We start from the raw sequence: 49,101 nt of genomic DNA on the forward strand, positions 1-49,101 counted from the left end.
TGATTTGGTATCAAAATTGCAGGAAAAAGGGGCGGTTCAAGATCGCCCCTTTTTTCACGAGATCCCATGCCTGTCACATATCAAATCCTGCCACGCCACAACCTTGTCTATGTGCGCTACAGCGGAGCGATGATGGTGGAAGACAGCCTCAAGGCGTTCGACACCTACGCGCGTGACCCCGGCGCCCGCCCCGGTCAGCGCCACCTGGTCGACCTGAGCCGCATCACCGACATGGAACGCGACTTTGCCCGGATCATGCAACTGCAAGCCACCAAGGGTGCCGAACTCGCGATGCGCGAGACCGAGACCCTGATGGTGTATTTCGCCAACACCCCCCTGTCGCTGCGCGCGGCGGCGCTGGCCAAGAACGGCTGGTCCGTCAGCCAGGGTGTGATCGCCGTCGTTTTCGAACGCGAGGACGCGGTGATGTCGGCCCTTGGCCTGCCCTGCGAGACCATCGACGACATGTTGCAGACCGACCTGCGAAAGATAGACTGACCCTGTTTCAGCCGGGAAAGGTCAGTCCTCCTGCTGCCACGCGGTCCAAGACGCCGATCATCGTCGCGATCCCATGCGCGGTCAGCGGATTTGCCGTTCCCGCTGGCAGGGTGATCACATCGCCGTAATGAACACCGGTTCCACTGACGACATCCGTGCTCAGCCGGTAATTCTTGCCATTGGCGATGCTGAACGCCGCGCGGGCGTCACGGTAGGTCTGCCCCGGATCGGTGATCGCGCTGACCGCCGCCCCGAAGGCGCGCGCCTGAAACGCCAAGGGGTTGGTCTGCCACACATTGCGCGACGCGATGAGGGCCACGCCGGGGGCATTGAAGGTCACGAATGGCAGGCCCATGCGTGACCCGACCACCTGCGCAACCGCACCGCCCAGCGAATGTCCGGTGACATAGACCGGGCCATGCGACCCGGCCCCGGCGGCAACCGCTTCGCCAATCGGGTACATCGCGGTGTTGATCGCAAAGGTCAGCTGCGCGTCTTCGACCAGATCCGAGGTGTTGTCGGTGCCGCGAAAGGCCACCACGAACACTGATCCATCGGTAAAGATGACTGACCGCAATCCGGAATTCGGATCGTATTGAGGTGTTGCAGCAACCCAGCGCGGGACTGACGGGGTGGCATCATACGCGCCGCTCGACATGCGGGCGAACTCGGAAATTTTGGGCATCTTGAAAATCCTTGTGCGTCTAAATGCGGAAACTCTAACGCCACAAAATCGAAATACGGAACATTTTTTGACAGCACGGCCTGCAAGCATGCTGCAACAGGTTTTGCATTTTGCCCCGCAAGCCGTCATCCTGACGTGACCCGGACCGGAGGCATGCCATGCAGGAACCGCCATTCAGCATTGGAATCGAAGAAGAATACCTGCTGGTCGATCTTGACAGCATGGCGCTTGCCGAGGCCCCGGACGGGCTCATGGAGGCCTGTGCTGCGGAGTTGGACAGCCAGGTCAGCCCCGAGTTTCTGCAATGCCAGATCGAGATCGGCACCAAGGTCTGTGCCGATATCAATGCCGCGCGCGAGGATCTCAAGCGGTTGCGCAGCACCGTGGCGCGCTATGCGCGGGTGCATAACCTTGCGCCGATTGCCGCCTCTTGCCACCCGTTCGGCGATTGGAAGACGCAGCATCACACCAACAAGGACCGCTACAACGCGCTTCAGGATGCGTTGGGTGGCGTGGTGCGACGCATGCTGATCTGTGGCATGCATGTGCATGTTGGGCTGAACGATGACGCGCTGCGGGCGGACCTGATGGGTCAGATGGCGTATTTTCTGCCGCATCTGCTGGCGATGTCCACCTCTTCGCCGTTCTGGCAGGGTCAGGATACGGGGCTCGCGTCGTACCGGATCTCGGTCTTCGACAACCTGCCCCGCACCGGCCTTCCGCCGACCTTTGACAATTGGTCGGAATATGAACGCTCGGTTCAGGTGCTGGTCGATCTGGGGGTGATCGAGGACAGCTCAAAGATATGGTGGGATCTGCGGCCGTCGCATTCTTTCCCGACACTTGAGACCCGCATCATGGATGTGCAGCCCCGCCTTGAGGACACGCTGACGCTGGCGGCGATCAACCAGTGCCTGCTGCGGATGCTGTGGCGGCTGCGGGTGCGCAACCAGCGCTGGCGGCGGTATGATCCGTTCCTCATCAGCGAAAACCGCTGGCGGGCACAGCGCTACGGGGTCACCGACGGGCTGATCGACTTTGGCCGCGGTGAGATCGTGCCGATGGCGGAACTCACCGACGAATTGATCGAACTTGTCGAAGAGGATGCGGGCATCCTGCGCTGTTACCGCGAATTGGAGCATGCACGGGACTTTGTCGCGCATGGCAATGCATCGACCCGCCAGCGCGCGGTCGTGGCCGAGGCCAAGGCGGCGGGCAAGGATGCGGATGGCCAGATGCAGGCGGTTGTCGGCCATCTTGTCGAGGCCTTCCACGAGGGGCTTTGACCTTTTGCAAAAGTCCTGAAACAGTTGGCAATTAAACACTTGTTCAATTCACGCATCCAACGGGAGGAGCGGCGCGATGGATTTTGCCCTTTCAGAAGAACAGACCGCCATTTTCGACATGGCCTACGCCTTTGGGCAGGAGCATATCGCCCCCCATGCCCGCGACTGGGAAGCACAGGGCACGATCCCCAAGGATCTCTGGCCGCAGCTGGGCGAATTGGGCTTTGCCGGGCTTTACGTCTCTGAGGAGAGCGGCGGGTCGGGCCTGAGCCGGTTGGACGCAACACTGGTGTTCGAGGCGCTGTCGATGGCCTGTCCGTCGGTCGCGTCTTTCCTGTCGATCCACAACATGTGCGCCAAGATGATCGACAGCTTTGCCGATGACGACATGAAGGCGCGTGTGTTGCCCAAGGCGATGACGATGGAAACCGTGCTGAGCTATTGCCTGACGGAACCGGGCAGCGGATCGGATGCGGCGGCGCTGAAAACCCGCGCCGAACGGACAAACGAGGGCTACACGCTCAACGGGACCAAGGCGTTCATCTCGGGCGGCGGCTATTCCGATCTCTATATCGCCATGGTGCGCACCGGTGCCGAAGGCCCAAAAGGCATTTCGGCGGTGCTGGTGGAAGACGGCACACCGGGGCTGAGCTTTGGCGGGCTCGAGGACAAGATGGGCTGGCGCAGTCAACCGACGCGGCAGGTGCAGTTCGACGATTGCAAGATCCCGGCGGACAACCTGCTGGGCGAAGAAGGGCGCGGCTTTGCCTACGCGATGGCGGGGCTGGATGGCGGGCGGCTCAACATCGCGGCCTGCTCTCTTGGCGCGGCACAGGCCGGGATGACCTCGACCCTCGCCTATATGGCCGAGCGCAAGGCGTTCGGGCACTCGATCGACCAGTTCCAGGCTCTGCAGTTCCGGCTCGCGGATATGGAGATCGAATTGCAGGCCGCGCGCACGTTTCTGCGTCAGGCGGCGTGGAAGCTGGACACCCAGCAGCCGGACGCCACCAAGTTCTGCGCGATGGCCAAGAAATTCGTCACCGAGGCCGGATCAAAGGTTGTCGATCAGTGCCTGCAATTGCACGGTGGCTACGGATACCTTGCCGATTACGGAATCGAAAAGCTGGTCCGCGACCTGCGCGTGCATCAGATCCTCGAAGGGACCAACGAGATCATGCGCCTGATCGTGGCGCGACACTTGCTTGCCAAGTAAGCTGGCCGTGGATTCTTTGGGCCACAAATACCCCGGAGGTGAGGCGCGCAGCGCCCCCTGGCAACAACCACAGGCACGACACTCGATGACCGACATCCATATCCGCAAGGATGGCCACGCAGGCCACATCACACTGAACCGGCCGAAAGCGCTGAATGCGCTTACTTATGACATGTGTCTCGCCATCGAAGACGCGCTCTGGACCTGGCGGGCCGATCCGACGGTCAAGCTTGTCTTGATCGACGCCGAGGGCGACAAGGCGTTTTGCGCAGGCGGAGACATTGCCGAGATGTACGCGACCGGGACCGCCGGTGACTATGCCTATGGTCAACGCTTCTGGCGCGACGAGTACCGGATGAACGCGCTGATCGCTGAATACCCCAAACCGGTGGTAAGCTTTCTGCAGGGCTTCACGATGGGTGGTGGTGTGGGCGTCGGCTGCCACGGCTCGCATCGGGTGGTGGGTGACAGTTCGAGGATCGCCATGCCGGAATGCGGGATCGGTCTGATCCCCGATGTTGGCGGGTCATATCTGCTGGCGCACGCCTCCGGGCATCTGGGGGAATACCTTGGCATGACCACGGACAGGATGGGACCGGGCGACGCGATCCATGTGGGGTTCGCCGATCTGTACGTTCCCGAAGACAAGTGGGACGGCCTCAAGGCCAATCTATGTGCCGAGGGCGATCTGGCGGTTCTGACCACAGCAGCCCGCCCTGCACCCGACGCCTGGCTGAAAGAGGCGCAGTCACAGATCGACGCGCTTTTCGGCGGCGGGTCTTTGGGTGAGATTGTGAAGACACTTCGCGCGGACAATGGCAGCTTTGCGCAAGACGCACTTGCCAGATTGACCCGCAGCGCGCCCCTGTCTCTGGCTTGCACGGTCGAGATCCTGCACCGGCTGCGCGCCGGGAATGGCGACATGAGACAGGCTTTGCAGATGGAGTACCGCTTCACCTCGCGGTCGATGGAGCATGGTGATTTCATCGAAGGCATTCGCGCGGCGATCATCGACAAGGACAAATCCCCGAAATGGTCGCATGATCTGGACGGGGTTTCGAACACTGACGTGACAACCATGCTGCGCCCGGTGGAGGGTGCAGAGGTGACATTCGAGCAAAGGAGCGAGGCATGAAAATCGGGTTCATCGGTCTGGGCAACATGGGTGCGCCGATGGCGGGCAATCTGGCCAAGGCGCGCCATGACGTGACCGGCTATGACATGGCGACAGTGACAGTGGACGGTGTGACGCCAGCACGCAGCGCTGCCGATGCGGCACGGGACGCGGATGTGGTGATCACCATGCTGCCCAACGGCCAGATCCTGCACGCCGTTGCGGCGCAGATCATCCCCGTGATGCGCAAGGGCGCGGTGCTGCTGGATTGCTCGACCGTGGATGTGGACACCGCCCGTTCGGTTGCGCAGGAGGCCGAGGCGGCGGGATTGCTGCCGCTGGATGCGCCTGTGTCGGGAGGCATCGGCGGTGCTGCGGCTGGAACGCTGACCTTCATGGTGGGCGGATCGGACGAGGCGTATCAGAGCGCCCTGCCCCTGTTCGAGACAATGGGGCAGAAATCGGTCCATTGCGGTCCGTCGGGCAACGGTCAGGCGGCCAAGATCTGCAACAACATGATCCTTGGCGTGACCATGATCGCCACATGCGAAGCCTTTGCACTGGCCGACAAGCTGGGTCTGGACCGCAAGGCGATGTTCGACGTGGTCAGCACCTCGTCAGGATCAAGCTGGTCGATGAACGCCTATTGCCCCGCACCCGGTGTCGGCCCCAAATCGCCTGCGGATAACGGCTATACCCCGGGTTTTGCGGCGGATCTGATGCTCAAGGACCTGCGCCTGAGCCAGCAGGCCGCCGAGGCGTCGGACGCCGATACACCTCTGGGTCAGCAGGCAACAGAGCTCTATCGCCGCTTCGTCGAGGACGAAGACGGCGCCGGGCGGGATTTTTCCGCGATGCTGCCGCGTTTCGAAAAACGCGGGCGCGGATAGCCGCCACAATGATCCAAAGATAGCGATCAGTCCCGAAGGAAATGCCCAAAAGATAACGAGATTCCTACAAAAGATCGCCGCCTTGTCGGAGCAAAACCGTCTGAACAACACGGTTAACGGCAAGGCGGCCCAACATGCCCATCGCGCAGGAACTCCCGATCAACATCAATGCCACGGCATTGCAAATGGCCAATGCCATTTTCGGCTCTGGTGTGACGGTCAGCAGCGCGACCTATTCCGGCGACTTCCGATCCTCGGGCATCTACTCCAACGGAGACACGATCTCTCCGGGTGTGGTTCCCGGAGATTCCGGTGTCATCATGTCGACCGGTTTTGTTGCGGATTTCACCAATAATTCCGGCACCCTGAACACAAATATCAGCGGCTCTACCGGCACGAACACATCGGGTATAAACCGCGATGCGGACTTCGATGCGCTGGCAGGTCGGAACACCTTTGACGCTGCCTTTCTCGAAGTGGTGTTCACCCCGGCGGGCGATTTCATCACAGTGGATTTTGTAATCGCCTCGGATGAATACCCGGAATTCGTGAATTCGACCTTTCTCGACACCGTAGGTGTCTGGGTCAACGGAGTCGAAGCGACAGTTTCGGTGGGCAATGGTCAGGCATCGATCGGCAACATCAACAGCGCGACGACGCCGAACCTCTACAAGGACAACACGCTCGACCAGTTCAACACCGAAATGGACGGTCTGACGGTCACCTTGACCTTTGTCGCGCCGGTGAATCCCGGTGTGCCGAACACGATCAAACTGGGTGTCGCCGATACGTCGGACCCCAATTATGATACCAATTTCCTCATTGCAGGTGGGTCGATCCAGTCGTCCATCATCGCACTGGATGACAGCGCCAATATCGGTCTGAACAGCTCCAAGACCATCAATGTGATGGACAATGACAGCACCACGGCGGGCACGCTGACGGTGACCCATATCAATGGCATCGCCGTGGGTCCTGGTGGGTCAGTCACGTTGACCTCGGGCCAGACGGTAACCCTCAACGCCGATGGCACGCTGACCGTGCTGTCGGATGGGGATGTCGAGACTGCGTATTTCACCTATACGATCAACAACGGCGTCGGTCAGGACGATACCGGGATCGTTCAGGTCAACCAGCTGCCGTGTTTTGTCGCGGGCACGCTGATCGACACACCCAAAGGCCCGGTGCCGGTGCAGGATCTGCGCCCCGGTGATCTCGTTCTGACGCTGGACAATGGGGCGCAGCCGCTGCGCTGGATCGGGGCGCGCGAGATCGAGGCGCGGGACAATTTCGCGCCGATCCGCATTTGCGCGGGCAGTTACGGCGCCGAGGCGGATGTGCTTCTGTCACCGCAGCACCGCGTTCTGATCCGCGATATCTGGGCGGAATTGCTGTTCGGGGAATCCGAAGTGCTGGTCAAGGCCAAGGATCTGGTGAACGACAAGACCGTGCGACGCGAGGAAAGCGAGACGCCGGTGACCTATGTGCATCTGCTCTTCGACCAGCACAACATCCTGTCCTCCAGCGGGCTGTTGTCGGAAAGCTACCTGCCCGGCCCGATGATGCGCCACACCTTCCCCAACGAGGCATGTGCCGAGATCATCACGCTGTTCCCGGAACTGGCGGATATCGATTCCGCAGGATGGGCTGCCGCGCGTCCGATCCTCAAGACCTACGAGGCGCAGGCATTGCAGGCCCGCGCCGCGTGAAGATCACTCTGCCGCGAGCGGTTTTTTCGCCTCCAGCATCGGCTTGAGATAGCGCCCGGTATGGGAGGCCGCGACCTCGGCCACCTCTTCGGGTGTGCCTGTCGCCACGATCTGACCACCGCCATCGCCGCCTTCCGGGCCAATGTCGATCAGCCAGTCCGCCGTCTTGATCACGTCTAGGTTGTGTTCGATCACGATGACAGAATTGCCCTGCTCCACAAGCTCATGCAACACCTCAAGAAGCTTGCGGACGTCCTCGAAATGCAAGCCGGTTGTTGGCTCATCAAGGATGTAAAGCGTGCGCCCGGTTGACCGTTTGGCCAGCTCCTTGGACAGCTTCACGCGCTGTGCTTCGCCGCCAGACAGGGTCGTCGCCTGTTGGCCCACCTTGATATAGCCAAGGCCCACGCGCACCAGTGCATCCATCTTTTCGCGGATGCTTGGAACCGCCTTGAAGAACTCCTGCGCATCTTCAACCGTCATGTCAAGAACGTCGGCTATGCTCTTGCCTTTGAACCTGATTTCCAAAGTTTCGCGGTTGTAGCGCGCGCCCTTGCAGGTCTCGCAGGTGACATAGACGTCCGGAAGGAAGTGCATCTCGATCTTGATGACGCCGTCACCCTGACAGGCCTCGCAGCGCCCGCCCTTGACGTTGAAGCTGAACCGGCCCGGCTTGTACCCGCGCGCCTTGGCTTCGGGCAGACTGGCGAACCAGTCGCGGATCGGGGTGAAGGCCCCGGTATAGGTGGCGGGGTTCGACCGCGGCGTGCGCCCGATGGGCCGCTGGTCTATGTCGATCACCTTGTCCAGATGCTCCAACCCCTTGATGGTCTCGCAGGGCGCGGGTGTCTGGCGCGCGCCGTTCAGGCGCATGGAGGCGGTCTTGAACAGGGTTTCGATCGTCAGCGTGGATTTGCCGCCGCCGGACACACCCGTGACGCAGACAAACTTGCCCAACGGGAATTCGGCTGTGACGTTCTGCAGGTTGTTGCCCGTGGCCTTGACCACGGTGATCGATTTGCCCTTCTTGCCCGTGCGCCGCTCTGACGGCACGGCAATCTCGCGCGCGCCGCTCAGGTACTGGCCGGTCAGCGATGCGGGATCGTCCGCCACCTGCTTGGGCGTGCCGTGCGAGACCACCTGCCCGCCATGCACACCGGCGCCGGGTCCAATGTCGAAGACGTAATCCGCCTCGCGGATCGCCTCTTCGTCATGTTCGACAACGATCACCGTATTGCCTTGATCGCGCAGGGATTTCAGCGTTCCGAGCAGCCGGTCATTGTCGCGCTGGTGCAGGCCGATGGACGGCTCGTCCAGAACGTAAAGCACACCTGTCAGGCCCGATCCGATCTGGCTGGCAAGCCTGATCCGCTGGCTTTCACCGCCCGACAGCGTGCCTGCGTTTCGCGACAGCGTCAGGTATTCGAGACCCACATTGTTCAGGAACCCCAGCCGTTCTCGGATTTCCTTGAGGATCGCCTTGGCGATTTCGTTCTTCTGGGTGGTCAGGTGGTCAGGCACGGTCTGGCACCAGTCAAACGCGTCCTTGATCGACATCTGGACGACCTGACCGACATGCAGAAGCTGGTCTTGCCCGCCTTTGGCGGGACCGATCTTGACCGCCAGCGCCTCTTCCCGCAGGCGGTAGCCGCCACAGGTGCCGCAGGATCGGTTGTTCTGGAAGCGCTCGAATTCCTCGCGGATCCAGTTGCTGTCGGTTTCGCGGTAGCGGCGTTCCATGTTCGGGATCACACCTTCGAAGGTGCGTGTCACCTGGTAGACGCGGCCACCCTCGTCATAGCGGAACGGGATTTCCTCGTCGCCCGAGCCGTAGAGGAAGATCTGCTGGATATGCGGATCAAGGTCCTTCCAGCGGGCGTTCTTGTTGAAACCGTAGTGTTTCGCAAGCGATTCAATGGTTTGCAGGAAATACGGGCTCTTGCCTTTGCGCCACGGAGCCAGCGCGCCATCGCTGATCTTGAGCGTCGTGTCGGGCACAACGAGGTTGGGATCGAAGAACAGTTCAACCCCGAGACCGTCGCACTCCGGGCAGGCGCCGAACGGCGCGTTGAACGAAAACAGGCGCGGTTCGATTTCCGAGATGGTGAAGCCACTGACCGGGCAGGCGAATTTTTCCGAGAACGTGTGGCGGTGGGGCTCATCGGTCGCTTGCGCGCCCTCCTCGCCTGAAGAGGTCGCGTCAGCGCCCGATGAAGGCACCGTTTCGAGAATGGCAATGCCATCCGCCAAATCCAGCGCAGTGCGGAAACTGTCGGCAAGCCGCGTCTCCAGCCCCTCCTTCACCACCAGACGGTCCACCACCACGTCGATGTCATGACGGAACTTCTTGTCGAGCGTCGGCGGTTCGTCCAGTTCGTAGAACTGCCCGTTCACCTTGACCCGCTGGAAACCCTGCTTGCGCAGGTCAAGGAATTCCTTGCGGTACTCGCCTTTGCGGTCGCGCACGATGGGCGCCAGAAGATAGGCGCGTGTGCCCTCCTCCATCGCCATGACGCGGTCCACCATGTCCTGCACCTGCTGCGCCTCGATGGGCAGGCCAGTGGCGGGGCTGTAGGGCGTGCCGACACGCGCAAACAAAAGGCGCATGTAATCGTAGATCTCGGTCACCGTGCCGACGGTGGAGCGCGGGTTCTTCGAGGTGGTCTTCTGCTCGATGGAAATGGCTGGCGACAGGCCCGAGATGTGATCCACATCGGGCTTCTGCATCATGTCGAGGAACTGCCGCGCATAGGCCGACAGCGATTCAACGTAGCGCCGCTGGCCCTCGGCATAGATGGTGTCGAACGCAAGGGACGATTTGCCCGAGCCCGACAGCCCGGTGATCACCACAAGCTGGTCGCGCGGAATATCCACGTCGATGTTCTTGAGATTGTGCTCGCGCGCGCCACGCACTTCGATGTTCTTCAGCTCTGGCATGTGATCCCCCGGTACGGATGACTAACACATAGGTGATGGTGCGCGTTTCGCCAATCGGAATATGAGAACAAAGAAGGAACTTTTGGGTTCGATCACAAAAAATACAAACGGCCCCGGAACCTGTCCGAGGCCGTGAATAGAAAGCGTGCGTCGAATTATTGCAATTTGACGCCGCAGCTGTCGAAAAAGGCAAGGATTTCGTCGGTCAGCAAGCCCTGCCCGGTGGCAATCTGAACCAGCTCGAACGCACTTCCATTGTTCACTTCGATGACGACAGGGCCGTCTTCGGTCAGGGCGATGTCAGTCGAACCAAAACGGTTGACCGCGTGCATCCGGGCAACCTGTTCGTTGACGTTGCGCAAAGCCTGCCAATGAGGAAGGCATTCACCGACCAAATCGCGGTCATGACCCGGAAGCGTATCGTGGTAGGTCAGGTCACCGTTGCGGCTGGATACGATCTTGAGCACTTCGCCTGTTTCGGGGTCAAGGTGGCACAAAAGGTTGCCAGCCCGCCAGAAATTATCGGCGACATTATTGCCCATCGGCAATTTCAGTACGGTGGCCGGCACTGCAAGACCTTCATCCGTGATCAGATTCACACAGCGCACTGTCGCAACCGCATCTGTGATGCCCTTGAAGAAGCTGTGCGGTTTGACGCAGTGCTGGATCAGGTAGCCACGATCACCGAAAATCTCGGTGGCGAGGTCATCGAAGGTGACTGGGTCTCGACCATCGACCATCACGTGTGTCTCGGTGCAACCGGACAGGCGCACCGCTCCAGCACTCCACATGCCGTTTAGGTTCTTGGCGAAAAGCGGGAACTCCGCCGAAGTCGTCAGGAAGTTCCGCAGGTCTTCCGCGCCCTCCAGCTTGGGCACATCCGGATAGGCGCGTGCGCTGCGGTCGAACACCGCGGCATTCTTGGGCTGCGGGATGCCGTGCGCGCCGAGGATGGAGGAGGACAGCCACTTGTCTTCCGTAACCGACCACCATTGCCGATCATTGCATTTATCGATGGTGGGCCAGTGCAGGTCAGCCGAGATAAAGCGCGACCGCGCGTCATCGGTCCATTTCGTACGGTCGTAGAGCTTGTACATCAAGTATTCGTAGAACTTCAGCTTGCCGCGCTGCTTGCGCAGCTTGTAGAAATCAAGCGCGATAGCGATCGGGCTCCGACCGCTGGCACGAGCGGCAGTCGTCAGCTTCTCAGCCAAGTTTACCTTGTTCTTGCCCAGCATCTGGGCGACGTCTTCGACGTAAACGGACATGCTTTACCTCATTGATGTTTCCCCTGTCGTAGATGCCGGATGTGGAAACAATAAGGCAGAGTTACGCCGATTGTGCGGTTTCCGAGAGCTGTGGGTGAACCTGGTGACCGGGCGGTTTGTCCGATTTGCCCCGTGCACGCCAGCGGATTGCTGATCATCGGATTGACGTTACTTTCGCGAACGTCGGGCATCCGGTTGCTCGGCAATAGGCCCAAATAAAGCGAAGGAGAGTTTATCCGTTCGTTTTTGTATATACATTGCGGTTACATTGTCGTAACAGGACAAGGCTCTTGAAGGAGATCACTTGCGTGGCAAAAACCGAAAAGCCGAAGAAACAGCGCAAGGATGGTCAGTTGATCATTCGCATCGCGAAAGACGACCGCGATGCCTTTGTCGACCTGTGTGACCGGCTGGATACCAGCGCTGCGCGCGAGATCCGGCGGTTCATCCGCGATTTTCTGCAAGAGCATGAGACCGAACCGACCAAACTATCGAAAAAGGACTGATGACATGGCGAAGAAATCGACAATCAAAAGCCTCAAAGCCGAAGTGAAAAGCCGCAAGGCCAAGGTTGTCCGGCAGGAAAAGAAACTGAAACAAGCCAGGAAGGCGCTCAAGAAAGCGGCCTGACCATAGTTCGAGGGGACCATCAGAACATGACACGACTGACCGACATTCACGGCATTGGACCGGCATTGGCCAAACGGCTCGAAGCTGCAGGTATCGTTGATGGCAAGACGCTGGCAAAGGCGGACACGGCTGTGCTGACCGCCATTCCCGGCGTTTCCGCTTCGCGTGCCGCCGCGTGGCAGGAAACTGCCGCGGGCAACGCGCCGACGGCCTCCTCGGACATTCAGGCTGATCAGCCCGACACCACGCTGGTGGTCTTGGCGGTTCCATCGGCAGACGCAGCGCCTGTCGAAGACGCACCTGTCGAGGCAGCAAAGCCCAAGGCCGAAAAGAAACCCGCCAAGGGCAAGAAAAAAGACGAAAAGACCAAGACGAAGAAAGCCGGGAAACCTGCCAAGGCGAAGAAGGCTGAAAAGTCGAAAAAGGCTGACGCGGACGTCAAGAAGACCGGGAAGACCAAGAAAACCGCATCGGACAAGAAAAAATCCGCGGACAAGGGCAAGACCGACAAGACCGACAAGACCGACAAGACCAAGAAAACCAAAGCCAAGTCCAAGAAGAAGGCCAAGGCGGCCTGACCGATCCGCGAAACGGTAACGCATGATTCATGAAAAACCGGGCCAGCACATCGCGGACCCGGTTTTTTCTGGGTGTTTGACTGCGTCAGCGGTAGAGCAGCGACACCCCGTCATGGAACACATGCACCTTGTCCGGACTTGCGCCCAGTTTCACCGGCTTGCCCCGCAGACCGGCATGGATGCCCGGCAGTTTGCCGATCACCGGATCCGCCTCGCCCTGTTTGGCGAAATAAAGCAGCGTCACCTCGCCCAAGGCTTCGGTGATGTTCACCTTGCCTTCGAAGATGTGGTCCCCGTCGGTTTCGAGGAAATCCTCGGGCCGGACGCCGACATTGACCTTGAGACCCATATCCGCGTCCGTGGTCGGGTAATCCGACACCGCGGTGCCGCCGCCTTCCATCTTGATCGTGGTCTGCTGGCCCGTGCCGGTGATTTCGCCGGGCAGCAGGTTCATCGCCGGTGAACCGATGAACTGCGCGACGAATTCGCTGTTCGGGCGTTCATAGAGATCAAGCGGCGCGCCGACCTGCGCGATGCCCTTGTTGGCCAGCACGACGATCCGGGTGGCCAAAGTCATGGCTTCGACCTGATCGTGGGTCACGTAGATCATTGTCGAGTCCGGCATCTGCTCCTTGAGCTGCGCAATCTCGATCCGGGTGGCGACACGCAGCGCCGCATCCAGATTCGAAAGCGGCTCGTCGAAGAGATACACCTTGGGGTCGCGCACGATGGACCGGCCAATGGCCACGCGCTGTCGTTGCCCCCCGGACAGAGCCTTGGGCAGGCGGTCGAGATATGGGTCGAGTTGCAGCATCTTGGCCGCCCGGTCCACCGCCGCGTCTATCTCGGATTGGGGTTTCTTGGCGATCTTGAGCGCGAACTGCATGTTCTCGCGCACCGTCATGTGCGGGTACAGCGCGTAGGACTGGAACACCATGGCGATGCCGCGCATTGCGGGCGGCATGTCATTGACCACCTGCCCGTCGATTTCGAGCGTGCCGCCGGTGATCTTTTCCAATCCGGCAATCATCCGCAACAGGGTGGACTTGCCACAGCCGGACGGGCCGACAAACACGATCAGTTCGCCCTGCGTGATGTCGAGATTGATGTTGTTGAGCACGTTGACCGCGCCCGCATAGGTCTTTTCGACATCCGTCAGCTTCAGATTGGCCATGACTGTCCCTCCCTCATCCTGTCTCTTCAGGACTTCGTTTTAAGCGCGAGGCAGGGTTGCCACGGGCCAAGATGCAATTTGCCGTCCGCCTGCGGTCCGGCACTCCCCAGTTCCAGACCGATCTGCGTCCAGTTGCCCTCGGGCAGCGCCATCGTGGCGGGCTGGTCGCTGAGGTTGAAGGCGCAGAAAATGATCTCGCCCTCGTGGCTGCGGGTGAAATGGACGATGCTGTCCGAATTCCTGACCCCGTCATGATCGCCCTTGGCCAGCGCCGGTTGCGCATGGCGGAAGGCGATGGCGCGGCGGTAATGGTGCAGGATGGCGGCCGGGTCGTCTTCCTGGTGCAGGACGGTGCGATGCAGGTGGTCGTGGCTCACGGGCAACCAGGGTTGGCCGGTGGTGAAGCCGCCATTCTGGTTCGACGCCTCCCAGACCATCGGCGTGCGGCAGCCGTCACGGCCCTTGAATTCGGGCCAGAATTCGATGCCATAGGGGTCTTGCAGGTCTTCGAAGCCCACGTCGGCTTCGGGCAGGCCCAGCTCCTCGCCCTGGTAGATGCAGACCGATCCGCGCAGGCACATCATCAGCGTGGCAAACAGGCGCTGTGCGGCAGGTGACAGGTTCCAGCGGGTCGCATGGCGCACCACATCGTGGTTGGAAAACGCCCAGCAGGCCCAGCCACCCGCGGCCACCTCGTCCACCTGCGCCAGCACTTCGACAAACCGCTCGGCGGTCGGCTCGACCCCGGACAGGAACTCGAAGGCGTAGCACATGTGGATGCGGTTCTCGCCGCGCGTGTATTCCCCCATGATTTCGAGTCCGCGCTGCGCGTCGCCCACTTCGCCCACCGAGGTTGTGCCGTCGTATTCATCCAGAAGCGCGCGGAACCGTTCCAGAAACTCGAGGTTTTCCGGCTGGTTCTTGGAATAAAGATGTTCCTGGTGGTTATACGGGTTCACCGAGGGCGCGATATTGGCGTTGCGCTTTTCCTTGGGCAAACCGGGATTGCTGCGCAACTCCTTGTCATGGAAGTAGAAGTTGATCGTATCAAGGCGGAAGCCGTCAACGCCGCGGTCCAGCCAGAACCGCGTCACGTCCAGCAGTGCCTGCCGCACATCCGGGTTGTGGAAATTCAGATCGGGCTGCGAAGTCAGGAAATTGTGCAGGTAATACTGTTCGCGCCGCGCATCCCATTGCCATGCCGAGCCACCAAAGATCGACAGCCAGTTGTTGGGCGGTGTGCCGTCTTCCTTGGGGTCGGACCAGACATACCAATCGGCCTTGTCATTGGTTCGGCTCGACCGGCTGAGCTGGAACCAAGGGTGCTGGTCCGACGTGTGCGACAGCACGAGGTCGATCATCACCCGAATGCCCAGCCGGTGCGCGGTCTGCACCAGCACATCGAAATCGGCCAATGAGCCGAACATCGGATCAACATCGCAATAATCGCTGACGTCGTAGCCGAAATCCTTCATCGGGGAGGCGAAGAAGGGGCTGATCCAGATCGCGTCCACGCCCAGCGACGCCACATAGGGCAGCCGTTGCGCGATCCCGAGCAGGTCGCCAATGCCGTCGCCGTTGCTGTCCTGAAAGCTGCGTGGGTAAATCTGATAGATCACCGCCCCACGCCACCAGTCCTTGTCCACTGCCGGGTCTTTTGCGGCCAGAGTGTTTGCCACGTTCATCGTCCTGTCTTTCCTTGCATCCGCATCTCCGGATGCGCTGTGAGTGTTGGCCGCGCCGATCCGGCGGGCCGCGTTATTTGACCGATCCGGCCAAGAGGCCGCGCACGAGATATTTCTGCATCGCGAAGAACACCAGAAGCGGCACCGCGATGGAGACGAAGGCGGCGGTGGCGAGGATCTCCCAATTGCCGCCACGTGTGCCCAAAAGTTCCACGATCTGGTTGGTCATCACCGTGGTCTGCCCGGTTGCGTCGATCAGGAACACCTTGGCCACCAGCAGGTCATTCCATGTCCAGAGGAACTGGAAGATCGCAAAGCTGGCCAGCGCCGGGAAGGACAGCGGCAGGATGATCTTGGTGAAGATCTGGAACTCGGTCGCGCCGTCCACGCGGGCATTCTCGATGATGTCCCGAGGCAGGCCGACCATGTAGTTGCGCAAGAGATAAATCGCCAAGGGTAATCCGAACCCGGTATGGGCGAGCCATGTGCCAAGGTAGCCTTTGCCGATGCCGATCCCCAGATGCAGCTTCAACAGCGGGATGAGCGCCAGTTGCAGCGGCACCACCAGCAGCCCGACAATGACGGCGATCAAAAGCGCCCTGCCCGGAAAATCCATCCACGCCAGCGCATAGGCCGCGAAGGCCGCCACGACGATGGGAATGATGGTGGCCGGGATCGTCACGGTCAGCGTGTTGAAGAACGCCTTGGCCATGCTGTCGGTTGCATTGCCCGAGAACAGGACCTGCTGGTAATTCTCGAGCGTGAAATCGGGCGGCAGTTCGGCGGTCACGAAGATCCGCTGCCCCCGGCTGCCCTCCATCTCGACCGGACTTTCCAGACGGTAATCGCCATTTGCCTGCACGGTGATCCGTTCGCCGTCGCGCAGCTCTGCCGTGTCACCGGGCGCGTAGGCGCCGATATCGCGCGAGGATGTGCCCCATGCGGACATGTCGATCTCGTCCGACAGGTCTTCTCCGGTGAACAGGTTGCCTTCGATCACGTAGACGCCGTCAACCGACATCTGCGTGTCAGGGTCCGCCGTGCGCAGCGTCAGGCTTTGTTCGGTCGGGAACAGCGCCTTCCACCAGCCGGACGTCGCGATCTGATCCGCGGTACGGAAGGACGACACGAAAAGGCCAACTGTCGGGAACAGCCACAGCGCCACAAGTGCCGCGACCGAGATGTGAACCGCCCAAGTGAGGGAGGATTTGGTTCCTGCGATGTTATCCATGATTTGCTCCCTTCAGATCGCGGACCATCACCGCATCTCCTTGCGCGCGTTGCGCACGTTCCAGTAGAGGATCGGTGTCACCAGAAGCATGATCACCATCGCACTTGCCGATCCGACGCCCCAGTCCCGCGCGACGAACAGCTGATTGAACATGTAATTGGCCAGAACCTGCGTGCCCCATTGCCCGTTGGTCATGGCAAACACGATGTCGAAGATCTTGAGAACCACCAGAGTGATCGTCGTCCAGACCACCACGATGGTGCCCGCGATCTGGGGCATCTTGATCTTGAAGAAGATCTGGAACGGGTTGGCCCCGTCCACGATTGCCGCTTCGATGGTTTCCTCGGGGATGCCGCGCAGCGCGGCGGACAGGATCACCATGGCAAAGCCGGTCTGAATCCAGATCAGCACGATCATCAGCAGAAAGCTGTTCCAGAACGGCGTGGTCAGCCATTGCTGCGGGTCATTGCCGGTCAGCCAAACATAGACCGCGTTCAGCACGCCGATCTGTTCCGATCCGGGTGGTCGCGCGTCGTAGACCAGTTTCCAGATCACGGCAGCCCCGACAAAGGAAATCGCCATCGGCATGAAGATCAGCGACTTGGCGATATTGCCCCAGGCGATCCGGTCGGTCAGTTGCGCCGCCAGCAACCCGAAGGCTGTGGACATGGCGGGTACCACGATCAGCCAGAGCATGTTGTTGATCAGCGCTTCCCAGAACTTGGGATCGGCCGACATCTGCGCGTAATTGGCAAGACCCACGAAATTGTAGATGGTCGTGCCGTCAGACAGCGTCTGCCGTTCGGTCAGCGACAGACGGATGGTCTCGACCACCGGATAGGCGAGATACAGCCCCAGCGCAAAGATCGCGGGCAGCAGGAACAGCCACGGGCGCACGAGATTGGCGCGGTTGATGTTCTTGCCCGCATTGGGCCCCCTTGCGGGAAACAGCACCTTGTCGAGAAACTGGTTCGAGAAATAGAAATAACTCAGACAGCCGCCGACGCCGATGGCGATGGTCAACAGACCTTGAAATGCGGGATTCATGTCGTCCCTCCCAGAATGTTTGCTGATCCAGCGTGTGCCACTGGCGATCCCTTGAATGGGTCTTGGCTTTGCAGCTTTGTCGGTATGGGCTGCGCAATTGCCCGCGCAGCCCTGCATTTTTGCAAGATGCGCTTACTTCAGCGCGTCCCAGCTGTCCTGAATGCGACCCGCCACGGCTTCGGCATCGGCACCGCCTGCGTAATCGACCATGCCGGTCCAGAACGTACCCGCGCCCACGCCACCCGGCATCAGGTCGGATGCGTCAAAACGGAAGGTGGTGGCATCCAGCAAAATCCGGTTCATGTTCGCCGCAGCCTCGGTCGAGAATTTCGACAGATCCACACCGGTATGCGGTGTCAGGAAGCCGCCATTGGCCATCCAGATCTCATGCGCTGCGGGTGTCTGCAGATAGGCAATCAGGTCATGCGCTGCCTGGTTCTCGTTGGTAATGGCCCAAAGCGTGCCCGCGCCAAGCACTGGAGCACCCAGGTCCTTGCCCTCGTAAGCGGGGAAGTAGAAGAAATCGGCATCCAGACCCACTTCGGTGCCTTCGGGGAAGAAGGCCGGGATGAACGACGCCTGACGGTGCATGTAACACTGCGGCGGCGCATCGAAGAGACCCTTGGGGCTGTCGCGGAAATCGGTCGAGGCCACGGCGCCTGCACCACCGGCGACATAATCGTCATTGCGGGCAAAGGCACCGAACTCCTCGATCGCAGCGACGACGCGCGGATCGTCGAACGGGATCTCGTTGGAGACCCACTGGTCGTAGACCTCGGGCGGCTGGGTGCGCAGCATCATGTCCTCGACCCAATCGGTCGCGGGCCATCCGGTCGCACCACCCGATCCCAGACCGATGCACCACGGCGTTTCGCCATCGGCCACCATCTGGTCGGACAGGGCCTTGAGCTCTTCCATGGTGGTCGGGATCTCGTAGCCCGCATCCTCAAAGTTCTCGGGCGAATACCAGACCAGCGATTTCACATCGACCTTGTAGAAAAAGCCGTAGAGATCCTCTTCTCCATCCGGTCCGTCATAGGTGCCCAGATCGACCCAGGACTGGCCGGCGGCGTAGTTCTCGCGCACCCAGTCGGCGGTGCCGTCCTTGAGCGGCGTCAGGAAGCCGCGTGCGGCCATGTCGGACGCCAGACCAGGCTGAGGGAACACGGCGACATTGGGCGCGGAGCCCGCTTCGGCATCCACGACGATCTGCTGTTCAAAGCTGTCGGAGCCAACATAGCTGACATTATGGCCGGACTTTTCCGCGAAATCCGCCAGAACCTGTTCCACAAGCGCCTGGTCCGGACCAAGCCACGGGCCGAATACGGTGACATCTTCGGCATAGGCCGCGCCAGCACACAGCGCTGCGATGGCCACACCCGATGTGAGTGTCTGTTTCATGAAGTACCTCCCAAGTTGCGCATGTTCGCGCTTAACTTTTCCCCGCCCGGAATCACTCCAAAGCGCTTTGGATATGGCACCGTCCCTGATTTGAAAGATTCTGTCAATGCCGTGCGCCTGCAGAAATTCTCAGTAAAATTGCTGCTTTGCAGAAAATTACCGCGCGCAAAGGGGCTTTGCATGTGCGGTCTTTTATGTCTAAGTTGATGCGAAAATTCAAAGCGCTTTGGACAGAGACGGTGAACCTCAAGCAACTTTCGGAATACCTGAACCTGTCGCAAACCACGGTCAGCCGTGCGCTGAACGGCTATCCAGAGGTCAACGAGACCACGCGCAGCCGCGTTCTCAAAGCCGCGCAGGACCTGAACTACCGCCCCAACACCCGCGCCAAGGGGCTGGCCACGGGCCGCGCGCTGGCCATCGGCCACGTGATCCCGGTGTCGAACCAGCACGAGATGGTGAACCCGGTCTTCGGCGATTTCATCGCGGGTGCGGGCGAGGCCTATGCGCGGGCGGGCTACGACATGATGCTGACCTTGGTGCCAGATCAGGAAGAGGTGCGCGCCTATCAGGACATCCGCGCGCGCGGCACGGTCGACGGGATCATCGTGCATGGCCCGGTGATCAACGACGAGCGCATCGCGCTTTTGTCGCGGATCGGGTTGCCCTTCGTGGTGCATGGGAGATCGACTGATGTGAACCTGCCCTATTCCTGGATCGACGTGAACAACCGCGGCGCCTTCGAACGCGGCACGCAATTCCTGATCGAGCTTGGCCATCAGCGCATCGCGCTGCTGAACGGGCTCGAGCACATGGATTTTGCATTCCGACGGCGCAAGGGTTACGAGACCGCCCTGCTCAATCATGGCCTGCCCATCGACCCCGGCCTGATGCGCAGCGAGGAAATGACCGAGGTTTACGGCTACCGCGCCGCCAAGGAGATGCTGTCGCGGGAGATCAAGCCCACCGCCTTTGTCTGTTCCTCGATCATCACCGCAATCGGCGTGCGCCGGGCCATCCACGAGGCCGGTCTGGTGCTGGCGCGCGACGTGTCGATCCTGACTCATGACGACGCGCTCAGCTATCTCGAGAACGGGGACGATGTGCCGATCTTCACCGCGCTGCGCTCCTCGGTGCGCTATGCGGGAACCGAGGCTGCCGAAATGCTGCTGTCGTTGATCGCCATGCCCAAGCATGCGCCGAAAACGCGCCTGCTCGAGGCGGAACTCATCATCGGCCGGTCCACCGGGCCCGCCGCAAGCTAAAGGACACGCCATGTTGACCTTCAAACGGCAGGATTTTCCTGACGACTTCCTGTTTGGCACCGCCACCTCAAGCTACCAGATCGAAGGCCATGCCTTTGGCGGTGCAGGCAAAACCCATTGGGACACGTTTGCCGCCACCCCCGGCAACGTGGTGCGCGCCGAAAACGGCGACCGCGCCTGCGACCACTACCACAGGTTCGAGGCGGATCTCGATCTGGTCAAGGCTGCCGGTCTGGACGCCTACCGCTTTTCCACAAGCTGGGCGCGGGTTCTGCCAGAAGGTCGTGGCACGCCCAATGCCGAAGGGCTGGATTTCTACGACCGGCTGACCGACGCGATGCTGGAGCGCGGCCTGAAACCCTGCGCCACGCTTTATCACTGGGAACTGCCCGTGGCGCTGGCCGATCTGGGCGGTTGGCGCAATCCGGACATGCCCAAGTGGTTCGGCGAGTTTAGCCACGTGATCATGGGCCGCATCGGCGACCGGATGCATTCCGTCGCCCCGATCAACGAACCGTGGTGCGTGGGATGGCTGTCGCATTTCTTGGGCCATCACGCGCCGGGCCTGCGCGACATCCGCGCGACGGCCCATGCGATGCACCACGTGCTCAAGGCGCATGGCACGGCCATTCAGGTGATGCGCGGACTGGGCATGGACAACCTTGGTGGCGTGTTCAATCTGGAATGGGCCACGCCGGTCGATGACAGCGCAGCCGCGCAGCAGGCGGCCGCGCTCTACGATGGCTACTACAACCACTTCTTCCTATCCGGCGTGTTCAAGGGTGAATACCCCAAGAACGTCATGGAGGGGCTCGGGCCGCATATGCCCAAGGGCTGGCAGGATGATTTCAACGTGATCCAAAGCCCGCTCGACTGGTGCGGGATCAACTATTACACCCGCAAGATCATCGCGCCCGACGATGGCCCCTGGCCCGGCCATCACGAGGTCGAAGGCCCGCTGCCCAAGACCTTCATGGGATGGGAGATCTACCCCGACGGGCTTTACAACTTCCTGACGCGCACGGCGCGCGACTACACCGGCGACCTGCCGCTATACGTGACCGAGAACGGGATGGCGTCGCCGGATGTGATCGCCAATGGCACAGTGGAGGACCCCGACCGGATCGCCTACCTCAACAGCCATGTGTCCGCCGTGCAGCGCGCAATCGCGGACGGAGCACCGGTCAAAGGCTATTTCATCTGGTCGCTGATGGACAATTACGAATGGGCGCTGGGCTACGAGAAACGCTTTGGCCTTGTGCATGTGGATTTCGACACTCTGGACCGCACGCCCAAATCCTCCTATCACGCGCTCAAATCCGCGTTGACCGGGACCTGACATGACCAATTCCACGACCCTGACCGCACTTGTCGCCGATCTTGGCGGCACCAACACCCGTGTGGCGCTGACCGATGGTGCGACCGTGCGGACCGAGACCATCAAGCGGTTCCGCAACGCCGACCACCCCGACCTGCTGTCCGTGCTGCGCGCCTACATGGCGGATCAGACCGTGGTGCCGGATGCGGCTTGCGTCGCGATGGCTGGCCCGGTGCGTGACGGTGTGGGTGAGTTGACCAACCTCAGCTGGACCGTCGATCGCGCGTCTGTGGGGGCTGCCACGGGCGCCAGAACGGTTGCAGTGCTGAACGACCTGCAAGCGCAGGGACATGCGCTGGATCATCTGAAGCCCGAGGTGGTGCAGACCATCCTGCCCGGTCAGAAAGCGGGCGAACAGGCCGCGCGGCTGGTGATCGGGGTCGGCACGGGCATGAACGCAGCCGCTGTCTACCGGCTCGATGATCGGACGCTGGTGCCACCGTCGGAGGCCGGTCACGTCTCCCTGCCCGCGCAGAACAGCGAGGAACTGCGCCTGCTGGACTGGATCGCGCGAAAGCACGGCACGCCGGGGTTCGAAGACGTGTTGTCCGGGCGCGGGTTCGAGCGGGTGTATGAATGGCTGTGCGACGAGGCGGGCATCGATGCGCCGCTGGACGCGGGCGGAATCATGCAGGCGGTGAATGACGGGTCGAACACAATGGCCGAGGACGCGGCGCGCGTGTTCATCCGCATGCTGGGCCGCGCGGCGGGCAACCTCGCGCTGGTGCATCTGCCCTTTGGTGGCATCTATCTCATCGGCGGCGTCGCGCGCCATTTCGCGCCGCACCTGCTGCGTCTGGAGTTCGAGGAAGCGTTTCAGGACAAGGGCCGGTTTTCGGACTTCATGGAGCAGTTCCCGGTGCATCTGGTCGATGACGATTATGCCGCGCTGACGGGATCGGCGGCGCATCTTGGAGAATTGATCGGCTAGGGTCTGGCCTGCCGGATCACCCCTGCCGGCCCAAGGATTTTACCTGCAATCTCAACATCGTATGGGTTGTGGTTGAACCAGAAGCGTTCGGACCCGGTGTCGCGCAGTCGCACGCCATGCGGAAGGGCGATGGTGTCGATATCGGCGCGGGTGGTCAGGTCTTTTACCAGACGGTCAAAAAACGCATTATCCCCCCAACCGCCACAATAGGTAACGGTGCCCGCGCGCAGGACGATGGGCAAGCCATGCACCATTTCAAAGACGATTTCCGCTTCCCCTTCAAGATGTTCCAGCCAGTTCTTCACATGACCGCCCCCCTCCACCGGGATCGGCATGTCAGCGCGCAGCGTCTCGAGCCGCGCCACCGTCACATCCAGACCCGGCCAAGCGGGCGGCAGCGGCACGGGGATGGTGAAATCCGCATCGCGCGCGGCGGAACGCGGGCCGATCAGGACCTCGGCGCCGCTGTTCGACAAGGCGAGTTTGAGGTCGTCGGGCATGACCATTATCCCCGGTGCCGCAACGATCCGGTAGCCGCTGAAATCGCGCTGCGTCGGCAGCAGGATGTCCAGCGTCACACCCGCGCGGCGGAAGGCGCGGTATAGGTCGAAGACCAGACCGAAGTAATCCAAGCCCTGCCCTTGCGGCTGCACGTCCCAGGACCACGCCGCGTCATAGTCGAAGATCAGCGCCACGGGGGCTTGGGCGGGCGAAAAGTTGGGCGCGTCAGCCAGTTCTGCCGCAACCTGTTCGGCCTCGACATAGCCGGGCGCGATCACGCTGTCGGGGCGCAAAAGGCCGGCATGCAGCTGCTCCTGCGCAAAGGGGGCCTGCCGCCAGCGAAAGTAGCACACCGCCTCGGCCCCGTGGGCAAACGCCTCCCATGTCCAGAGGCGCACCATGCCGGGCAGAGGTGCCGGATTGTGCGGGGCCCAGTTCACCGGGCCGGGCTGTTGCTCCATCACCCACCAGCGGCCCTTGCCGACGGCGCGGTAGAGGTCATGGTGAAACGCCTGAAAGTCGGGATCGCCCTGCCGCGCGAAATGGCGCTGGTCCTCGGGGGACGCGCCCACGCGGTCTTCGAGAAAGCCAAGCGGATAGCTGTCCCATGTCGCGATCTCGAGATCCGCGCCCACCGCGAAATGGTCGAAATCTGTAATCCGCCCCATGTAATTGTGCGAAATCGGCGCGTCAGACTGCGCGCGGATGATGTCCACCTGCGCGCGGTTGAAGGCCACAACCTGGTCCGATGAAAACCGCCGGAACGCCAGCACATGCGCGGGGTTTGGTTCGGTCACGGTCAGGTTGGGCAGGTCGATCTGGTCGAAATCATCGTATTCCATCGACCAGAACACATTGCCCCAGGCCGCGTTCAGCGCGTCGATATCGCCATCATTGCCCTGCCCCGGATAGCGCGCGCGCAGCCAGCCGCGAAACGCCTGACGCGCGGCGTTGGAGTAGGACAGGATGGTATCGTGGCAGCCGTATTCATTGTCGGTCTGCCACGCGGCAACATTTGGGTTTGGGCCGTAGCGTTCGGCGATTTCGGTGACGATGCGCCGGCATTCGGTCAGGTAGCCCTGGTGGCTGAAGCAATAGTGGCGGCGCGAACCAAAACCGCGCGGGCGGCCCTGGGCATCAACCGCGAACATGTCCGGGTGTTTGTCGCAGACCCAGCGCGGCGGTGTTGCTGTGGGAGTGCCAAGCACCACCTTGAGGCCTGCCGCGCCCAGAACGTCGATCGCTTGGTCCAGCCAGTCCCAGCGGAAATCGCCTGGCGCGGGTTCGATCCGTGACCATGCGAATTCGCCGATCCGCACCCATGTGAGGCCAAGCGCGGCCATGCGCGCTGCGTCCTCTTCCCAGATTTCGCGGGGCCAGTGCTCAGGGTAGTAGCAGGTGCCAAGCGTGCGTTTCACAGGATGACCCGGTGCTCTTTCTGGCCTGTGGTGCCGGAGGGTGCGGCAAAAGTCATTCCGTCATTTTTCCCTTCAGGATCAAGCCCTTCTGCGGCGGTGGTGATGTAAAGCATTGACATGTCGGGGCCACCGAAGGCCGGGCAACTGGGCTGCCGTGCAGGCACATCGACCGCGCGCAGGAACGCGCCATCGGGGCCATAGCAGGCAACGCGTGACGCGCCCCATTGCGCGACCCAGAGATTGCCGTTCGCGTCCACCACAGCACCATCGGGATTGAGGCCCTCGGCGCTCAGATCGACGAACAGGTCGGGCTTTCCATCGGGATAGCCGTCATCGTCCAGCGCGACGCGCAGGATCTTGCGCTTGCGCGTGTCGGTGTAGAACGCGTGGCCACCACCCGGCGCAAAGCAGATCGCGTTGGAAACGGTGATCTTGTCGAAAAGCCGCGTCAGCCTGCCTTCGTAATAGCGGTAAATCGCACCCGCGCCGGGTTCGGCGTTCTTGCCCATCGTGCCGATCCAGAACCCGCCCCACGGGTCGGCGCGGCCATCGTTCGAGCGTGTAACCGGATTGTCGGACTCCAGCGGATGCAGAAAGGTGCTTTCGCCAGTGCGCGTGTTGAACTCGGACAGTGACGTTTCGCTGGCGATCAGCAGCACTCCGGTGTCGATCCAGCCAGCTGCGGAGACATGTTCGTCGAAATCCCAGCTTTGCTCGGTGGTGCCATCGCTGCGGTAAAGCCGCTTGCCGAGAATGTCGAACCAGTAGAGCACCTGTTCCTCGGGGTGCCAGAGCGGGCCTTCGCCAAGGGTGCAGATCGTGGAGCTAAAGACTTGGGCCATCAGGGTTTTCCTTCATCATAGGCCGCGACGATGTCTCTCGCGCGGGCTGTGATGTCGTCGACCTTTGTGCCCGGTTTGTAAAGCGCCGATCCGATGCCGAACCCGTCCACGCCCGCCGCGAACCAGTCGGCGAAATTGTCGGGACCGGCCCCGCCCACGGCATAGGTCTGCGTGCCCTCGGGCAGGACCGGCTTGATCGCCTTGAGGCCTTCGGGACCGATCAGAGAGCCGGGAAACAGCTTCAGCCCGTCCGCGCCGTTGCGCAGCGCGGTGAAGCATTCCGTGGGGGTCATCACGCCGGGAAAGCTTTGCATTCCCAACTGCTTGGTCGCCACGATCACGCGCGGGTTGCAGTCGGGCGACACCACCATCCCCGCTCCGATCCGGTGCAGACGCTGCACATCATCGGGGGTCAGGACTGTGCCTGCGCCAATCAGGGCGGATTGGCCGAACGCATCGACCATCGCCTTGATCGACGTGAAAGGATCGGGGGAATTGAGGGGCACCTCGATGGAGGTGATCCCCGCGTCGATCAGGGCCTCGGTGATCGGCACGGCCTCACCAGGGGTGATCCCGCGCAGGATGGCGATGATTTTGCGGGCGGTCATTGTGTGGTCTCCTTGAGGGCTGAGTAGGCGGCTTTCAGCCCTTCGAGCGTCATGCGATCGGCGTCGGTGCGCTCGACCGGCAGGCCTTGGGCGCCCAACGCGTCGGCATAGGCCTTGCACAGCTTGTCATCGCCGATCAGCGCCACATGCTGGCCCAGCCAATAGGGGCGCGCAGCGGTCAGTTCGGCGCCGATCAGCAGGCCGGACAGCCGCGCGCGGGCTTGGTCTGCGTGAAGATCGTTCAGCAAGCCCTCTGCCCGTATGGAGAAAAGCCGCGCCGCCAGTTCCGCGGGGTTGGACATGCCGGTCGACACGGCATCGGTAAACGCTTCTGCATCCCAACCGTCACCGGCCACGGTGTGGCGCAGGACCGACTGCTGCGACAGCACCGCGAACAGTTCTCCGGTCATGAAGGTGCGGAAGCTGACGATCTCGCCCGCGCTGATATGCGCCCATTTCGTGTGGGTGCCAGGCAGGCAGATCACGCCGTCGAATTTTTGGTTGAGCGACAGGAAGCCCGCGATCTGCGTTTCCTCGCCGCGCATCACGTCAGCCGGGCTGGTTTGCTTCACGCCGGGCAGGATGTGGACCGCCAGGCGCGGGTCGTTGGTCGGCACATGGGTCGCGCGGTCGATCCCCGGAGGCGCACAGGGGGTGGCCACGTATTTGGCCTCGGCCCAACCCTGCCGCGATCCGGCCATGCCGCAAACGATCACCGGGGTTTTGCCTGTGCCGAGCAGGTCCCCGGCAAGATCGAGCAGCGCGGGCTCGAACCCGTCGCGGCTGAGGCTGCCCATGCCCGCATCGCTGGCCCTGCGCGCCTTTACCGTCCCGGTCCGAGACATCACCCAGACGCGCAAATGGGACGTGCCCCAGTCGACCGCCAGCCAATCCGTCATGCCGCCACCGTCACCACACCGCCATCCACGGCCAGCGTCTGACCGGTCATCATGCGGCTGGTGTTCGAAGCCAGAAACAGAGTGGCATCGACCACGTCCTGTTCGACCAGGTGTTCCTTGAGACATTGCTTGTCGAGATGCGCGGCCAGTGATGCGGGGTCGGCCCAAAGCTCTTTCTGCTTGGGGGTCAGCACCCAGCCGGGCGCCAGCGCGTTGGCGCGGATGTTGTCGGGGCCAAATTCGCGCGCAAGGCTGCGGGTCATTCCGGCGATGCCTGCGTTTGATGTCGTATAGGCGATATATCCAGCGTTTCCAATCATGTAGCTGATGGAACTGAAGTTGACGATGGCACCGCCGCCAGCGGCCTGCATGCCGGGGATCACGGCCTGACAGGCAAAGAAATAGGCGTCGAGATTGATCGACAGCGACCAGTCCCAGAACGCCGGGTCCACATCGAGGGCGGCATGGCGTTTGTCGTTGGCGGCATTGTTGACCAGCACGGTGATCGGGCCATGCGCCTTTGCGGCCTGCGCGATGGCCGATTGAAGGGCTGCGGTGTCGGTGATGTCGCATCGGATGAAAAGTGGCCTTGATCCGTGTTTCGTGGCCATCTCTTCCACGAACTCCGACGCGTCGGACCGGCCCACAAAAGCCACCCGCGCGCCCTGCCCCAGGAACCCGTCGGTGAGCGCCGCACCAATGCCCGAGCCACCGCCGGTGATAAAGACGGAGGCGTCTTTCAGGTCGTGAAATGTCGCGTAAGAGCTCATTCAGGCGGCTTTCTTCAGTCGAGCAAAATCGGGCAGCATGTCGCCATGCGCGGCCAGCAGATCGGTCACAAGGCTGCGGATCTGGCGCAGGTCCAACTCGGCGGCGGTGTGCGGGTCCATCATGGCGGCGTGGTAGACGTGTTCGACGTCTTCATCAACCAGCGCGCGGACGACAAGCTCCTGCACGTTGATCTGCGTCCGCATCAGCGCGACAAGCTGCGGCGGGATGTCATCGATCACGGTGGGGTGAACGCCGCCCGCATCGACCATGCAGGGCACCTCGACTGCCGCACACATGGGCAGTTGCGGCGCCTGCCCCCGGTTCGGCAGATTGCCGTAGATCGTGTAGGGCTGGTTGGTGACCATGGCGTTCATGATCTCGGCGGCGAATTCGTGGCTCTTGGCAAAGTCGATCCGGTCGGCGGTGCGATAGGTTTTGGCCTGATCTGCCCAATCGGCCATCTGTTCGATGCAGCGCTTGGGATATTCGTCCAGCGGCACGGCGAAGGTCTCGATCAGGTCGGCGCGCCCCGTCTTGATGAACCACGGCACGTATTCGGCAAGGTGTTCCGAGCTTTCGGTGCAGAAATAGCCCAGATGGTTCATCACCTCGTACCGGACCTTGTTCGCGCAGCGCGACATCAGAAGCGGCGGTTTGGGCAGTCGGCCAGTGCGGTAGCCCTCGCGCAAAGCCGGATACAGCGACTGTCCCTTGTGTGTCAGGTCGAGAAAGAACGCGACATGGTTCACACCGGCAACGCGGTAGCGGATCTCGTCCTTCGGCAGATCCAGATCATGCGCCAGTTCCTGCACCGTGTTCTGCACGGAATGGCACAGACCCACCTGTTTCACCTGCGGGTAGCGTTCGGCCAGCGCCCATGTGTTGATCGCCATCGGGTTGACGTATTGCAAGAGCGTCGCGTTCGGGCACAACTCGGCCATGTCCGCCGCCACGCGCCACAGATGCGGCACGGTGCGCAGGCCCCGCATGATACCGCCCACGCCCAGCGTATCGCCAATGGTCTGGCGCAGCCCGTAGTGCTTGGGAATGTCGAAGTCGATCACGGTCGAAGGCTCGTACCCGCCGATCTGGAACGCGGTCACGACGAAATCCGCACCCGCCAGCGCGCGGCGCTGGTCGTTCGTGGTTTCGATTTGCGCGGGTTTGCCCGATGCCGCGATCAGCTTGCGCGCCACCAGCGCGGATTCCTCCAGCCGCTGGTCGTTGATGTCCATCAGCGCGAAGGTGGCACCTTCCAGTGCCGGGAAGTGAAGCACATCGCCCACGATGTTCTTCATGAAGATGGTCGAGCCTGCGCCGATAAAGGCGATACGTGTCATGGTCGTTGGTCCTTATTTCACCGCGCCCAGCGTGAGGCCCGCGATAAAGTGTTTCTGCATGAGGAAAAACATCAGCACCGGCGGCAAGGCCGCGACGATGCTGCCCGCGCTCATCAGGTGATAGGCCGCGCGGTATTGTGCGTTGAAGCTGGTGATGCCTGCGGTCACGGGCTGCGCGCCCGGTCCCTGGGTCAGAACGATGGCCCAGAAATAATCGTTCCAGATGAAGGTGAAGATCAGCACTGCCAGCGCCGCCAATGCGGGCTTCATCAGGGGCAGCACGACATACCAGAAAATCCGCCATTCCGCGACGCCCTCGACGCGTGCCGCCTCGATCAGCGGAAAGGGCAGCGCGCGGATGAAATTGCGCATGAAGAGCGTGCAGAACCCGGTCTGGAACGCGATGTGGAACAGGACCAAGCCCGTCTTGGTGTTGTAGAGCCCGAGGTCCAGCGTCAGGTCACGCACCGGCACCATCAGGATCTGAAACGGCACGAAATTGCCCGCAACGAACAAGAAGAACACCCAGATGTTCGACCGGAACTTGTAAACGCCAAGCGCGAACCCGGCCATTGCGCTGAGCGCCACCGCGCCAAAGACTGTGGGCACGGTGATCAGCACCGAATTGAGCATGTAGCGCGGCATGTCGGAGTTGAAGAAGACCTGGCCGTAATTGTTGACCAACTCGAACGAGCCCGGCATCCCCCAATAATTGCCTTGGGTAAAGTCGGTGGCGGGTTTTATCGAAAAAACCGCCACCGCGATCAGCGGCAAAAGCCACAGGATCAGCGCGATGGGCAGCATCGTCTGGTAGAGCCTCTGCGCCGAGACGCTGGATTGCTGGATGGGACGGGGGAACATCCTAATGGCCCCCCTTCTCTTCGCGGTACATAGACCAGAGGAAATACGCGATGAAGATCAGCATGATGAGAAAGAGCACCACCGCAATGGCCGCGCCGTATCCCATGCGGAAGCCATATTCGCTCAGCGCCTTTTCGAACATGTAGAAGGACAGAACGCGGGTCTGCCCAAACGGGCCACCATTGGTCATGATCGAGATGAGGTCAAAGCTGCGCAGCGCGCCGATGATCGTGACGACAAAGGCGATGAAGGTGGCGGGTTTGAGTTGCGGGATGATCACGTACCAGAGCATCCGCCAGCCTTTGGCGCCGTCCAGACGCGCGGCCTCGACCTGTTCGGGGTCCACGGCGTTGAGGCCGGTCAGGTAAAGGATCATGCAATAGGCGGTCTGTGGCCAGAGCCCGGCAAGGATGATGCCGTAGGTGGCCAGCTTTGGATCGCCCAGCACGTTGACGGGGCCAAGGCCCACCAGAGCCAGCATGTTGGACAAGAGCCCTTCGTTGGGCAGGTAGAACCATGCAAACACCAGCCCGACGACCACCTGTGACAGCACAAAGGGAAAGAAAAACAGCGACTTGTAGATCCGGATGCCCGTGACCGTCTGGTTCAGGAAGAGCGCGATGAAAAGCCCTGCCGGGATCGCCAGCAGGTAGCAGACCAGCCATTTGAGGTTGTTCCAGAGCGACACCTCGAAGGCGCGGTCGTTCATCAGCTCGGCATAATTGCCCAACCCGATATAATCCGCCTCGCCCAGACCGTCCCAATCATAAAGCGAGATCGAGAAGCTCTGAAAGATCGGGATGATGACATAGACGGAAAAGAACAGGATCGCTGGCGCAAGGAACAGCCACGGTGTGACCGCGATTTCGTTGCGTCTGTACCAGCCGCGCTTGGGCGGGTCGGTGTCGGGCAAAGCTGTTACGGTCATGGTCGGGTCTCCTGCACGGGCCACGCGAAAACCGCAGGGCGGCTTGCGGATGGGCCGGGGTGTGCCGGGCAGAAGCCCGGCCTACCGGTCTGGCGTAGGCCGGGCATTTGCCCGGCCCTGTCCTGGCTTACTTGTAAACGCGCTCGCGCACCTGTTCGAGGCGGGCAAGGATGTCGTCGAGGTTGTCGGGGATCACCATGAATTCCTGAAAGCCCTGCATCGCTTCTGCCGCCATTTCCGCCGGGAAGTCGCGGTCGAAGAACTGCGCCACGCCGCCGGGGCTGTTGGAGGACAGCATCGCAAAGCCCTGTTCAAGGAACTTGTCATCGTCGATCGACGCGGACGCGTTCACCGGAAGCTGGCCAAGGTTTTCACCGTTGTTGATGATGGACTGCTCTTCCGCCGACACAACGAAGCGCAGGAATGCGCGCGCCGCGTCCTTGTTGGTCGCATTGGACGGGATGTGGAACGTGTCGGTCGGCGCGTCTTCGGCCAGTGCGACATCCGGGTTGATCGCCGGGAACTGGTAGAAATCAAGCTGATCGTCGCTCAGCCCCGCTTCGCGCAGCGGTGCGACGGCGAAATTGCCCATGAGATAGGCAGCGGCATCGCCATTGACCATGAAGGGCAACGCCTCTTGCCAGGAGTAGTTCTGGTGGTTGTCGACATAGGCCCCCATGTCGATCAGCTCGCGCCAGTTGGCGAAGGTCTGGCGCACACGGTCGTCCGTCCACGGCACTTCGCCTGCAGCCATTTCCATATGGAAATCATAGCCATGCGTGCGCAAGTTCAGGTAGTCGAACCAGCCACCCGCGGTCCAGAGGAACTTGGTGCCGATGGTGTAGCACTTCACGCCATTGTCCAGCAGCGTCTGGCAGTTGGATTTCATCTCGTCAAAGGTGGCGGGTTCAGTGAGGCCGAACTGGTCATAGAGGTCTTTGCGGTAATAGACGCCCCACTGGTAATAAGTATAGGGCACGCCCCACTGCTTGCCGTCGATGGTCATTGCGCTTTTGGTCGATGCCAGATTTTCGGCGATCGCAGGTTCGGCCCAGAGATCCGACACGTCCTCGAACAAACCCGCCTCGACATAGGGGCGCATCCGGTTGGCGGCGTACCATGTCGCCACGTCCGGGGCATCGGCAGTCAGGAAGTTGCGGATCTGGGTCTTGTAGGCCTCGCGGTCGATCACCGTGGTTTCGATGTTCAAATCGGGGTGCATCTCGCCGAAGCGTTCGATCATCGCTTCCATCGTGGCGCGGGGTGCCGGGTTCGAGGTGTCGAGGAAAATCTTCAGGTCGCCGCTGAGCGAACTGTCCTGTGCAAATGCAGATGAGGCGGCAAGGGCCGCCGTCAGCGCCAGTCCTGACGCTTTCAATGTGGAACGCATGGTATCCTCCCTTATGCTCCCAAATCTGGTGCAAGGTTGGTTTCATTATTTGAAACCTAGTTTTGCATATTGAAATCATAACAGCGACTCGCCTATGCTTGTCAACAGCCGTCCGGGTGCTGTTGGCGGCCCAGGGAGGACATCGCAAAGATGGGTGTGGTCGAACGAAACGACGGAACCGTGGGCAAGGCGCTTGCCGTGCTGGACCGGATTGCCTCTTACGGGCGGCCCGTGCGATTTGGCGAGGTGCTGGCCGGGTCGGACATGCCAAAGGCCACGCTCTACCGTTTTGTGCAGACCCTCACCAACCAAGGCATGTTGCAGTATGACCCCGACCGGCAGACCTATGCGCCGGGCTTGCGGCTGGTGCGGCTGGCCCATGCGGCCTGGGCGCAATCCTCGCTGGCTCCGGTGGCGCGGCAACATATCGACGCGCTGAGCGCCGAGACCGGCGAGACCATCCATCTTGCACAGCTCGACCATGCGCAGGTGCTCTATGTCGACAAGCGCAACGCCCACGACCCGGTCGAGATGTTCAGCCAGGCGGGCAAGGTCGGACCGGCCTATTGCACGGGTGTCGGCAAGGCGATGCTGGCCTTCCTGCCCGACAGCGAATTGAAGACCGCCCTCGCCCAGCAAAGCTGGCACCGTTTCACTGCCGCGACCCATGTCTCGCCCGACAGCCTGCTGCGCGACCTGGCCGAGATCCGCACCGAAGGGCTGAGTTTCGACCGCGAGGAACACGAGACCGGCATCGTCTGCGTCGCCGTGCCGATCCTGAATACACAATCCCGACCGCTGGGTGCCTTGTCGATCACGGGAACCACCCGTCGCACCGATCTCGAGACCTTGCGCGGCCTTGGCCCGAGGCTCCGGCAGGCGGCGGCGGCAATTGCACGCGATGCCGAAAGCTGGCTGTTCCCGCGCTCAACGCCGCAGCCCACCCCCTACACCAACGGAGAGATGCCCCATGTCCGGAGTGACGCTTGACACTGTCATCAAACGCTATGGCAACACGCAGGTCATCCACGGGATCGATCTGGAGGTCGCGGATGGCGAGTTCTGCGTCTTTGTCGGCCCGTCCGGCTGTGGCAAGTCCACGCTTCTGCGGATGGTCGCGGGGCTGGAGCAAACCACCGAAGGCACGATCCGCATCGGTGACCGCGATGTGACGCGGCTCGATCCGTCGGACCGGGGCGTGTCGATGGTGTTCCAGACCTACGCGCTTTACCCACACATGACGGTCGAGGAAAACATGGGGTTCGGGCTCAAGATGACAGGCCATCCCAAATCCGAGATCACGACCAAAGTGGCCGAGGCCAGCCGCATTCTGAAACTGGACGACTATCTCAAGCGCAAACCCAAGGCCCTGTCGGGCGGTCAGCGGCAGCGCGTCGCCATCGGGCGGGCCATCGTGCGCGGACCCGAGGTGTTCCTGTTCGACGAACCGCTGTCGAACCTCGATGCGGAATTGCGGGTCGAGATGCGGGTCGAGATCGCGCGCCTGCACAAGGAAATCGGCGCGACGATGATCTACGTGACCCATGATCAGGTCGAAGCGATGACACTTGCCGACAAGATCGTCGTGCTGCGCGCGGGTCGCATCGAACAGGTCGGTGCACCGATGGAACTCTACCGCGACCCCGACAATCGGTTCGTGGCAGGGTTCATTGGGTCACCCTCGATGAATTTCCTGCGCGGCAGGGTCAAGGGCAGCGAAGTGGTGTCGAACGGGCTGGCCCGACCGGTGCCGAAGACGGGTGCGGCGCAAGACGGTCAGGACGTGCTGATCGGTCTGCGGCCCGAACATCTGACGGTGAAACCGGGCGCGTCCCACCGCGTCGAACTGACCGAAAGCCTGGGCGGCGTGTCCTATGTTCACCTGATCGGGCCGGATGGTGAAAAGATCATCGTGGAGGAACGCGGCGATCATCGGTCCGCACTGGGTGATCAGGTCGATCTGGGCGTCGATCCGGCGCATCTGTACCTGTTTGATGCGAAATCGGAACTGCGCTTGCGGTGACCCGAGCGGCAAAACCGCGTGACCCCGATAATCGAAAGACAGGTTAGCCCACCCATTAGACAGATATTTTCCTCTCCGATTTCAACTATTTCCTGTTCGGAACCCGTAGGCACCAGAGGAAAGTAGATGTTGGCGAAAAAACCCATTTCTGCAGAGGAAACGACGTTCGAAGCCGCCCCGCTTCCGGCGAATGAAGCGGCCCGCAATGCACGGGTGCAGCGCACTGGCGTGATGGATGTGCACCAGGAAGACCGCTACCGCATTTACGTGGACATGGCGCAGCTCATCACCGGGTGCCCGGTCGCCTATACCGGTCTGCTGGACGATGATCGGCAGTTCTTCATTGCCAAGGATTTCGGAGGTTTGCTCGAGGCTGACGAGGTGCCGCGACACCTGACGCTGTGCCAATATGCGCTTGGATCGACGCAACCGATGATCGTGCCGGATCTGCGCGAGCATCCGAAGCTGAAGCACAATCCGCTGGTCACGGACAGCCCGAACTGGGTGTTCTGGGGCGCCTATCCGCTGGTCACGCAGGACGGTCTGGTTCTGGGCACCCTGTGCACGGTGGATTACAAACCGCGCGAAATGGAGGCGGTGCAGGTGCAACGCATGCAGGCACTGGCCAACAACCTGACGCTGTTGATCATGCTGCAGATGGAAGAGCGGGACGCGATCACGGAACGCATGGCAAAACTTGCGGGGTATTTCCACCGCACCCATCCCGACATGCGCCCTGCGGAAATCGAGAGTTTCCTCAACCTGTGCTGCGGTCAGCCGGTGAATGTGGGTCATCTGGACCGTCTGATACAATGGGGAATCGCGACAGGGAACGGAACAGCGCCGGACCTGACAGCAAAGGGACGCGAAATTCAGGCGGAACAGGGGCTCCATGCCGCAACGTTCCGACGCAACGCTCTCTCACAGAAAACAGCTGTCGATATCGAAGATCTCTTTGCGATGATCGACTGAAGGATCGCCACGACATGTATACCAAGATTTATCAAATCAAGACGAACACGCTGGCAGACGGGAAGATTGCTGCGTCCTATGTTGCAGAGGAATTGGGAGGATTGATCGCGCAATACAACATTACGGCGCTCAACATCCTCTTGTGCAAGGAAGGTGCCTTGTATGTCACTGTAAACTTTGACGAAGCTGCGGACATGAAAGTCTTTCAGACCGCGCAACTGGAGTTGTTCGAGAACCTGCGGACAAGCCTCAAATGCCATACAGCGGATTTTCAAGCGATCCCGGTGTTCAGATATGAGCGTGAAGCCACCAATGCCACATTGGAAAGCCTCGCGTCCTGACATCGCTGTCCCGCTGGATCACTTCAGCGGGATAGACACCTTGAATTGCACGGTTTCGATGCCGGGATTCTCGTCGTAGATCCCGGCATTGGAGCGGTGGTCATAGCTCAGCGCCATCCGCCAGCCCTGCGCGGTTTCGTAGCCCAGTTCGAGACCGGATCGGAAGGCGATCGGACCGCCCAGATCAAATCCGCCATTGTCGAAATAAAGCCCCGGCATGGCGTGCAGTTCGGCATAGGCGCCGCTGCGGCCGAAGGGCACGAGATAGGTCGCCCCGAAACCGACCCACGCTTCGCCGTTCTCGGTGACCGACAGCCCCGCCGCTCCGCCAAAGGGTCCGCGCGTCTGGGCCAGATCGTAGCGCAGGTACAGTTCTGCCGCCGGATCGGCCCGCCGTTCGAGCACTTCGCCGCCCGAAATCGACAGGCGCGAACGGGTCTCTCCGGTCCCGAGACAGCCCTCGTAGGTGCCGCAATGGTTGATGCCCATATCGGTCAGTCCGATAATGAAGAGCAGCGCCGCAAATGTCCCATCAGCCATGTCAGGATGTCCTCTTTCCGAGATCGTGCGCTCTACGGATGCGCCATCTCGGCGGGATTGTCCAGTTAGCCCGGGCCGTGATGTGAGGTCAGGCGACCGGAGCCTGAAACCCCGGTCGAGATGTTCAGAACGATTTGGTCAGTGACACCTTGAACGTGCGCCCCGGTGCTTTCCGGCTGGGGGACGACAGGTGGCCGACATAATCCGCGTCAAAAACGTTCTCGATGCCGAACCGCACTTCTGTCTGGTCCAGCCATCCCTGCGCTTCCGGCTTCCATGTGGCGCGCAGGTTGTGCACCGTGCTGTCGGACAGGTCAGCGCCAAGCGCATCGCGGCGGTCGGCGGCGTGAACCATTTCCCAGCTCAGATCCAGCGTCTCGTCCCATTTCCTGCCCAGCGTCAGCTGCGCCCGGTCTGCCGGGCTGTTGCGCCAGATGGAGTCTGTACCATCAGGATTGAACTCGGTGCCCTCGCCCAGATGCCCTGCAACATCGACGTAGAATCCGCTGGCCATCCCGTAAGATGCCTCGATCTCGAAACCGCGGGATTCGACCCGGTCCAGTTCCGTCGACATGGACCCGGCGACCGTGTAGCTGGTGATGTCCCACAGCTCTGTTTCGTAGAGGTTGCCGCGTATGGTGAACGTGTCGCCCTGCGCAAAGACATCCGAGCCAGTATATTCCGCGCCCAATTCGAATGTGTGGGATTTCTCGGAGATTCCGATGCGCCGTTGGGCGGTTTCGCTGATGCCCAGATCGTCGATGATCGGCAAGCCTACGGTATAGGCGGCGCTGCCGAAGACGGACATCCCGTCGCCGAAATCATAGGCCAGCGCAAGGCCCCCCATCAGCGCGTCCTCATCATGGGTGTTGGGCGCACCGGCAAGGTCGACCGCGCTTTCGATGCCGGAGCGCTCGTAGCGCAAGGCGGGTGTGATGGTGACGTGGCCAAGGGTCATCTCGTTCACGACGAAAACTGCAAACCGCTCATCCGTGCCACCCGGAGCGCTGGGTTGGTCGGCGCGTTCGCGGCGTTGCAATTCGAACCCGGCCACCATGTCATGCGACACCGCCCCCGTGTCGAACAGCGCCTGGTTGTTGACCGTGAGCTTCGTGGTCTCATAGCGATGGTCCGCGTCTGCCAGACCCAGAATGCCGCGAAACCCCGGTGTACCTTCGAGCGGGGACGAGCCGGGTATGTAATCCGAGGCGACGTCCTGATCGGCGTAGGACAGGTTTGCGCGCAGGTCGATGAGGTCGCTGACCGGGTTGAAGCGGTATTCGAGAACGGTCTGCCGTGTATCGGTCACCCGGTCGACCCGACCGAATGCATCCGCCGTGGTGATGAATTGGTCATAGGGCACGTCCTTGTCATCGGCCACGGTCTGCGAATGGCTGAGGCTCAGCGAATGCGCCTCGTCCTGCCCGAAGGTGAATTTGCCCTTCGCAAGGAAAGACGGCGTCTCGAAGGCCGAGTTGCCGATTGTCGTGCCGTCACCGGCTTCGAGGTCATCCTGATCGCGCCATGTGTAATTCAGAAGGAACTCGGCGCGTTCCATCGGCATCCAGGCAAGGTTCGTCGAACTGACCGTGCCGTTGCCGTTGGAGCTGAACTCGAAGGTTTGCGAGCCGCCAAAGCCCGGCACGCCGCCGGTGAAATCCCACGCGGCCTTGGTCTCGAGCCGGACGACGCCGCCGACGATCCCCGATCCGTAGGCAAAGCTGCCGATCGTGCCACGCAGTACCTCGACGTCGCGGTAGAGCAGCGGGTCGGTGAAGAGCTGCGTGCCGATGCGGTAGAGTTCCTCTGACCCAACGCTGGCGCCGTCGATCTGAACGGCAATCTTCTGATCCGAGCCAAAGGTCGTGTTCGCGCCGAAGCCCCGGATGTTGATGCCCGAGCCTTGCGGCGTCGTGCCGTTGACGAGGGTCACGCCGGGGACCGAGTCGATCAGTTGCGCGACGGTGCTGGCCTGACGGTCGCGGATCTCTTCTTCACCGACGACCGTGCGGGACAACGCGGTGCCGAAGCTGAGATCGCGCTTGCCGCCAGTCAGAATCAGGGTTCCCAGAAAACCGGGATCGGTGTCTTGCGCCGTGGCCGGCACGGCCAGCGACAGGCAGACAAGCGCGGTTGTGCCGCGCAGGAGGGGGGTGAGCATTTGCGCCATCCTTCATGTGTGTCTTGCCGTAGCTTGCGAAGGCTGGCGCGGCGGTTTGGTGATTTTGCGATGAACCTCATCGCGATGGGTTGCACCGTTACCTTTATCATACTAAAACAGTCAAGTACTTAAGGCAGCCACGCACCGTTTCCCTCCGGGCGCAGCCATCGGACATCAAAACAAACTCCGAGGCTGCACATGACACAGCAATCCGCTGTCCCCCCCTCTGCAATCCGTGCGTATCAAGCGGAAAACCCGAAACTGCGTGCCCGCGATATCGCGAACGCCCTGCGCATCACCGAAGCACAGCTTGTTGCTGCACGCGTCGGCCAAGGTGCCACGCGAATCGCCGCACATCCCGATCGGATCATTCCCGCCGCCGAAAGGCTGGGCGAGGTCATGGCCCTCACCCGCGTCGATGCCTGCGTTCATGAAAAGGTCGGGGCCTATGGCAATTATCATCCCGGCGAGCATGCGGCGATGACCCTGACAAAGAATATCGACCTGCGTATCTTCCCCTCTCACTGGGTGCATGCCTTCGCGGTCGAGACCGAGGCCGAGCAGGGCCCGCGTCGCTCGTTGCAGATTTTCGATGCGGCGGGCGACGCGGTACACAAGATCCACCTGCGCGATGGCTCGAACCATAACGACTGGGCCGCAATCGTCGCCGGGCTCGCGCATGAGGATCAGTCGGATATGCAGGTCGTCGAGGATCGCAAGCCGGTCGAGACCGCCAGATCGCGTCCCGACAAGCTGGACATCCTGCGCGACGAATGGGCAAGGCTGACCGATACGCACCAGTTCCTGCGCCTGTGCTCAAAGCTGAAAATGAGCCGGCTGGGGGCCTATCGCATTGTCGGTGCGCCATTTGCCCGCGAACTGGAACCGAAGGCTGCGGATGCGATGCTTCAGGCGGTGCGCGACGCCGGGATCGAGGTGATGATCTTTGTCGGCAATCGAGGCTGCATCCAGATCCATACCGGCCCGGTCCACGAACTTAAGCCGATGGGTCCCTGGCAGAACGTGATGGACCCCGGTTTCAACCTCCATCTGCGGCTCGACAAGGTGGCCGAGGTCTGGGCGGTCGAAAAGCCCACGCAGCGCGGTGCAGCCGTGTCGGTCGAGGCGTTCGATGACGACGGCGGGCTGATCTTTCAGGTCTTCGGTGTCGGCAAGGAACGCCGGGACTCGCGCCCCGAATGGGGCAGGATCGTCGATGCCCTGCCCGCGCTGACCGAGGTTCCGGCATGAAGCCCACAAACAGGAACAGTCCGAGCCTGTTCGCGATTGTGGCTGCAATGCTGTTTGCCCTGATGGCACTGGCCGTCAGCGCCCAGCAATCCACACCTCCCCCAAGCCCGCATGCCGACGTGCTCTCCATCGGCGGGTCGGTCACCGAGATTGTCGCAGCCCTTGGTCAGCAGCATCGGCTCAAGGCCCGCGACACGACGTCGTCCTACCCGGTCGAGGTCACCAATCTGCCGGATGTGGGCTACATGCGGTCACTCTCTCCCGAAGGGGTGCTGTCGGTCGACCCCTCGCTGATCCTGTCCGAAGAAGGCGCAGGACCACCCGAGGCGCTTGATGTGATCCGTGCGGCGGATGTACCGTTTGTCGAGGTGCCCGACGCCCTGACCGCCGACGGCATCCTGCGCAAGATCAAGGTCATCGGCGCAGCCCTTGGCGTGCCCGAACGCGCGGAAGCTCTGGTGGCCGAGGTCGAAACGGCGCTGGCGGCAGCGCTGGCCGATGCAGAGCGACCGGCACACGAGAAAGCACGCGTGATGTTCGTGCTGTCGACACAGGGCGGCAAGATCAACGCCTCCGGCACCGGGACCGCCGCCGATGCGCTGATCCGGATGGCGGGTGGCGTAAACGCGGTCACAGAATACGAAGGCTACAAGCAGATCACCGACGAAGCTGTCGGATTGGCAGCACCCGACGTGATCCTCATGATGGATCGCGGTGGCGATCACGGCGCGGCGGATGACAAGCTGTTCGAGATGCCGTCGATCAAGTTGACACCCGCCGCCGGGACTCGGTCGGTCATCCGCATGGACGGGTTGTTGATGCTGGGCTTCGGCCCGCGCACCGCCGAGGCCGTTCGCAGGCTGAACGACGCGCTTTACGCCAAGGGAACCTGAGCCGTGGCGGCCGTGACCGATCTTGAAACCGCCCCGCGTGACCGGGTGACCCGTGCGCGGACCCTGCACGGCGTTCTGGCGGGTGTGCTGGTGTTGGCCTGCATCGCAAGCCTGCAGATCGGCACGACGGATGTGACGCTGTCGGCCATGCTGGCCAAGCTGATGCAGGGCGAGGCTCTCAGCCAGATGGAGCGCGTGGTTCTGTTCGACATTCGCCTGCCCCGCCTGTGCTTGGGTGTCCTCGTGGGCGCGGCGCTGGCTGTCTCGGGTGCCGCGTTGCAGGGATTGTTCCGCAACCCGCTGGCCGATCCGGGCATCGTGGGCGTCGGTGCGGGGGCCGGGCTGGGTGCGATCATCGCCATCGTTCTGAGCGCGTCGCTGCCGGTCTGGGTGATCGACCTGACCGGCATCCACCTTGTGCCGTTTGCGGCCTTCCTTGGCGGCTGTGGATCGACGATCCTGCTGTACCGGGTGTCGACCCGTCATGGGCGCACATCGGTGGCCACCATGCTTTTGGCGGGCATCGCGCTTGGGGCGCTGGCGGGCGCACTGTCCGGCATTCTGGTCTACATCGCCGATGACCGGCAGTTGCGCGATCTCACTTTCTGGGGGCTCGGGTCGCTGGCGGGCGCAAGCTGGGCCAAGGTTCTGGCCGCGGGTCCAATGATCGTGCTGGCGATCGGCGCTGCACTGATGCTGGGTCGCGGTTTGAACGGGCTGGCGCTGGGCGAGGCAACGGCCGCCCATATCGGCATCGACGTGCAGCGCATGAAATCCATCGCCATCCTTGCCGTGGCCAGCGCGACCGGAGCGGCTGTGGCCGTGTCGGGCGGGATCGGGTTCATCGGGATCGTCGTGCCGCACCTCTTGCGGCTGGCCTCCGGTCCGGATCACCGGACGCTCCTGCTCAATTCCGCGCTGCTGGGCGCGATCCTGCTGATCCTTGCGGACATGATCGCGCGGGTCGTCATTGCGCCTGCCGAATTGCCCATCGGCATCGTGACCGCTGTTCTGGGCGCGCCAGTCTTTCTGTGGATCCTGCTCAAACGCCGGGGGCTGGTGGACCTATGAGCCTGATCGCCGAAAACATCCGCGTGTCCTATGGCACCCGCGAGGCGCTGCGCGGCGTGACACTGACAGCCTTGGCGGGTCAGATCACTGCCATCGTCGGGCCAAACGGATCAGGCAAGTCCACGCTGCTGGGGGCGATCACTGCCTCCCTACCCTTTCTGGGCCGGGTCAGACTGAACGGTCAGGACATCACAGGGCTGAAACCTTGGGAACTGGCCGCACGGCGCGCCGTGCTGCCGCAGGCCTCGCGGCTGGCCTTCCCGTTCACCGTCATCGAGGTTGTGCGGCTGGGTCTTCAATCGGGCACCGCTGGTGATCGCCCGGAGGTGCCCTTGCAGGCGCTCGCGCGTGTGGGTCTGGCCAGCTATGCCAACCGCACGTTCCATGACCTCTCGGGCGGCGAGGCACAGCGCGTCATGCTGGCCCGCGTGCTGGCGCAGGTCTGGTCGCCGGTCGAGGATGGACAACCCCGCTGGCTGCTGCTGGATGAACCGGTCTCGAGCCTCGATATCGCGCATCAATTGCAGGTGATGGAGATTGCCCGCGATTTTGCCTGCGCAGGCGGTGGCGTGATCGCCGTCATGCACGACCTGAACCTGACCGCGCTTTATGTCGACAGCGTTGCAGTCCTGGCCGAAGGGCAGATGCTTGCCTTGGGTACACCCGCCGAGGTGCTGACGGATAACATCCTGTCCCGGGCCTATGGCTGCGCCCTGCGCGTCTCGGCTCCGCCGCCCGTTGGCATTCCCTATATCCTGCCGCATGCGGCCTCACATCCCTGATATCCAACCAAGGAGCTTCCCATGTATCTTGCCATGAATCGTTTTTCCGTCCCGCTGGAAAACGCCGCCGACTTCGAGGAGCTTTGGCTGTCCCGCGAAAGCCATCTTCAGGACATGGAGGGGTTCGTGTCGTTCCATATGCTGAAAGGCCCCGAGGCCGAGGGATGTGTTCTCTATGCATCGCACACGGTCTGGCAGTCGGAAGGCCACTTTCGCGCCTGGACGACCAGTGAGGCGTTCCGCGCCGCGCATGCCCGCGCCGGTCAGACACGCAAGCTGCACAACGGCGCGCCCCGGTTCGAAGGCTTCACCGCAATCCAGAGCATCGACGCATTGCAAACGGCATGATGGCAAATTCCACGCATGCTTTTTCTGCGTGGGCAAGGGTTCGCAGCGGCAAAGACGTACTGATTTTATCAGGTATTGAAGCCGCACTGTCCGACTGCTAACACACTTTCATCCAGCAAGGCAGCCCGCCCCAGCCAGATGACCCGATGACCCGATGACGTTTTCAGGGGCTGGATCCATGTTCGCAAAACACAAGATACTTGCACTCGTCTTCTTTTCGGTGCTGCTCATCGGCAATCCTGTCTCTTCGCAAGACGCCCACGGCGCGCATGTGTCGACCGAGATCAATGCGCTGGAACCTGTCGAAGACGCCTGCCGGATCAGTTTCCTTGTCCAGAACGGGCATGATGCCGATATCGACAAGGCGGTGTTCGAGGTCGTTCTTTTCGACACCGAGGGGCGGGTCGACCGTCTGACGCTGTTCGATCTTGGTGCCCTCCCGACAGCGCGACCAAGGGTCCGTCAGTTCGTCGTACCGGGTCTGGCCTGCGCGTCACTGGGGCGTCTGCTGGTCAACGGGGTCGAAACATGTGCGGGCGACGGCCTGCCGGACAATGCCTGTTCCACCAACCTTGAACTGCGCAGCCTGACCGATGTCGAGGTACTGGGATGATCGAGACACTTCAGAATGCGATCCTGCGGATCACCGATCATGGCGGTCCTGTCGTCCTTTTACTGGGTGCCCTGTCGATCGTCGTCGTGGCCATCATGCTCTTCAAGCTGTGGCAATTCGCGGTCGCCGGTGTCGGGCGTCACAAAGCGCTGCAAGAGGCCATCACGGCTTGGGATTCCGGGGATCGTCTTGCGGCCCGCGCGCATCTTGGCCGGTCCCGCAGTTATCTCGTCCCCATTGTCGAAATGGCGCTTGATGGTCAGGGCGATGCGGCCCGTCTGGAGGCCGAGGCAGAGGCGCGTTTCGCCCGTCTGGAAAGCGGGTTCCGGGTGCTGGACTCGGTAGCGCAGCTCACGCCGCTGCTGGGCCTGTTCGGCACGGTGCTGGGCATGATCTCGGCGTTTCAGGCCCTGCAGGAAGCGGGCGCGCAGGTGGACCCGTCAATCCTTGCGGGGGGCATCTGGGTCGCGCTGCTGACCACGGCGGTCGGGCTGGCCGTCGCCATGCCGACCTCGGTCCTGCTGAGCTGGTTCGAGGCGCGCATGGATGCCGATCGTGTTCTGGCGCAAAAGGCGCTGCGCACCGTGCTGGCCCCGTCAGGTCGCCCTGCCGCGACCGAACCGCAATCGGCCACGGTCCATGCGTAGCACACGGCGCAGGCGCAGATTGTCGATGACCTCGCTGATCGATGTCATCTTCCTGCTGCTGCTGTTCTTCATGCTGTCCTCGACATTCACCCGGTTCGGCGAGATTCCGTTCAGCACCGCCGGGTCCGGCGGCGGCATGTCGGCAGAGCGCCCGGTTTTTCTGACGCTGGCGGAGGGATCGCTGAGCCTTAACGGGGTGGATGCGACATTGCAGGATCTGCCGCAATCGCTGGCCGGGCATCGCTTAGCCAACGAGCCTCTGACCGTTCTTGTCGCGGCGCGGACAGAGGTCACGGCGCAGCGGCTCACCGATCTTCTGGTCGTGCTGAACGGGGTGCCCGACCTTCGCGTGACCATGCTGGAGGCGACATGAAACACCGCCGCACCAAGGCCGAGCGCGAACCGACAATCGCCCTCATCAACATCGTCTTCCTGATGCTGATCTTCTTTCTGGTCGCGGGCACGCTGGTCCCGCCGCTCGACAAGGGGCTGCGGCTGGTCACCGCTGCGGAGATCGAAGCGACTGCGCCTGCGGACGCTCTGGTGCTGCACGCGGATGGGCGCATGACCCATCGCGGTACCGATATCGCAGACGCGGCAGCATTCTTGTCCGACATGCCCGAGGAGGCCCGCGCCCTTGTCCGGGTTGTGCCTGACCGCGACCTCCCCGCCGGCACGCTCATCGCGGTCGGTCGGTCGTTGCGCGAGGCCGGTGCCGGAACCGTGCTCATCGTGACCGAACGGGGGATGCAATGATGCGCGGCACAGGTGTTGCAAAGCTGGCTGCTGTGTCGGTGGCGGTCGTGGCCCACGGGGCGCTGGCCCTCGCTCTGGTCGCCACGGAGGACGCGCAGATCGAGGGTGCACGTGGCGGGGCGGAGGTTCGTCTTGGGTCGGCCTTTGCCGACATGTCGTCGGGCGTGGTGACAGCAGAACGCACAGAGGACGCCGACGCGATACCGTCGGAGATCCCGGAGGTTATTCAGACGGACCGACCCGTGCAAACGCCGTCGGAGGGTCCTGTCAGGGCAGTCGAGGCCGGGCGTAACGCCACACTCAGACCAGAGGTCACGCCGATCCTTCAGGCAGCGCAACCCGTCGCGGCAGTTGCAGCCGAGGTTGCGGCGGCACCCATCCCGGAGGATGTGGCAGTGCTGGCACCGTCGTCCACGCCTGAGGCCATGGCCCCTGCCCCTCCACCCGATCGGATTGAGGGCGCGTCATCCAACACCGCTGCCGTGGTGCAGTCGCTGCGACCAAAGCCGCGCAGTGCCCGTTTTGAAGCTGCGCACAAACCAGCACCGGCCAAAAGTACCGCTGCGCAGCTGGTTCCTCGACCTGCCGCTGCGGCGAAACCTCAACGCGGGAATGCCGACCAGAACGCACGGTCGGGCGAAGTGACGGGCACCGCTGCTGCCACAGCGCGGCAAAGCGGGGATCGCGGACGGCAGAGCAACGCCGGCAACGCGGCGGTCAGCAACTATCCCGGACAGGTCATGCGCAAGCTGTCCCGCGCGGGCAAACCGCGCGTCACTGCGCGCGGAACAGCCCTTGTCGCCTTCACGATCAGCGCCAACGGCGCGCTTGCGACGGTCTCTCTGGCCCGCAGTTCCGGCTCGCCCGCGCTGGATCAGGCGGCAGTGCAGCTTGTGCGCGGCGCGGGCCCCTTTCCCGAACCACCACACGGCGCGCAGCGGAGTTTCTCGATCCAGATCCAGGGCCGATAATGTTGGCTCGGCTGATCAAGCGTACCGGGCGCAATCCGACCTTTTGCCGCGAGGCAGTCACGCCTTACGCAAACTCCTGATCCGCGAACAGTTCGTCGGGTGCGACGCCCCGTTTTTCGGCGCTGGCACGGACCGCCTCCTTTAACGCGGCGCTGCGGGCCAGCAGGCGGCGAAACCGGACCTCGTCCAGCTCCAGAAGCGCTGACGGCGCAATGGCGCGCACTTCTGTCTTGCGCGTCCTTTTCATGAGGATCGCCATCTGGCCGAACATCTCCCCACGCCCGAGGCGCCAGGTTTGCCCTGCCGTCTCCACTTCCGCCGCACCCGAGGCGATGAAGAACACGCTCTTTGCTGTGCCGTCCCTGCGGATGATGATGTCGCCTGCGTTCACGTAGCGTGTCTTGAGCGCGCGACTCAGCCGTTTCAACTCGGACTCGGCCAGGGTCGAGAAAAGCGGAAACTGCCGCACCAGTTCGATGCGTTGCAGCGCGATATCAAGCTGGGGGCGGCCCTCGGCGGCAGCCCGGCGCAGATCGAGATCTTCCATGAGCTTTGTATAGACTTCGGCCCCGATCAGCCCGTCCTCGCGCATGGTCGCGTATTCGCGTTCTTCCAGCCGGAGGGCGGTGCGGCGGATAAACCGTCGTTCCAGTTCCTCGGCATAGCCGGGATATTGCAGGCGAAGACCGTCAAGCCCGGTTTCGACAGCGTCGATCCGGCGCGACAGCGACTCGCGCAAAAGATCCGCCACCCGGCGTCCATGAATCCGGCGGATACGCCGGTCGATAAAGGCTCCCAGATCCCGCAGCACCAGTCGCTGGGACAAGAGCAATTCGAACCGATCCGCAGTCATCCGGGCCAGTGGTCCCGACAGGCGCAATCGACTGTGCAACAGGCCTGCGGCGCGGAATGCAGTGCCATAGGCAACGCTGCGTCTGGCGGCGCGGTTGTACCCGCTGCGTCCGCCGGAGCGTGCCCCCTCGATCAGGCGATCCGCGTCCGACAACACCTGTTCCGCCATGCGCGAAGAAATCGTCCGCTCGCGCACCCGAGCCAGGATCGTGTCGCGTTCATGTCCTGCCAGCGCGATCAAGCCCAAGGTGATCCGGTCACGGTCTTGAATGTCCGCGCTGTCCTCGGCCGTCTTGACCGCGTCATCCAGCCGCTCGCCGAACCGCTTGGCTTCGGACCGGACAATATCGTGGCTGAGGTCGTAGTTTTCGGTGGTGCGCGCCACGTCCTCCCGCACCGTCTGCAGCGCGACGGCAACCACCTGACGCGACAGCGCCTCGTCGATGGGCGACAGCCGATCAAGGCCAAGCCGACCGATGATCCAGCGCAGCGTCGTGCCCTGCACGATCAGCGTGAACAGCGTGAACCCGGTGGCGAGGATGCCCACAAGACGCTGAATGCCGTCCGGCACACGGAAGCTTTCGGTCACCGCCAGCGCCAGCGCCAGCGTCACGGCCCCGCGCAAGCCGCCCCAAAGGATCGCGACGCGGTATGGACGCTCGATGGCAGGGGACAGCCTCAGCGAAGTCAGAAGCGGCAAAAGACCAAAGAGGATCACCACACGCGCGGCGATCGCGGCGAGGATCACCACACCAAGAAGCAGGAAATCCGAGACCCGCACCTCTTCCAGAAGGCGCGGGATCAACAGCGCCGCAAGGATAAAGATCAGCGCCCCGGCCCAATGCGCGAGCACATCCCAAAGCTCGCGCAGATTGGTCCAGGCCTGTGGCGGCAGGCGTCCCGGCCCGGTCAGGTTCAGCGTCAGTCCGGCAGCGACAACCGCGATCACACCGGACGCCCCGATGCTCTGTTCTGCGCCGATATAGGCCAGATAGGGCAGCGCGACCGAGATCGACAGCTGCGCAAGTTCGTGCTGGCTGAACAGCGCCATGACCCACACCGCGATCCGCGCCGCCAGCCACCCGGTCAGCGCACCTCCGAAAATCAAGAGCGGGAACCGGGCCAGCGCATCGCCGAGGTTCGGGTCCGGCACACCCAGCATCACGAACCCCATGAACAGGCCGAACAGCGCGATGGCCGCAGCATCGTTCAGCAGGCTCTCGCCCTCGATGATCCGCGCCAGCCTGCGCGGCGCAGAGATCGACCGGAAAATCGAAACCACCGCAGACGGATCGGTGGTGGACACGATCGCCCCGATCAGAAGGCACGCGGCAAGCGGCAGAGCGCTTGCCCAGGCCAACGCATAGCCCACGCTCAAGGTCGCCACGATGACAGCGACAACGGCAAGCACAAGGATCGGCACCCAATCGTCGAGCATCCGGCGCAGGTTCATTCCCAGCGTCGCCTGGAACAGCAAGGTCGGCAGGAAAACGTACAGAAAGACATTGGAGCGGATCGGCAGATCGAGGATCGCACTCGCCACAGGGTTGAGAGCGTCGGTCAATTCGGTCCGCAGGAAGAAGATCGCGCCGACACCGATCAGGATGCCGATGCTCGCCAGGATCACGCTGTAGGGCAGACGCAACCGCGCCGCCAACGGCTCCGCCACCCCGATGACGAGGAACAGCGAGGCGATAACGGTCGTGATGAGAACGATGTCCATGTTACTGATTTATCAGACTGTCAGCCGGTCGCATTGCGAAAACAACGATGCTTGTGGCGCGTGCGCGGATTTTGGGAGACCTGCGGACATCCTGCGCCTTGTCTGAGGTCGCGAAAGCTGTCGCCGTGCTGTCGTTGTCCGACAGGCTCGGGTTCAATATTGCGGAACCTTCTGTCCCTGTGCAGCCAAGGTCGCGACCTTGGCAATGCGCGCCTGACGCGTTTCGGGGCGCTTGGCTGACGCAATCCACCGCAGGATGTTGCGCCGGTACGAGGGGGCAGACGCCTGCCACCACCCTGCCGCGCCATGCGTGCAAAGCGCTTCGACAAGGTCATCGGGATCGAGCAGCGCGTCGACAGGATCGCTTTCGGTCCACCGCCCGCTTTGCTGCGCCTGAGCAATTGCGGCCAGCCCAGCGGGGTGCATCCGTCCCTCGGACTTGAGCCGCGTGGCGCAGTCCTTGTAGGTTTTCGCCCAGGCCTGCTGTTTGCGCGGTGAAATCAGCTGCATCGTGCGCGCGTCGTCCAGCTTGAGGCGGCGACCGTCGATCTGGCCTGCTGCCGGTTTCGTGGACACGAAGATAAGATCGTGACCATGGAATTGGAGATTGGATATGACGAGACGAAAGTTCAGCCGCGAGTTCAAGATCGAGGCAGTAAAGCTGGTGACCGAGCGG

47 protein-coding genes (1 of these 47 only partly in view) are annotated in these 49,101 nt (G+C 62.1%); 26 read left to right on the forward strand and 21 right to left on the reverse strand.

The window, feature by feature from the left end:
• Both IEV82_RS07435 and IEV82_RS07440 read left to right on the forward strand, forming a co-directional pair.
• On the forward strand, positions 1–3 hold the final stretch of the coding sequence (locus tag IEV82_RS07435) for a CoA-acylating methylmalonate-semialdehyde dehydrogenase (protein WP_188481352.1). It extends 1,497 nt beyond the left edge of the window; 3 of the gene's 1,500 nt are visible here — the last part of the coding sequence; its start codon lies off the left edge, out of view; it ends in the stop codon at positions 1–3.
• A gap of 63 nt (positions 4–66) precedes the next feature.
• On the forward strand, positions 67–498 hold the full coding sequence (locus IEV82_RS07440; RefSeq protein ID WP_188481353.1) for a hypothetical protein: 432 nt from the start codon (positions 67–69) through the stop codon (positions 496–498).
• A 7-nt stretch (positions 499–505) separates the two neighbouring features.
• Here IEV82_RS07440 and IEV82_RS07445 read toward each other — a convergent pair whose 3' ends face one another.
• Complete coding sequence (locus IEV82_RS07445) at positions 506–1,183, reverse strand: Tle-like phospholipase domain-containing protein (protein WP_188481354.1); 678 nt, start codon at positions 1,181–1,183, stop codon at positions 506–508.
• A 158-nt stretch (positions 1,184–1,341) separates the two neighbouring features.
• On the opposite strand from IEV82_RS07445, the gene IEV82_RS07450 reads away from it, so the two are divergent.
• From IEV82_RS07450 to IEV82_RS07470, 5 genes are all read left to right on the forward strand, one after another.
• Positions 1,342–2,469 (forward strand): carboxylate-amine ligase, encoded by a 1,128-nt coding sequence (locus tag IEV82_RS07450; RefSeq protein WP_188481355.1) that lies wholly within the window; start codon positions 1,342–1,344, stop codon positions 2,467–2,469.
• Positions 2,470–2,545: 76 nt separating this feature from the next.
• Positions 2,546–3,685, forward strand: a complete 1,140-nt coding sequence (locus IEV82_RS07455) for an acyl-CoA dehydrogenase family protein (protein ID WP_188481356.1) — start codon at positions 2,546–2,548, stop codon at positions 3,683–3,685.
• An 85-nt stretch (positions 3,686–3,770) separates the two neighbouring features.
• A complete protein-coding gene (locus tag IEV82_RS07460) occupies positions 3,771–4,820 on the forward strand; it encodes an enoyl-CoA hydratase/isomerase family protein (protein WP_188481357.1) in 1,050 nt (349 codons plus the stop codon).
• Positions 4,817–5,689, forward strand: a complete 873-nt coding sequence (mmsB, locus tag IEV82_RS07465; RefSeq protein WP_188481358.1) for a 3-hydroxyisobutyrate dehydrogenase — start codon at positions 4,817–4,819, stop codon at positions 5,687–5,689. Before IEV82_RS07460 ends, mmsB begins: the two co-directional genes overlap by 4 nt.
• A 134-nt stretch (positions 5,690–5,823) precedes the next feature.
• Complete coding sequence (locus tag IEV82_RS07470; RefSeq protein ID WP_188481359.1) at positions 5,824–7,398, forward strand: Hint domain-containing protein; 1,575 nt, start codon at positions 5,824–5,826, stop codon at positions 7,396–7,398.
• Positions 7,399–7,401: 3 nt separating this feature from the next.
• Here the strand turns inward: IEV82_RS07470 and uvrA are convergent, their stop codons facing one another.
• Positions 7,402–10,335, reverse strand: coding sequence for an excinuclease ABC subunit UvrA (gene uvrA / locus IEV82_RS07475; protein WP_188481360.1), 2,934 nt, complete (start codon positions 10,333–10,335; stop codon positions 7,402–7,404).
• Between the two features lie 155 nt (positions 10,336–10,490).
• On the reverse strand, positions 10,491–11,603 hold the full coding sequence (locus IEV82_RS07480; RefSeq protein WP_188481361.1) for a sugar-transfer associated ATP-grasp domain-containing protein: 1,113 nt from the start codon (positions 11,601–11,603) through the stop codon (positions 10,491–10,493).
• 308 nt (positions 11,604–11,911) lie between these two features.
• Here IEV82_RS07480 and IEV82_RS07485 point away from each other — a divergent pair, with 308 nt between their 5' ends.
• Both IEV82_RS07485 and IEV82_RS07490 read left to right on the forward strand, forming a co-directional pair.
• On the forward strand, positions 11,912–12,109 hold the full coding sequence (locus tag IEV82_RS07485) for a hypothetical protein (protein WP_188481362.1): 198 nt from the start codon (positions 11,912–11,914) through the stop codon (positions 12,107–12,109).
• Positions 12,110–12,259: 150 nt separating this feature from the next.
• Positions 12,260–12,811 carry a helix-hairpin-helix domain-containing protein gene (locus IEV82_RS07490; protein WP_188481363.1) on the forward strand — a complete coding sequence of 184 codons (552 nt, stop codon included), beginning with the start codon at positions 12,260–12,262 and terminating at the stop codon, positions 12,809–12,811.
• A gap of 85 nt (positions 12,812–12,896) precedes the next feature.
• Here the strand turns inward: IEV82_RS07490 and IEV82_RS07495 are convergent, their stop codons facing one another.
• From IEV82_RS07495 to IEV82_RS07515, 5 genes are all read right to left on the reverse strand, one after another.
• On the reverse strand, positions 12,897–13,985 hold the full coding sequence (locus IEV82_RS07495) for an ABC transporter ATP-binding protein (RefSeq protein WP_188481364.1): 1,089 nt from the start codon (positions 13,983–13,985) through the stop codon (positions 12,897–12,899).
• Between the two features lie 26 nt (positions 13,986–14,011).
• Positions 14,012–15,670: a beta-galactosidase BglA gene (gene bglA / locus IEV82_RS07500; RefSeq protein ID WP_188481365.1), complete on the reverse strand. Its 1,659-nt coding sequence runs from the start codon at positions 15,668–15,670 to the stop codon at positions 14,012–14,014.
• Positions 15,671–15,743: 73 nt separating this feature from the next.
• The gene (locus IEV82_RS07505) at positions 15,744–16,901 is read right to left on the reverse strand and encodes a carbohydrate ABC transporter permease (RefSeq protein WP_188481366.1); all 1,158 of its coding nucleotides are present in this window, start codon (positions 16,899–16,901) and stop codon (positions 15,744–15,746) included.
• A 27-nt stretch (positions 16,902–16,928) separates the two neighbouring features.
• Entirely contained in the window at positions 16,929–17,948 is a 1,020-nt protein-coding gene (locus IEV82_RS07510; RefSeq protein ID WP_188481367.1) for a carbohydrate ABC transporter permease, read from the reverse strand.
• A 132-nt stretch (positions 17,949–18,080) separates the two neighbouring features.
• Positions 18,081–19,349: an ABC transporter substrate-binding protein gene (locus IEV82_RS07515; protein WP_188481368.1), complete on the reverse strand. Its 1,269-nt coding sequence runs from the start codon at positions 19,347–19,349 to the stop codon at positions 18,081–18,083.
• Between the two features lie 239 nt (positions 19,350–19,588).
• Between IEV82_RS07515 and IEV82_RS07520 the strand changes: the two genes are divergently transcribed.
• The 3 genes from IEV82_RS07520 to IEV82_RS07530 are packed head-to-tail and all read left to right on the forward strand — an operon-like array spanning position 19,589 to position 22,923.
• Positions 19,589–20,614, forward strand: coding sequence for a substrate-binding domain-containing protein (locus IEV82_RS07520; protein WP_188481369.1), 1,026 nt, complete (start codon positions 19,589–19,591; stop codon positions 20,612–20,614).
• Between the two features lie 10 nt (positions 20,615–20,624).
• Positions 20,625–21,953 (forward strand): GH1 family beta-glucosidase, encoded by a 1,329-nt coding sequence (locus tag IEV82_RS07525; RefSeq protein ID WP_188481370.1) that lies wholly within the window; start codon positions 20,625–20,627, stop codon positions 21,951–21,953.
• Between the two features lies 1 nt (position 21,954).
• Complete coding sequence (locus IEV82_RS07530) at positions 21,955–22,923, forward strand: glucokinase (RefSeq protein WP_188481371.1); 969 nt, start codon at positions 21,955–21,957, stop codon at positions 22,921–22,923.
• Here the strand turns inward: IEV82_RS07530 and IEV82_RS07535 are convergent.
• The 9 genes from IEV82_RS07535 to IEV82_RS07575 all read right to left on the reverse strand — a co-directional run bounded on the left by IEV82_RS07535 (position 22,920) and on the right by IEV82_RS07575 (position 32,481).
• Positions 22,920–24,842, reverse strand: coding sequence for a beta-galactosidase (locus IEV82_RS07535; protein ID WP_188481372.1), 1,923 nt, complete (start codon positions 24,840–24,842; stop codon positions 22,920–22,922). The two genes, IEV82_RS07530 and IEV82_RS07535, sit on opposite strands and share 4 nt — an antisense overlap.
• Complete coding sequence (locus tag IEV82_RS07540) at positions 24,839–25,684, reverse strand: SMP-30/gluconolactonase/LRE family protein (RefSeq protein ID WP_188481373.1); 846 nt, start codon at positions 25,682–25,684, stop codon at positions 24,839–24,841. Before IEV82_RS07540 ends, IEV82_RS07535 begins: the two co-directional genes overlap by 4 nt.
• Positions 25,684–26,292: a 2-dehydro-3-deoxy-6-phosphogalactonate aldolase gene (locus tag IEV82_RS07545; RefSeq protein WP_188481374.1), complete on the reverse strand. Its 609-nt coding sequence runs from the start codon at positions 26,290–26,292 to the stop codon at positions 25,684–25,686. Before IEV82_RS07545 ends, IEV82_RS07540 begins: the two co-directional genes overlap by 1 nt.
• Positions 26,289–27,191, reverse strand: coding sequence for a 2-dehydro-3-deoxygalactonokinase (locus tag IEV82_RS07550; protein ID WP_188481375.1), 903 nt, complete (start codon positions 27,189–27,191; stop codon positions 26,289–26,291). The genes IEV82_RS07545 and IEV82_RS07550 overlap by 4 nt, the downstream gene beginning before the upstream one ends.
• Complete coding sequence (locus tag IEV82_RS07555) at positions 27,188–27,961, reverse strand: SDR family NAD(P)-dependent oxidoreductase (protein ID WP_188481376.1); 774 nt, start codon at positions 27,959–27,961, stop codon at positions 27,188–27,190. Before IEV82_RS07555 ends, IEV82_RS07550 begins: the two co-directional genes overlap by 4 nt.
• Complete coding sequence (locus IEV82_RS07560) at positions 27,962–29,302, reverse strand: alpha-glucosidase/alpha-galactosidase (RefSeq protein ID WP_188481377.1); 1,341 nt, start codon at positions 29,300–29,302, stop codon at positions 27,962–27,964.
• Positions 29,303–29,314: 12 nt separating this feature from the next.
• The gene (locus IEV82_RS07565) at positions 29,315–30,163 is read right to left on the reverse strand and encodes a carbohydrate ABC transporter permease (protein ID WP_188481378.1); all 849 of its coding nucleotides are present in this window, start codon (positions 30,161–30,163) and stop codon (positions 29,315–29,317) included.
• Position 30,164: 1 nt separating this feature from the next.
• Positions 30,165–31,091, reverse strand: a complete 927-nt coding sequence (locus tag IEV82_RS07570) for a carbohydrate ABC transporter permease (protein WP_188481379.1) — start codon at positions 31,089–31,091, stop codon at positions 30,165–30,167.
• A 127-nt stretch (positions 31,092–31,218) separates the two neighbouring features.
• A complete protein-coding gene (locus IEV82_RS07575) occupies positions 31,219–32,481 on the reverse strand; it encodes an ABC transporter substrate-binding protein (protein ID WP_188481380.1) in 1,263 nt (420 codons plus the stop codon).
• 150 nt (positions 32,482–32,631) lie between these two features.
• Here IEV82_RS07575 and IEV82_RS07580 point away from each other — a divergent pair, with 150 nt between their 5' ends.
• The 4 genes from IEV82_RS07580 (at position 32,632) to IEV82_RS07595 (ending at position 35,817) form a co-directional block, all read left to right on the forward strand.
• A complete protein-coding gene (locus tag IEV82_RS07580; RefSeq protein WP_188481381.1) occupies positions 32,632–33,471 on the forward strand; it encodes an IclR family transcriptional regulator in 840 nt (279 codons plus the stop codon).
• Positions 33,452–34,504 (forward strand): ABC transporter ATP-binding protein, encoded by a 1,053-nt coding sequence (locus IEV82_RS07585; protein ID WP_188481382.1) that lies wholly within the window; start codon positions 33,452–33,454, stop codon positions 34,502–34,504. The genes IEV82_RS07580 and IEV82_RS07585 overlap by 20 nt, the downstream gene beginning before the upstream one ends.
• A gap of 126 nt (positions 34,505–34,630) precedes the next feature.
• The gene (locus IEV82_RS07590) at positions 34,631–35,476 is read left to right on the forward strand and encodes a GAF domain-containing protein (protein WP_188481383.1); all 846 of its coding nucleotides are present in this window, start codon (positions 34,631–34,633) and stop codon (positions 35,474–35,476) included.
• A 14-nt stretch (positions 35,477–35,490) separates the two neighbouring features.
• The gene (locus IEV82_RS07595) at positions 35,491–35,817 is read left to right on the forward strand and encodes a hypothetical protein (protein ID WP_188481384.1); all 327 of its coding nucleotides are present in this window, start codon (positions 35,491–35,493) and stop codon (positions 35,815–35,817) included.
• 18 nt (positions 35,818–35,835) lie between these two features.
• Here the strand turns inward: IEV82_RS07595 and IEV82_RS07600 are convergent, their stop codons facing one another.
• Together IEV82_RS07600 and IEV82_RS07605 are read right to left on the reverse strand one after the other, a co-directional pair.
• Entirely contained in the window at positions 35,836–36,357 is a 522-nt protein-coding gene (locus tag IEV82_RS07600) for an acyloxyacyl hydrolase (protein WP_188481385.1), read from the reverse strand.
• Between the two features lie 124 nt (positions 36,358–36,481).
• Complete coding sequence (locus IEV82_RS07605; RefSeq protein WP_188481386.1) at positions 36,482–38,518, reverse strand: TonB-dependent receptor domain-containing protein; 2,037 nt, start codon at positions 38,516–38,518, stop codon at positions 36,482–36,484.
• A 198-nt stretch (positions 38,519–38,716) separates the two neighbouring features.
• Between IEV82_RS07605 and IEV82_RS07610 the strand changes: the two genes are divergently transcribed.
• The 10 genes from IEV82_RS07610 to tolA all read left to right on the forward strand — a co-directional run bounded on the left by IEV82_RS07610 (position 38,717) and on the right by tolA (position 45,850).
• Positions 38,717–39,769 carry a hemin-degrading factor gene (locus IEV82_RS07610; protein ID WP_188481387.1) on the forward strand — a complete coding sequence of 351 codons (1,053 nt, stop codon included), beginning with the start codon at positions 38,717–38,719 and terminating at the stop codon, positions 39,767–39,769.
• Complete coding sequence (locus tag IEV82_RS07615; RefSeq protein ID WP_188481388.1) at positions 39,766–40,662, forward strand: heme/hemin ABC transporter substrate-binding protein; 897 nt, start codon at positions 39,766–39,768, stop codon at positions 40,660–40,662. The genes IEV82_RS07610 and IEV82_RS07615 overlap by 4 nt, the downstream gene beginning before the upstream one ends.
• Positions 40,663–40,665: 3 nt before the next feature.
• A complete protein-coding gene (locus IEV82_RS07620; RefSeq protein ID WP_188481389.1) occupies positions 40,666–41,733 on the forward strand; it encodes a FecCD family ABC transporter permease in 1,068 nt (355 codons plus the stop codon).
• Positions 41,730–42,515: a heme ABC transporter ATP-binding protein gene (locus IEV82_RS07625; RefSeq protein ID WP_188481390.1), complete on the forward strand. Its 786-nt coding sequence runs from the start codon at positions 41,730–41,732 to the stop codon at positions 42,513–42,515. The genes IEV82_RS07620 and IEV82_RS07625 overlap by 4 nt, the downstream gene beginning before the upstream one ends.
• Positions 42,516–42,536: 21 nt before the next feature.
• Positions 42,537–42,863 carry a heme-degrading protein HmuQ gene (hmuQ, locus tag IEV82_RS07630; RefSeq protein WP_188481391.1) on the forward strand — a complete coding sequence of 109 codons (327 nt, stop codon included), beginning with the start codon at positions 42,537–42,539 and terminating at the stop codon, positions 42,861–42,863.
• A 178-nt stretch (positions 42,864–43,041) separates the two neighbouring features.
• Positions 43,042–43,476: a hypothetical protein gene (locus IEV82_RS07635; RefSeq protein WP_188481392.1), complete on the forward strand. Its 435-nt coding sequence runs from the start codon at positions 43,042–43,044 to the stop codon at positions 43,474–43,476.
• Positions 43,473–44,123, forward strand: a complete 651-nt coding sequence (locus IEV82_RS07640) for a MotA/TolQ/ExbB proton channel family protein (RefSeq protein WP_188481393.1) — start codon at positions 43,473–43,475, stop codon at positions 44,121–44,123. Before IEV82_RS07635 ends, IEV82_RS07640 begins: the two co-directional genes overlap by 4 nt.
• Positions 44,116–44,496 carry a biopolymer transporter ExbD gene (locus IEV82_RS07645; RefSeq protein WP_188481394.1) on the forward strand — a complete coding sequence of 127 codons (381 nt, stop codon included), beginning with the start codon at positions 44,116–44,118 and terminating at the stop codon, positions 44,494–44,496. Before IEV82_RS07640 ends, IEV82_RS07645 begins: the two co-directional genes overlap by 8 nt.
• Entirely contained in the window at positions 44,493–44,879 is a 387-nt protein-coding gene (locus tag IEV82_RS07650) for an ExbD/TolR family protein (protein ID WP_188481395.1), read from the forward strand. The genes IEV82_RS07645 and IEV82_RS07650 overlap by 4 nt, the downstream gene beginning before the upstream one ends.
• Entirely contained in the window at positions 44,876–45,850 is a 975-nt protein-coding gene (gene tolA, locus IEV82_RS07655) for a cell envelope integrity protein TolA (RefSeq protein ID WP_188481396.1), read from the forward strand. Before IEV82_RS07650 ends, tolA begins: the two co-directional genes overlap by 4 nt.
• 64 nt (positions 45,851–45,914) lie before the next feature.
• On the opposite strand, the gene IEV82_RS07660 is transcribed toward tolA, so the two are convergent.
• Positions 45,915–48,425 carry a cation:proton antiporter gene (locus IEV82_RS07660; protein WP_188481397.1) on the reverse strand — a complete coding sequence of 837 codons (2,511 nt, stop codon included), beginning with the start codon at positions 48,423–48,425 and terminating at the stop codon, positions 45,915–45,917.
• A 153-nt stretch (positions 48,426–48,578) separates the two neighbouring features.
• Positions 48,579–49,101 (reverse strand): YdeI/OmpD-associated family protein (locus IEV82_RS07665; protein ID WP_229747710.1); only part of this gene is annotated, 523 nt, incomplete at its 5' end.

The sequence above is a fragment of the Marivita lacus genome (genome assembly GCF_014637725.1).
GTDB classification, from domain to species: Bacteria; Pseudomonadota; Alphaproteobacteria; order Rhodobacterales; family Rhodobacteraceae; genus Marivita; species Marivita lacus.

Bases quoted from the DNA above. Each gene is read 5' to 3' on its own strand.
- IEV82_RS07440 (WP_188481353.1), top strand. From the start codon at position 67: ATGCCTGTCACATATCAAATCCTGCCACGCCACAACCTTGTCTATGTG.
- IEV82_RS07445 (WP_188481354.1), bottom strand. From the start codon at position 1,183: ATGCCCAAAATTTCCGAGTTCGCCCGCATGTCGAGCGGCGCGTATGAT.
- IEV82_RS07450 (WP_188481355.1), top strand. From the start codon at position 1,342: ATGCAGGAACCGCCATTCAGCATTGGAATCGAAGAAGAATACCTGCTG.
- IEV82_RS07455 (WP_188481356.1), top strand. From the start codon at position 2,546: ATGGATTTTGCCCTTTCAGAAGAACAGACCGCCATTTTCGACATGGCC.
- IEV82_RS07460 (WP_188481357.1), top strand. From the start codon at position 3,771: ATGACCGACATCCATATCCGCAAGGATGGCCACGCAGGCCACATCACA.
- mmsB (WP_188481358.1), top strand. From the start codon at position 4,817: ATGAAAATCGGGTTCATCGGTCTGGGCAACATGGGTGCGCCGATGGCG.
- IEV82_RS07470 (WP_188481359.1), top strand. From the start codon at position 5,824: ATGCCCATCGCGCAGGAACTCCCGATCAACATCAATGCCACGGCATTG.
- uvrA (WP_188481360.1), bottom strand. From the start codon at position 10,335: ATGCCAGAGCTGAAGAACATCGAAGTGCGTGGCGCGCGCGAGCACAAT.
- IEV82_RS07480 (WP_188481361.1), bottom strand. From the start codon at position 11,603: ATGTCCGTTTACGTCGAAGACGTCGCCCAGATGCTGGGCAAGAACAAG.
- IEV82_RS07490 (WP_188481363.1), top strand. From the start codon at position 12,260: ATGACACGACTGACCGACATTCACGGCATTGGACCGGCATTGGCCAAA.
- IEV82_RS07495 (WP_188481364.1), bottom strand. From the start codon at position 13,985: ATGGCCAATCTGAAGCTGACGGATGTCGAAAAGACCTATGCGGGCGCG.
- bglA (WP_188481365.1), bottom strand. From the start codon at position 15,670: ATGAACGTGGCAAACACTCTGGCCGCAAAAGACCCGGCAGTGGACAAG.
- IEV82_RS07505 (WP_188481366.1), bottom strand. From the start codon at position 16,901: ATGGATAACATCGCAGGAACCAAATCCTCCCTCACTTGGGCGGTTCAC.
- IEV82_RS07510 (WP_188481367.1), bottom strand. From the start codon at position 17,948: ATGAATCCCGCATTTCAAGGTCTGTTGACCATCGCCATCGGCGTCGGC.
- IEV82_RS07515 (WP_188481368.1), bottom strand. From the start codon at position 19,349: ATGAAACAGACACTCACATCGGGTGTGGCCATCGCAGCGCTGTGTGCT.
- IEV82_RS07525 (WP_188481370.1), top strand. From the start codon at position 20,625: ATGTTGACCTTCAAACGGCAGGATTTTCCTGACGACTTCCTGTTTGGC.
- IEV82_RS07530 (WP_188481371.1), top strand. From the start codon at position 21,955: ATGACCAATTCCACGACCCTGACCGCACTTGTCGCCGATCTTGGCGGC.
- IEV82_RS07540 (WP_188481373.1), bottom strand. From the start codon at position 25,684: ATGGCCCAAGTCTTTAGCTCCACGATCTGCACCCTTGGCGAAGGCCCG.
- IEV82_RS07545 (WP_188481374.1), bottom strand. From the start codon at position 26,292: ATGACCGCCCGCAAAATCATCGCCATCCTGCGCGGGATCACCCCTGGT.
- IEV82_RS07550 (WP_188481375.1), bottom strand. From the start codon at position 27,191: ATGACGGATTGGCTGGCGGTCGACTGGGGCACGTCCCATTTGCGCGTC.
- IEV82_RS07555 (WP_188481376.1), bottom strand. From the start codon at position 27,961: ATGAGCTCTTACGCGACATTTCACGACCTGAAAGACGCCTCCGTCTTT.
- IEV82_RS07560 (WP_188481377.1), bottom strand. From the start codon at position 29,302: ATGACACGTATCGCCTTTATCGGCGCAGGCTCGACCATCTTCATGAAG.
- IEV82_RS07565 (WP_188481378.1), bottom strand. From the start codon at position 30,163: ATGTTCCCCCGTCCCATCCAGCAATCCAGCGTCTCGGCGCAGAGGCTC.
- IEV82_RS07570 (WP_188481379.1), bottom strand. From the start codon at position 31,091: ATGACCGTAACAGCTTTGCCCGACACCGACCCGCCCAAGCGCGGCTGG.
- IEV82_RS07575 (WP_188481380.1), bottom strand. From the start codon at position 32,481: ATGCGTTCCACATTGAAAGCGTCAGGACTGGCGCTGACGGCGGCCCTT.
- IEV82_RS07580 (WP_188481381.1), top strand. From the start codon at position 32,632: ATGGGTGTGGTCGAACGAAACGACGGAACCGTGGGCAAGGCGCTTGCC.
- IEV82_RS07585 (WP_188481382.1), top strand. From the start codon at position 33,452: ATGTCCGGAGTGACGCTTGACACTGTCATCAAACGCTATGGCAACACG.
- IEV82_RS07590 (WP_188481383.1), top strand. From the start codon at position 34,631: ATGTTGGCGAAAAAACCCATTTCTGCAGAGGAAACGACGTTCGAAGCC.
- IEV82_RS07595 (WP_188481384.1), top strand. From the start codon at position 35,491: ATGTATACCAAGATTTATCAAATCAAGACGAACACGCTGGCAGACGGG.
- IEV82_RS07600 (WP_188481385.1), bottom strand. From the start codon at position 36,357: ATGGCTGATGGGACATTTGCGGCGCTGCTCTTCATTATCGGACTGACC.
- IEV82_RS07605 (WP_188481386.1), bottom strand. From the start codon at position 38,518: ATGCTCACCCCCCTCCTGCGCGGCACAACCGCGCTTGTCTGCCTGTCG.
- IEV82_RS07610 (WP_188481387.1), top strand. From the start codon at position 38,717: ATGACACAGCAATCCGCTGTCCCCCCCTCTGCAATCCGTGCGTATCAA.
- IEV82_RS07615 (WP_188481388.1), top strand. From the start codon at position 39,766: ATGAAGCCCACAAACAGGAACAGTCCGAGCCTGTTCGCGATTGTGGCT.
- IEV82_RS07625 (WP_188481390.1), top strand. From the start codon at position 41,730: ATGAGCCTGATCGCCGAAAACATCCGCGTGTCCTATGGCACCCGCGAG.
- hmuQ (WP_188481391.1), top strand. From the start codon at position 42,537: ATGTATCTTGCCATGAATCGTTTTTCCGTCCCGCTGGAAAACGCCGCC.
- IEV82_RS07635 (WP_188481392.1), top strand. From the start codon at position 43,042: ATGTTCGCAAAACACAAGATACTTGCACTCGTCTTCTTTTCGGTGCTG.
- IEV82_RS07640 (WP_188481393.1), top strand. From the start codon at position 43,473: ATGATCGAGACACTTCAGAATGCGATCCTGCGGATCACCGATCATGGC.
- IEV82_RS07645 (WP_188481394.1), top strand. From the start codon at position 44,116: ATGCGTAGCACACGGCGCAGGCGCAGATTGTCGATGACCTCGCTGATC.
- IEV82_RS07650 (WP_188481395.1), top strand. From the start codon at position 44,493: ATGAAACACCGCCGCACCAAGGCCGAGCGCGAACCGACAATCGCCCTC.
- tolA (WP_188481396.1), top strand. From the start codon at position 44,876: ATGATGCGCGGCACAGGTGTTGCAAAGCTGGCTGCTGTGTCGGTGGCG.
- IEV82_RS07660 (WP_188481397.1), bottom strand. From the start codon at position 48,425: ATGGACATCGTTCTCATCACGACCGTTATCGCCTCGCTGTTCCTCGTC.